At 36.1% G+C, this 57,671-nt stretch carries 51 protein-coding genes, 6 tRNA genes and 1 pseudogene (1 of these 58 running past the window's edge); 27 read left to right on the top strand and 31 right to left on the bottom strand.

Annotated features, from left to right (window positions below):
- Together gyrB and HXY53_02140 are read left to right on the top strand one after the other, a co-directional pair.
- Positions 1 to 2,074 carry the 3' portion of a DNA topoisomerase (ATP-hydrolyzing) subunit B gene (gyrB, locus tag HXY53_02145; GenBank protein ID NWF75367.1) on the top strand. It extends 320 nt beyond the left edge of the window, so the window shows 2,074 of its 2,394 coding nt (coding positions 321–2,394); the start codon falls outside the window, past its left edge; the stop codon is at positions 2,072 to 2,074.
- A gap of 30 nt (positions 2,075 to 2,104) precedes the next feature.
- On the top strand, positions 2,105 to 2,533 hold the full coding sequence (locus HXY53_02140) for a hypothetical protein (GenBank protein ID NWF75366.1): 429 nt from the start codon (positions 2,105 to 2,107) through the stop codon (positions 2,531 to 2,533).
- Between the two features lie 136 nt (positions 2,534 to 2,669).
- Here HXY53_02140 and HXY53_02135 read toward each other — a convergent pair whose 3' ends face one another.
- From HXY53_02135 to HXY53_02115, 5 genes are all read right to left on the bottom strand, one after another.
- Positions 2,670 to 2,879 carry a zinc ribbon domain-containing protein gene (locus HXY53_02135; GenBank protein ID NWF75365.1) on the bottom strand — a complete coding sequence of 70 codons (210 nt, stop codon included), beginning with the start codon at positions 2,877 to 2,879 and terminating at the stop codon, positions 2,670 to 2,672.
- An 84-nt stretch (positions 2,880 to 2,963) separates the two neighbouring features.
- The gene (locus tag HXY53_02130; protein ID NWF75364.1) at positions 2,964 to 4,142 is read right to left on the bottom strand and encodes a (Fe-S)-binding protein; all 1,179 of its coding nucleotides are present in this window, start codon (positions 4,140 to 4,142) and stop codon (positions 2,964 to 2,966) included.
- Positions 4,143 to 4,195: 53 nt separating this feature from the next.
- Entirely contained in the window at positions 4,196 to 4,996 is an 801-nt protein-coding gene (gene larE, locus HXY53_02125; GenBank protein ID NWF75363.1) for an ATP-dependent sacrificial sulfur transferase LarE, read from the bottom strand.
- 104 nt (positions 4,997 to 5,100) lie between these two features.
- Entirely contained in the window at positions 5,101 to 6,606 is a 1,506-nt protein-coding gene (locus HXY53_02120; GenBank protein NWF75362.1) for an Rne/Rng family ribonuclease, read from the bottom strand.
- 2 nt (positions 6,607 to 6,608) lie between these two features.
- Positions 6,609 to 9,095, bottom strand: coding sequence for a TIGR03960 family B12-binding radical SAM protein (locus tag HXY53_02115; GenBank protein ID NWF75361.1), 2,487 nt, complete (start codon positions 9,093 to 9,095; stop codon positions 6,609 to 6,611).
- A gap of 372 nt (positions 9,096 to 9,467) precedes the next feature.
- Here HXY53_02115 and HXY53_02110 point away from each other — a divergent pair, with 372 nt between their 5' ends.
- Genes HXY53_02110 through HXY53_02100 form a run of 3 tightly spaced genes read left to right on the top strand, consistent with a single transcriptional unit; the run spans position 9,468 to position 11,828 of the window.
- Positions 9,468 to 10,232, top strand: coding sequence for an outer membrane protein assembly factor BamD (locus tag HXY53_02110; GenBank protein NWF75360.1), 765 nt, complete (start codon positions 9,468 to 9,470; stop codon positions 10,230 to 10,232).
- Entirely contained in the window at positions 10,225 to 10,884 is a 660-nt protein-coding gene (locus HXY53_02105) for a bifunctional precorrin-2 dehydrogenase/sirohydrochlorin ferrochelatase (GenBank protein ID NWF75359.1), read from the top strand. The genes HXY53_02110 and HXY53_02105 overlap by 8 nt, the downstream gene beginning before the upstream one ends.
- 11 nt (positions 10,885 to 10,895) lie before the next feature.
- On the top strand, positions 10,896 to 11,828 hold the full coding sequence (locus tag HXY53_02100; GenBank protein NWF75358.1) for a LysR family transcriptional regulator: 933 nt from the start codon (positions 10,896 to 10,898) through the stop codon (positions 11,826 to 11,828).
- Here the strand turns inward: HXY53_02100 and bioB are convergent.
- Positions 11,825 to 12,802: a biotin synthase BioB gene (bioB, locus tag HXY53_02095; protein NWF75357.1), complete on the bottom strand. Its 978-nt coding sequence runs from the start codon at positions 12,800 to 12,802 to the stop codon at positions 11,825 to 11,827. The two genes, HXY53_02100 and bioB, sit on opposite strands and share 4 nt — an antisense overlap.
- A gap of 4 nt (positions 12,803 to 12,806) precedes the next feature.
- A complete protein-coding gene (locus tag HXY53_02090) occupies positions 12,807 to 13,346 on the bottom strand; it encodes a hypothetical protein (GenBank protein NWF75356.1) in 540 nt (179 codons plus the stop codon).
- Positions 13,347 to 13,488: 142 nt separating this feature from the next.
- On the opposite strand from HXY53_02090, the gene HXY53_02085 reads away from it, so the two are divergent.
- The 5 genes from HXY53_02085 (at position 13,489) to HXY53_02065 (ending at position 14,613) form a co-directional block, all read left to right on the top strand.
- A complete protein-coding gene (locus HXY53_02085; GenBank protein NWF75355.1) occupies positions 13,489 to 14,145 on the top strand; it encodes an HAD-IA family hydrolase in 657 nt (218 codons plus the stop codon).
- Between the two features lie 23 nt (positions 14,146 to 14,168).
- Positions 14,169 to 14,245, top strand: a tRNA-Arg gene (locus HXY53_02080).
- Positions 14,246 to 14,310: 65 nt separating this feature from the next.
- Positions 14,311 to 14,386, top strand: a tRNA-His gene (locus HXY53_02075).
- A gap of 66 nt (positions 14,387 to 14,452) precedes the next feature.
- Positions 14,453 to 14,526: transfer RNA gene (locus HXY53_02070), tRNA-Arg, on the top strand.
- An 11-nt stretch (positions 14,527 to 14,537) separates the two neighbouring features.
- Positions 14,538 to 14,613, top strand: a tRNA-Lys gene (locus tag HXY53_02065).
- A 5-nt stretch (positions 14,614 to 14,618) separates the two neighbouring features.
- Here HXY53_02065 and purL read toward each other — a convergent pair.
- The 6 genes from purL to HXY53_02035 form a co-directional block, all read right to left on the bottom strand.
- On the bottom strand, positions 14,619 to 18,605 hold the full coding sequence (purL, locus tag HXY53_02060) for a phosphoribosylformylglycinamidine synthase (GenBank protein ID NWF75354.1): 3,987 nt from the start codon (positions 18,603 to 18,605) through the stop codon (positions 14,619 to 14,621).
- A 71-nt stretch (positions 18,606 to 18,676) separates the two neighbouring features.
- Complete coding sequence (locus HXY53_02055; protein ID NWF75353.1) at positions 18,677 to 19,219, bottom strand: CAP domain-containing protein; 543 nt, start codon at positions 19,217 to 19,219, stop codon at positions 18,677 to 18,679.
- On the bottom strand, positions 19,216 to 19,761 hold the full coding sequence (locus HXY53_02050) for a hypothetical protein (GenBank protein ID NWF75352.1): 546 nt from the start codon (positions 19,759 to 19,761) through the stop codon (positions 19,216 to 19,218). The genes HXY53_02055 and HXY53_02050 overlap by 4 nt, the downstream gene beginning before the upstream one ends.
- A gap of 15 nt (positions 19,762 to 19,776) precedes the next feature.
- Complete coding sequence (gene topA, locus HXY53_02045; protein NWF75351.1) at positions 19,777 to 22,167, bottom strand: type I DNA topoisomerase; 2,391 nt, start codon at positions 22,165 to 22,167, stop codon at positions 19,777 to 19,779.
- On the bottom strand, positions 22,164 to 23,216 hold the full coding sequence (gene dprA, locus HXY53_02040) for a DNA-protecting protein DprA (GenBank protein NWF75350.1): 1,053 nt from the start codon (positions 23,214 to 23,216) through the stop codon (positions 22,164 to 22,166). Before dprA ends, topA begins: the two co-directional genes overlap by 4 nt.
- A gap of 50 nt (positions 23,217 to 23,266) precedes the next feature.
- Positions 23,267 to 24,463, bottom strand: coding sequence for an argininosuccinate synthase (locus HXY53_02035; protein NWF75349.1), 1,197 nt, complete (start codon positions 24,461 to 24,463; stop codon positions 23,267 to 23,269).
- Positions 24,464 to 24,632: 169 nt separating this feature from the next.
- Between HXY53_02035 and HXY53_02030 the strand changes: the two genes are divergently transcribed.
- Positions 24,633 to 26,465 carry a TIGR04442 family protein gene (locus HXY53_02030; GenBank protein NWF75348.1) on the top strand — a complete coding sequence of 611 codons (1,833 nt, stop codon included), beginning with the start codon at positions 24,633 to 24,635 and terminating at the stop codon, positions 26,463 to 26,465.
- Here the strand turns inward: HXY53_02030 and HXY53_02025 are convergent.
- A tRNA-Cys gene (locus tag HXY53_02025) sits at positions 26,444 to 26,519 on the bottom strand. The genes HXY53_02030 and HXY53_02025 overlap by 22 nt on opposite strands.
- Before the next feature lie 93 nt (positions 26,520 to 26,612).
- Positions 26,613 to 26,688: transfer RNA gene (locus tag HXY53_02020), tRNA-Gly, on the bottom strand.
- Positions 26,689 to 26,783: 95 nt separating this feature from the next.
- Here HXY53_02020 and trpE point away from each other — a divergent pair.
- From trpE to HXY53_01985, 7 genes are read left to right on the top strand one after another with little or no spacing between them, the layout of a single operon-like run.
- Positions 26,784 to 28,274: an anthranilate synthase component I gene (trpE, locus tag HXY53_02015; GenBank protein ID NWF75347.1), complete on the top strand. Its 1,491-nt coding sequence runs from the start codon at positions 26,784 to 26,786 to the stop codon at positions 28,272 to 28,274.
- Positions 28,275 to 28,278: 4 nt separating this feature from the next.
- Complete coding sequence (gene pabA / locus HXY53_02010; protein NWF75346.1) at positions 28,279 to 28,857, top strand: aminodeoxychorismate/anthranilate synthase component II; 579 nt, start codon at positions 28,279 to 28,281, stop codon at positions 28,855 to 28,857.
- Complete coding sequence (gene trpD / locus HXY53_02005) at positions 28,850 to 29,860, top strand: anthranilate phosphoribosyltransferase (protein NWF75345.1); 1,011 nt, start codon at positions 28,850 to 28,852, stop codon at positions 29,858 to 29,860. Before pabA ends, trpD begins: the two co-directional genes overlap by 8 nt.
- 11 nt (positions 29,861 to 29,871) lie before the next feature.
- Positions 29,872 to 30,798 carry a Gfo/Idh/MocA family oxidoreductase gene (locus tag HXY53_02000; GenBank protein ID NWF75344.1) on the top strand — a complete coding sequence of 309 codons (927 nt, stop codon included), beginning with the start codon at positions 29,872 to 29,874 and terminating at the stop codon, positions 30,796 to 30,798.
- A 27-nt stretch (positions 30,799 to 30,825) separates the two neighbouring features.
- On the top strand, positions 30,826 to 31,917 hold the full coding sequence (locus HXY53_01995) for a DegT/DnrJ/EryC1/StrS family aminotransferase (protein ID NWF75343.1): 1,092 nt from the start codon (positions 30,826 to 30,828) through the stop codon (positions 31,915 to 31,917).
- A 10-nt stretch (positions 31,918 to 31,927) separates the two neighbouring features.
- Positions 31,928 to 33,157, top strand: coding sequence for a hypothetical protein (locus tag HXY53_01990; GenBank protein ID NWF75342.1), 1,230 nt, complete (start codon positions 31,928 to 31,930; stop codon positions 33,155 to 33,157).
- Between the two features lie 2 nt (positions 33,158 to 33,159).
- Positions 33,160 to 34,425 carry a 3-deoxy-D-manno-octulosonic acid transferase gene (locus HXY53_01985; GenBank protein NWF75341.1) on the top strand — a complete coding sequence of 422 codons (1,266 nt, stop codon included), beginning with the start codon at positions 33,160 to 33,162 and terminating at the stop codon, positions 34,423 to 34,425.
- Between the two features lie 5 nt (positions 34,426 to 34,430).
- Here the strand turns inward: HXY53_01985 and HXY53_01980 are convergent, their stop codons facing one another.
- Both HXY53_01980 and HXY53_01975 read right to left on the bottom strand, forming a co-directional pair.
- Positions 34,431 to 35,039 (bottom strand): GerMN domain-containing protein, encoded by a 609-nt coding sequence (locus HXY53_01980; GenBank protein ID NWF75340.1) that lies wholly within the window; start codon positions 35,037 to 35,039, stop codon positions 34,431 to 34,433.
- Positions 35,040 to 35,095: 56 nt separating this feature from the next.
- Positions 35,096 to 36,121 carry an N-acetylmuramoyl-L-alanine amidase gene (locus tag HXY53_01975; protein ID NWF75339.1) on the bottom strand — a complete coding sequence of 342 codons (1,026 nt, stop codon included), beginning with the start codon at positions 36,119 to 36,121 and terminating at the stop codon, positions 35,096 to 35,098.
- A 373-nt stretch (positions 36,122 to 36,494) separates the two neighbouring features.
- Between HXY53_01975 and HXY53_01970 the strand changes: the two genes are divergently transcribed.
- From HXY53_01970 to HXY53_01955, 4 genes and pseudogenes are all read left to right on the top strand, one after another.
- Entirely contained in the window at positions 36,495 to 37,949 is a 1,455-nt protein-coding gene (locus HXY53_01970) for an exodeoxyribonuclease VII large subunit (GenBank protein ID NWF75338.1), read from the top strand.
- Positions 37,909 to 38,148, top strand: coding sequence for an exodeoxyribonuclease VII small subunit (gene xseB, locus HXY53_01965; protein NWF75337.1), 240 nt, complete (start codon positions 37,909 to 37,911; stop codon positions 38,146 to 38,148). The genes HXY53_01970 and xseB overlap by 41 nt, the downstream gene beginning before the upstream one ends.
- Positions 38,149 to 38,300: 152 nt before the next feature.
- Positions 38,301 to 38,486 (top strand): annotated as a pseudogene (locus tag HXY53_01960) (cyclopropane-fatty-acyl-phospholipid synthase).
- A gap of 281 nt (positions 38,487 to 38,767) precedes the next feature.
- Positions 38,768 to 38,992 (top strand): hypothetical protein, encoded by a 225-nt coding sequence (locus HXY53_01955; GenBank protein NWF75336.1) that lies wholly within the window; start codon positions 38,768 to 38,770, stop codon positions 38,990 to 38,992.
- Between the two features lie 105 nt (positions 38,993 to 39,097).
- Here the strand turns inward: HXY53_01955 and HXY53_01950 are convergent, their stop codons facing one another.
- On the bottom strand, positions 39,098 to 39,976 hold the full coding sequence (locus tag HXY53_01950; GenBank protein NWF75335.1) for a diguanylate cyclase: 879 nt from the start codon (positions 39,974 to 39,976) through the stop codon (positions 39,098 to 39,100).
- Positions 39,977 to 40,131: 155 nt separating this feature from the next.
- On the opposite strand from HXY53_01950, the gene HXY53_01945 reads away from it, so the two are divergent.
- Both HXY53_01945 and HXY53_01940 read left to right on the top strand, forming a co-directional pair.
- The gene (locus tag HXY53_01945; GenBank protein ID NWF75334.1) at positions 40,132 to 41,058 is read left to right on the top strand and encodes a PAC2 family protein; all 927 of its coding nucleotides are present in this window, start codon (positions 40,132 to 40,134) and stop codon (positions 41,056 to 41,058) included.
- Positions 41,042 to 41,848: a PAC2 family protein gene (locus tag HXY53_01940; GenBank protein NWF75333.1), complete on the top strand. Its 807-nt coding sequence runs from the start codon at positions 41,042 to 41,044 to the stop codon at positions 41,846 to 41,848. The genes HXY53_01945 and HXY53_01940 overlap by 17 nt, the downstream gene beginning before the upstream one ends.
- 3 nt (positions 41,849 to 41,851) lie before the next feature.
- Here the strand turns inward: HXY53_01940 and HXY53_01935 are convergent, their stop codons facing one another.
- The 3 genes from HXY53_01935 to HXY53_01925 are packed head-to-tail and all read right to left on the bottom strand — an operon-like array spanning position 41,852 to position 45,837.
- Positions 41,852 to 43,381, bottom strand: coding sequence for a DHA2 family efflux MFS transporter permease subunit (locus tag HXY53_01935; GenBank protein ID NWF75332.1), 1,530 nt, complete (start codon positions 43,379 to 43,381; stop codon positions 41,852 to 41,854).
- 8 nt (positions 43,382 to 43,389) lie between these two features.
- Positions 43,390 to 44,487 carry an HlyD family secretion protein gene (locus HXY53_01930; GenBank protein NWF75331.1) on the bottom strand — a complete coding sequence of 366 codons (1,098 nt, stop codon included), beginning with the start codon at positions 44,485 to 44,487 and terminating at the stop codon, positions 43,390 to 43,392.
- Positions 44,488 to 45,837 (bottom strand): TolC family protein, encoded by a 1,350-nt coding sequence (locus HXY53_01925; GenBank protein NWF75330.1) that lies wholly within the window; start codon positions 45,835 to 45,837, stop codon positions 44,488 to 44,490.
- A 406-nt stretch (positions 45,838 to 46,243) separates the two neighbouring features.
- Between HXY53_01925 and HXY53_01920 the strand changes: the two genes are divergently transcribed.
- Positions 46,244 to 46,837 (top strand): hypothetical protein, encoded by a 594-nt coding sequence (locus HXY53_01920; GenBank protein ID NWF75329.1) that lies wholly within the window; start codon positions 46,244 to 46,246, stop codon positions 46,835 to 46,837.
- Between the two features lie 6 nt (positions 46,838 to 46,843).
- Here the strand turns inward: HXY53_01920 and HXY53_01915 are convergent, their stop codons facing one another.
- From HXY53_01915 to kdsB, 4 genes are read right to left on the bottom strand one after another with little or no spacing between them, the layout of a single operon-like run.
- Complete coding sequence (locus HXY53_01915) at positions 46,844 to 47,812, bottom strand: KpsF/GutQ family sugar-phosphate isomerase (GenBank protein NWF75328.1); 969 nt, start codon at positions 47,810 to 47,812, stop codon at positions 46,844 to 46,846.
- 48 nt (positions 47,813 to 47,860) lie between these two features.
- Entirely contained in the window at positions 47,861 to 48,688 is an 828-nt protein-coding gene (gene kdsA / locus HXY53_01910) for a 3-deoxy-8-phosphooctulonate synthase (protein ID NWF75327.1), read from the bottom strand.
- 24 nt (positions 48,689 to 48,712) lie between these two features.
- Entirely contained in the window at positions 48,713 to 50,389 is a 1,677-nt protein-coding gene (locus HXY53_01905; GenBank protein NWF75326.1) for a CTP synthase, read from the bottom strand.
- On the bottom strand, positions 50,368 to 51,129 hold the full coding sequence (kdsB, locus tag HXY53_01900) for a 3-deoxy-manno-octulosonate cytidylyltransferase (GenBank protein ID NWF75325.1): 762 nt from the start codon (positions 51,127 to 51,129) through the stop codon (positions 50,368 to 50,370). Before kdsB ends, HXY53_01905 begins: the two co-directional genes overlap by 22 nt.
- A gap of 145 nt (positions 51,130 to 51,274) precedes the next feature.
- On the opposite strand from kdsB, the gene HXY53_01895 reads away from it, so the two are divergent.
- Complete coding sequence (locus tag HXY53_01895) at positions 51,275 to 51,943, top strand: site-2 protease family protein (protein ID NWF75324.1); 669 nt, start codon at positions 51,275 to 51,277, stop codon at positions 51,941 to 51,943.
- Between the two features lie 27 nt (positions 51,944 to 51,970).
- The gene (gene trpS, locus HXY53_01890) at positions 51,971 to 52,957 is read left to right on the top strand and encodes a tryptophan--tRNA ligase (GenBank protein ID NWF75323.1); all 987 of its coding nucleotides are present in this window, start codon (positions 51,971 to 51,973) and stop codon (positions 52,955 to 52,957) included.
- Here trpS and HXY53_01885 read toward each other — a convergent pair.
- The 6 genes from HXY53_01885 to HXY53_01860 all read right to left on the bottom strand — a co-directional run.
- Positions 52,954 to 53,676, bottom strand: a complete 723-nt coding sequence (locus tag HXY53_01885; GenBank protein ID NWF75322.1) for a cytochrome c biogenesis protein CcdA — start codon at positions 53,674 to 53,676, stop codon at positions 52,954 to 52,956. The genes trpS and HXY53_01885 overlap by 4 nt on opposite strands.
- A gap of 44 nt (positions 53,677 to 53,720) precedes the next feature.
- Positions 53,721 to 54,203 (bottom strand): MogA/MoaB family molybdenum cofactor biosynthesis protein, encoded by a 483-nt coding sequence (locus HXY53_01880; protein ID NWF75321.1) that lies wholly within the window; start codon positions 54,201 to 54,203, stop codon positions 53,721 to 53,723.
- Positions 54,204 to 54,359: 156 nt separating this feature from the next.
- Positions 54,360 to 54,806 carry an MOSC domain-containing protein gene (locus HXY53_01875; GenBank protein NWF75320.1) on the bottom strand — a complete coding sequence of 149 codons (447 nt, stop codon included), beginning with the start codon at positions 54,804 to 54,806 and terminating at the stop codon, positions 54,360 to 54,362.
- A gap of 1 nt (position 54,807) precedes the next feature.
- Entirely contained in the window at positions 54,808 to 56,067 is a 1,260-nt protein-coding gene (locus HXY53_01870) for an adenosylhomocysteinase (GenBank protein NWF75319.1), read from the bottom strand.
- A 32-nt stretch (positions 56,068 to 56,099) separates the two neighbouring features.
- Positions 56,100 to 57,251, bottom strand: a complete 1,152-nt coding sequence (locus tag HXY53_01865) for a methionine adenosyltransferase (protein NWF75318.1) — start codon at positions 57,249 to 57,251, stop codon at positions 56,100 to 56,102.
- Positions 57,252 to 57,404: 153 nt separating this feature from the next.
- Positions 57,405 to 57,671: hypothetical protein (locus HXY53_01860; protein ID NWF75317.1), on the bottom strand; the 267-nt coding region annotated here is incomplete at its 5' end.

The following is a 57,671-nucleotide window of genomic DNA, read 5'->3' as shown; positions in this document are numbered from 1 at the left end:
TGGGGGCAAGTTTGAGTCAAAGGCTTATCGTATCTCTGGTGGATTACATGGAGTAGGGGTTTCAGTCGTAAATGCCCTTTCAGAATGGCTTGATGTAGAAATAAAACAGAATGGAAATGTATATCAACAGCATTTTGAAAGAGGAAAGGCAACTGGTTCTTTAACCATTGTTGGGAGGACAAGAGGTAAAGGAACGAAAATTACTTTTAAGCCTGACCATGAGATATTTGAAATTCTGGATTTTAGCTGGGATATATTATCTCAAAGACTAAGAGAATTAGCGTTTCTGAATAAAGGACTTAAAATAACATTAACTGATGAAAGGATAGAAAAAAGTCAGACATTTCACTATTCAGGTGGAGTGGTATCCTTTGTTGAATACCTTAATAAAAATAAGACACCTATTTACCCCAAACCTATTTATATACATGGTGAAAAAGAAGATCTTATTGTTGAAATAGCTATTCAATATAATGATGGTTATGCAGAAACTCTTTACACTTATGCTAATAACATCAATACAAAAGAAGGAGGAACTCATCTTGTTGGTTTCAAGTCTGCTTTGACGAGAACAGTTAATACATATGCTATCTCAAGTGGGCTTTTAAAAAATGGTAATGCTCTTGCAGGAGAGGATGTACGTGAAGGGCTCACGGCAGTAATAAATGTTAAACTCATGTCACCTCAATTTGAAGGCCAGACAAAAATGAAACTCGGAAATAGTGAGGTAAAAGGCATTGTTGAATCTATAATGAACGAAGGCCTTTCAACCTATTTTGAAGAAAGTCCTTCTATTGCAAAAAAGATCATAGAAAAAGCATTACAGGCTGCAAGGGCAAGAGATGCAGCACGTAAAGCAAAAGAACTTGCAAGAAGAAAGGGAGCACTTGAGGATACTGGACTTCCTGGAAAACTTGCAGATTGTTCAGAGAAGGATCCATCTCTGAGTGAATTATTTATTGTTGAAGGAGATTCTGCAGGGGGGTCTGCAAAACAGGGCAGGGATAGACGAACTCAGGCTATATTGCCATTGAGAGGTAAGATATTGAATGTTGAAAAAGCACGATTTGACAAAATGCTTGGCTCAGAAGAGATTAAAATACTGATAACAGCTTTAGGAACAGGAATTGGTTCTGATGATTTCGATATTGCAAAGATAAGATATCACAAGATTATACTAATGACGGATGCTGATGTTGACGGTGCACATATAAGAACACTGCTGTTAACTTTTTTCTATAGACAGATGCCTGAAATAATAGAAAAGGGATATCTTTATATTGCCCAGCCACCTTTGTTTAAAGTTAAAAAAGGCAAAACAGAAAAATATATACAGAATGAGTCAGAAATGCAAAATATGCTCTTTGAGCTTGCTTCTGAAGATATTGAATTGATTATTAGAGGTCAGACATTAAGGGGAAAGATACTAATACCATATATAAAGAGATTATATAGGTTTGAGCGCCTCATTGACTGGTTTGAACGCAGAAGAAGAGACCCTGATATCCTGAAGTTTCTTCTTTCAATCGGTATAGACAGAAATATCTTGAAAGATAGAATGAAACTTGAGAAGTTGTTGAAAATGATCAGGGAAAATGATCAGAAAACCTTTATAGGAGAGGTTGTTCTTGATGAAGAGCATCAGACTTATGGAGTAGAGATAAAGAGGCAGAATTATAAAATAGATCTGGATATCAATTTTGTTACATCGCCAGAATTCAGAGAGATTGAAAATCTTTTTAGCATTATAAAAGATTTTGGAACACCTCCTTACAGAGTAAAGATAAAGGATGAAACGATTGAAATTAATGGAAGCAAGGAACTCCTTGAGTTTATACTCTCAACAGCAAAAAGAGGACTTACAATACAGCGATATAAAGGACTTGGAGAAATGAACCCACAGCAACTTTGGGAGACTACCATGGATCCTGATAAAAGGACACTCCTTCAGGTAACAATACAGGACTCTGTTGAGGCCGATAGTATATTCACCATCCTCATGGGGGATCAGGTTGAACCGAGGAAAGAATTTATTACTACACATGCTCTTGAAGCCAGAAATATTGATATATAAAAGAGAGGAATACTCAACTTAGTAAGAAAAATGAGATACAAAAATATCAGCGTATTGTTCTATGTCAGTATAATTCTTGTTCTTGTTTCATGTTCTGAAAAAGAGGTAAAAAAGGTTTCAGATGATTCAAAAATAGCACATGAAGCCTTCAAGCTTACAGACACACTCAAAAAAGCCTATATCGAAAATGACCGAGGAACCCTTAAAGAGAATTCTACCGAGGAAGCCTTCAGTGAAATATTTGGTTCAATTAAACCCTTTGATAATGCTGAACTTATATTTACACCAACCTGGGTTGAAATTCAGGGTTCAACAGTCTCTGTAACTATTTCATGGAAAGGAACATGGAAATGGGAAGAAAAAATTACAGAAGAGCGTGGACTGGCAGTCTTTGTGTTTGAGGGCAGACCATTAAAACTTATCAAGATTAAAAGAGAAAATCCCTTTAGCTATCCATAGTTAACCCGAATAATGCAGATATTGCTCAAAAATTTCTTTAACTCGATATGATTATTTTAAATTATTTTTTGTTGTCATAGGGATAATAAAATTCGTAAAACCATAAATGATTGTTTTACTGCAGACAAGCTTATTTTTAGTGGCAGGTACTGCATGTGCCTTTTGTGCAGGAGGTGCATGAAGAAGTTCCAGCTAAAGGTTTTTCAGTACCTGAAGCATTGAATACTGAAAATTTCTTTTTTACCTTTTTTGAACTACACTTTGGACAAGAAACTTCCTGATTTCCGAATATAAGCTTTTCGAAATCTTCCCCACAACTTGTACATTTATATTCATAAATAGGCATATTTCACCTCAGAAGTTGGTCAAATTAACCCGAATAATGCATTTTCAGGTTAATAAAAGGTACAATTTTATTATAGCAGAAAACTTATTTAGATACTAACTGAAATATTGCCTCTTCGATCACTTCGATTATGTGTATAACGGGTTTATTTTTAAAACCCTTCGCAAGCTGGATAATACAGCCAGGACATGAGGTAACGATCATTTCTGCTCCAGAAGAAGAGTATTCCTTAATACAGTTATTCAGAAGAGCCTCTGAAATCTCACGAAAAGAAAAACAGAAAGTCCCTGCAAAGCCACAGCATCTATCACTTTTATGAGGGATCAAATCTATTCCGATATTTTTAAGAATCTCCCTCGGCTCCTTTTCGATCCCAAGCCCATATTTCAGGTGGCATGGATCATGATAAATTGCCGACTTAAATTTAGGTTTCGGATGCTTTGTTAGAAAGTAATCAATCTTATTAGATAAGAAAAGTGATATGTCAATTGCATCGATTCCTTCTCCAATCATTTTTGGATACTCTTCTTTAAGTGATAAAGTACATGTTGGACAAAGACTTAAGACTGCCTCAACATTCAGTCTTTTATAAAGGTCTTTATTTTTACGGGCAAGCTTGATAGCCTCTTCTTCAAGGCCGACTGCTCTTAATGGCGAACCACAGCAGACTTCACCTGCAGGTAAAATAACCTCATATCCAAGCTCGTGCAGGACATTAATAAGGGATTCTCCGATATGAGGAAGCAAGAAATTAACAGCACAACCTGTGAATACAGCTACACGACCTCTCTTTTTAGGAACAGTTATTACATGTAGACTGCCCTTCAATGTATGTTCAGGAAGTTCAAAGGGAAAAGGAATTACCTTTTTTTTGAGATAGGGTAGAAGGATGTGCTTGGTTGAATTGAGCATATTAAAACTCAGGTTGGAATTTTTTGTGAACAGATTCAGAAAAAACCGAAGAAGCTTTCTCTTTTTATCAGTTTTTCTGAGAATCTTTCTGCCATGATAGATAACTTCTTTGATATCAATTTCAAGAGGACAGAGACTTATGCATTTTCCACATAATGTGCAACTGAATATCCGATCATTTAAAAGGGAAGAAGTTTCTAACTGGCCTGATGCAAGCATCCATAGCAGAACAAGCCTTCCCCTTGCACTCATTGCCTCTGATGAAACTTCATCATATGTAGGGCAATAGGCCTTACAGCTTCCACAGCGTATACACTTTGAAAGCTTTTCAAGATAAATTGAATCTTCCATTTTGAGTTATACCTTCTGGCAAAAATATTCTTTCCAGAATAGTTAAGTCTCCTCTATTTCTTGAGATTTCTGTTCATGCTACCACTTTGATAGCCATCAAGGTCAAAAGTTATATAGGAATAGCCGAGAGATTTAAGGGTTTTTGTAATAAGGGTTCTTTTCTGAGGACTTAAGAATAGCTGGAATTTCTTTACTGAAACTTCTATTCTTGCAATATTGCCATGCTCTCTCAGTCGTATTTCCTGAAATCCAAGGGATTTGAGAAAGTCTTCAGCCTCAAGCACTTTTCTGAGTGATTCGGTAGTAATTCTCTGATAATAAGGAAACCTTGTTGCAAGACAGGAAGAAGAAGGCAAATTCCATGTTGAAAGTCCTAATTTTTTTGAATGTGCTCTGATTTCTTTTTTTGAAAATTCAGCTTCAATTAGAGGGCTTCGTATCCCATATTTTTCTGCTGCTAATCTGCCGGGTCTGTAATCTTTAAGGTCGTCCTGATTACTTGCCTCGAGTATAAACATGTAATTATATGTTTTAGCAATATCCGATAACTTTTTAAAAAGTAGATCCTTACAGATAAAACATCTTTTAGGAGTATTTTCTACAAATTCTTCAATAGAAAGCTCATCGGTATTTATTTCTAAATGTTCAACTTTAGCAGCTTCTGCAAATCTTCTTGCATTCAAGATATCTTCAGGAGATCTAATTTTAGAAACAGCTGTAATGGCAAGGGTTTTGATATCAGCAAGTTGCATAGCCTTTAAAAGAAATGTGCTGTCAACACCCCCTGAATAAGCAAGCACAGCACTTTTCATGTTTTTTAAAATATTAATAAGATGTTTTAATTTTTTTGACATGTATATTTTTATGTTACTTCCCAAAAGATATATACGTCAAATCGACGTAGTGGTTGAAAGAAAGAAAAAAAACTTCTAATGGCACATTTTGGACAGATATATCTTTACAATACGGTCACTTCATAATTTTCCTGATGTAGGGTGCGGCTTTCTCTTATGGTAACTTTAACACCATATCGTGTTTCAATGTCTTCGATTCCAGCACGTTCTTCATCAGAGAGGAGTTCTGCAACTGATGGGTGTGCTGTTACAATAATTCTTTCTGCACTGTGCCGGGCAAGTCTTATGACCTTTCTGAAAATTTCATAACACAGAGTTCTCGGAGACTTCACAAATCCCTTACCTTCACAGTAAGGGCATGTTTCGCATAGAGTTCTACCCAGACTCTCCCTGACTCGTTTTCTTGTCATCTGAATTAAACCAAGATCTGATATATGTGAAATGGTATTTTTTGCCCGGTCTTTTTTCATTGCTTCAGTGAAGGCGTTAAAAACTCTTTCCCTGTTTTCATACCTTTCCATGTCTATAAAATCAACTATGATAATGCCACCAAGGTTTCTGAGTCTGATTTGATAAGCGATTTCTTTAACGGCCTCAAGATTAGTTTTCAAAATAGTATCTTCAAGCTCTTCTTTTCCTACAAACTTTCCAGTATTAACATCAATAACAGTCATTGCTTCAGTCTGGTCAATTACAATATACCCACCTGATTTTAGCCACACCTTTCTGCCAAGAGCACGTTGAGTGTCAAGCTCGATTCCAAAAGCTTCAAAAAGTGGCTCTGTTCCTTCATACAACTCTATTTTGCCAAGAAGCTTTTCTGAATATGTTTTCACAAAATCCTTAATTCGTTCATATTCCTCTTCTGAATCAACAACAAGTCTTTTTACATCCTGTATCATTAAGTCTCTTACACTCCTGAATACAAGGTCGAGGTCGCTGTATAAAAGAGTTGGGGCAGAAACCCTGTCTTTCTTTTTCTGAATGTTTTCCCATAGCATTAAAAGGAAATCCAGATCTTTTTTTAAATCTTCTTCAACGGATCCCTCGCTTGCTGTCCTTATGATCAGTCCAAAGCCCTTCATTTTTAGATTCTCGACAATTGTTCGGAGTCTCAAACGTTCGAATTCGTCAGATATTCTTCTCGATATGCCAATATGCTCAACATTCGGCATAAGAACAAGATAACGTCCAGGAAGTGTAACGTATGAGGTTACCCTTGCCCCTTTACTACCAATAGGGTCTTTAGATACTTGAACAAGGATTTCCTGTCCTTCCTGAATCAGCTCTTCGATAGTAAGGTCAGGTCTTCCTTTGCGTGAGAATATCTCGATAGAATTTACCTTTTCCTCTTCATCAAGAAACGATGCAAAATCTTCAAGCCCAGCGTGGATGTCTGTAACATAGAGGAAAGCTGCTTTTTCAAGCCCGATATCCACAAAGGCAGACTGCATCCCTGGAAGGATTTTTACGACTCTGCCTTTATAGATATTACCCACAAGGCTCGCATCACGTTTTCTCTCAACATAGAATTCAACTACCTGTCCTCCTTCGAGAAGGCCGACTCTAATTTCATCACGCGTTGCATTAATAAGTATTTCGTTTTCCATAGTCAATCAATATAATCTACCATCTGGAGGCTGTTTTTTTGAAGAGGTTTAATCCAACCACTTTTCCAACCATATAGTGATATACGTGTAATGTCAAGTTCTTCAAATGGAGTATTCATAATGACTTGAAGTATCTCGCTAAGTCTTACTTTCGTTTCTTCATGATCTACCAGAATAATTGATACTGTATTTTCATTAATTTGTTTTACTTCTTCCAACATATTCCTGAGATTGACTTCTTTCTGGTTCCTTTTAAAAAAAATCTCTTTTTCTGATAAAAACTTATTTATATTTGTTAATTTCAGCCCTTTTATCTCATATTCATATCTTTTAATGAAACTATTAAGTGACTCTGTATCAAAAGGTATAACAGCCATATCCTTAATATATATACCTTCAGGCAAAACGGCATTAATATTTTTTTTATAAGTTGTGAGATCAAAAGGCTGTAATACTTTCATATCAAAATATTCAGACAGTCCTGCAACACCTACAGCAAGTGGTGGACCAAAAGATATCTCTGGAACCGGGTGATATCCTTTAGAATACTCAAGGTTAACATCTGCCCTTCTGAGAGCGCGAATTATTACTGACATAACCTCAAGATGCGAAAGATATTTCAATAAACCTGTTTTTGAAAATTCAGCCCTTATCCTTATTGGCATGAAATGAAGAGGTTGAGAAGTTGTATAACTTATATTATTATTTTCGTATCTTCTTAATTTCTGATCGCAACGGAGTCCGCAGTTATGACAGACTTTTCTGCAATCAATTGTTATGTTTCCTGATAATCCCTTCTGATATTCTTTCCATAGAAATTCTTTTGTAACTCCGGTATCTATCTTCTCCCAAGGCAGGGTATCAGTAAAGGTATAAGTTTTTTTTGCATATTCTTCCACATCTAAGCCAGTTCGATTCATGGCTTCTTTCCATTTATCAAAGTCGAAAACTTCTGACCAGCCGTCGAGCCTGCAACCGAGTGACCAGGCAATTTCAATGAGAGATGAGAGTTTTGCATCACCTCGTGAAAACGCAGCTTCTAATAAACTCATATTTAAGTTATGTGTTTTTATATAAACCCCTTTTTTCGATAGTTTTTTTGTGATATAGCCTTTTTTCTCTTCCATCTCATTTATAGGATTCTGTCCATACCACTGGAAAGGTGTATGTGCTTTTGGAACGAATGGAGATATACCGATATTAATATTTACACGCCGTTTTGTATTCTGTTTTGCAATTTTCAAAGCGAGCATAACCATCTGAATAATTCCTTCAATATCTTTTGTCGTCTCTGTTGGGAGTCCTATCATGAAGTAAAGTTTAAGTTTATGCCACCCTTCTTCAAAAAGTATTTTTAAAGCGTTTTCATAATCAGAATCAGAAAAATCTTTGTTTATTACATTTCTCAGTCTATGAGTTCCTGCTTCTGGTGCGATAGTAAAGCCAGTTTTTCTGACAGTCCTGATCTCCTTTAAAATATTGCGATTTATCGATGCGACCCTGAGGGATGGAAGAGATAAAGAGATTCTTTTTTTATGAAATAGATTATTGAAGTTTTTCACAATCTGTAAAAGGCAGCTATAGTCCCCAGCACTTAGAGACGTGAATGAGACTTCATCATAACCTGTATTTTTAAGATTTTTTTTGGCTAAATCCAGAACTTTATCAGGACTTCTTTCACGAACTGGCCTGTATATTATGCCTGCCTGACAGAATCTACAACCCATTGAACAGCCTCTTGAAACCTCGATGTTAATTCTGTCATGTATAATTGCAGTGTAAGGGATGACAGGATTTTCCGGATAGGGGGCATCATCAAGATTTTGAATGAAGCGTCTTTTAATCAAATATTCTTTCTTTGTACTTTTATTAAAGATATTTAAGGGAGTCTTATGAATAGCAGGCACATATATACCTTCAATATTTGAAAGAGCGTAAAAGAGAGATTCTTTTTTACCATCTCCTTCGGATTTCCATAAATAATATATATTTAGTATTTCTTTTATCGCATCTTCACCATCTCCTATTAAAAAGGCATCAATAAAAGGAGACATTGGAAAGGGGTTTACAGTGCATGGCCCACCAGCAATAACAAGTGGAAAAAGATGCTCTACACGGTCTTCAGTTCTTAATGGAACACCACCAAGTGAAAGTATATTAAGAACAGTTGTAAATGAAAGTTCGTATTGAAGACTGAAACCAATAATATCAAATTCTCTCAAAGGACGGTTGAACTCAAGTGATTCAAGTATTATATTGCCTGATTTCATTTGAGCTTCAAGATCAATCCATGGAGAAAAAACCCTCTCTGCAGAGGCAAAAGGAAGGTCATTGATAATTTTGTAAAGAATTTTCAGCCCGAGATGAGACATCCCTATTTCATAAATGTCAGGGAATGCAAGGGCAACCTTAACAGGGGCTTTCTTGTAAATTGCATTAATTTCTTTATTGATATACCTGCTTGGTTTTTGTATCGAAATGAGATTCACTGAATAAGGATACCATAGAATAAACGCTATCTACAAATTTCAAGGGATGGTGTTAAAAAAACAAAAATTTCATTCTTGCGATTAATTTTTTAAGAATTAATCTGACAGTTTTTAAAAAAAAGTCAGAAGCTTTCTATACAGATTTCTATTTTTTCTTATGAGTTACACAGAATTTTGATTTTCCTGATACCGGATTTTTACACCTTTTCCCTTTCGTTGTTTTTGCAGCGCATGTTGCTTTTTTAACTGCCATGGTTCCTCCTTAATTTAATTGTTATGAAAAGCTTGATTGCATTCAGTATAGCATAAATAAAGATTAATAAAGAAAAAAATCAAGGATGAATAATTATTATCCGTGATATAATATTCAGAATGAATTGCCTGAAAAGAATAAATATTATTTTGTTTGTTTTAATTTTCATCATAATATCCTGTTCGGGTAAGTCTTCTGTTAAACCTCCTGAGAAATTTGACGCTGAGAAATCATTCGAAACAGCCAATGAGCTACTCGAAAAAAAAGATTATGAAAAATCGCGGACAATTTTTCTTGAAATCAAGAACAGAGACTTTACAAAGAAATTTGCTCCCTTAGCACAACTCAGAATTGCAGACTCTTATGTTAAAGAGGAAGAGTTTGAACTTGCGGTTACTGAATATAAAAGATTTCTTGAAACCTATCCAGATCATCAGTATGCTCCTTATGCTCAGTACCAGATTGCTACTGTGTATTTTAACCAGATAGAGGGTCCTGAAAGAGGTTATGGCGGAGCAGCTAAGGCACTTGAAGAATTTGAGAAATTGAAAAAAATATTTCCAAGGAATCCATATAAGGATATTATCGAAGTAAGAATCGAACAGTGCAGAAATATCATTGCTGAATACGAATATCTTGTCGGTGAATTTTATTACAAAAAAGGTTCTTATAATGCTGCGATTGGCAGATTTGAAGAATTATTGAAAAAATATCCGGATTATAAAAAATTGTCTGATGTGCTCTACTATACTGGAATGGCATATAAAAAGCTTAATCAGAGGGAAATGGCTTCAGAGTATTTTAGACGTCTCATTGACACTTACCCAGAAAGCAAATTTGCTTCAGATGTAAAGAAAGAAATAGATACCTTAAAAAGTGATTAAAAAAAAGACAGTGGTTTATTATCCTGTATTCCTAAACCTCGAGAAAAAAAAAGTTGTTGTATGTGGTGGTGGTCATGTTGCTGAGCGGAAAATAAGTTTTCTCTTAAAAACAGGAGCAGAAGTGACCGTGATAAGCCCAAAAATTACCCGGAGGCTGGAGAAAATAAAATCACAAAAGAGGTTAAAACATATTTGCCGAGGATACCGTAGAAGTGATATGAAAGATGCATTTCTGGTGATTGCTGCAACAGACAATATTTCAGTAAACGAACGGGTTGCTCAAGATGCTCAATGTCTTGTGAATGTTGTTGATGCTCCTGATTTTTGTAATTTTATTGTGCCTTCTACTGTAAATCGTGGGTTGTTAAAATTAGCTATATCTACAAGCGGAGTCAGTCCTGCACTTGCAAAGACTATTCGAATTGAACTCGAAGATCAGTATGGAGTAGAGTTTTCTAAGTTTCTGGAGTTTTTACAGAATATTCGCGCAAAAGCAATGAAGTTTATAAATGACAGGAAGAAGAGGAGGCAATTTTTAGAATATATAGGATCACGCGTGATGGTTGATATTTTAAGACAAAAAGGCGTGATGGAGGCAAAGAAAGTTATCACCCTATTATTGAAAAAATATATAAGAAAAGAATATAATTAATATTAATATTTATGGATATACATCAATTACGAGTATTTACCTTAGTATATAAAAATAATAGCTTTTCGAGAGCATCTAAAGAGCTTTATCTTACTCAGCCCACTATCAGTAGCCATATTAAAGGATTGGAAGATGAACTTGGATGTAAACTCTTTGACAGATTAGGAAGGAGTATTATCCCAACAAAAGAGGCGGAAGTTTTATATACCCATTCGTTAGAGATTATTGCAAAAGCTGAATCCCTGAAGGAAGAAATACTGAAAATAAGAAAAGACCTTTCAGGTAAATTGATTATAGGAGCTAGCACTATCCCTGGAGTATACTTGATACCTCGCATGATGTCAGCTTTTCAGAAGAAATATCCAGCTATTTCATTTCAGATTCTAATATCTGATTCAAAGGGTATTATTGAAAACATCTTAAAGCATTCATTGCTCCTTGGAATAGTTGGAGCAAGACTTGACAATGAAGATGTAGATTATGTTCCTTTTATTGAAGATGAGCTAATTGCTGTCTCTGCACCTTCCTTTACAAAGAATTTGGAGATGACCTTAAAAGAGTTGGTCCAGATGCCAATGGTATTCAGAGAGGAGGGTTCAGGGACAAGACAAGTTACTGAGAAATTCCTGGAAAGTGCCGGGATAGATACTGATAGCCTCCAGATAGCGAGTATTTTTGGTTCTACTGATGCTGTTAAACAGGCAGTTAAGGCGGGACTTGGTATTACAATTATATCAAGATTTTCAGTTTCTGATGAATTGGAACATAATATTTTGAAAGAAATAAAAATTTCGGATATTCAAATGAATCGAAGATTTTACATTGTTACCCACAGAAAGAGAACACTTCCCAGAATTTATAACGCATTCTTTGAATATATCCTCGATGAATACAAGAAATTCCGTATAACAACAAAAAATAATTTAATAAAATCATCGAGTTAAAGAAATTTTCGAGCAATATCTGCATTATTAAGAACAAGACCACATTTTTTTATTAGCTTAATATCTTCTTCAGGCATTCTTCCTGATGTGGTTAGATAATTACCTGTCATCAGGCTGTCAGCTCCAGCAAAGAAGACAAGAGAATTAAATTCCCCCAGTATTTGCATTCTGCCACCACAGATTCTTATTTCTTTATGTGGGAGTATAAATCTATAAAGACTGACAATCTTCAGTGCTTCAAAAGGGTGTAAATATTTTCTCTTACCAAGAGGTGTACCCTTAATAGGAATGAGAAAGTTAATTGGGATAGAGTCGATATCAAGTTTCTTCAGGTTAAAAGCCATATCAATTCTATCATCCCATGTCTCGCCCATTCCAAATATACCGCCTGAACATACAGACAGGTTAGCAGACTTTGCTACCTGTATGGTTTCGAGCTTTTCTTTATACCCGTGTGTCCTGCATATTTGTGGAAAAAATCGTTCAGAGGTTTCAAGATTGTGATGATAACGCTCGAGTCCAGCATCCTTTAACATTAAAAGTTCTTTTTTAGTAAGAAAACCGAGACTTGCACAGGGGAGAAGGTTAAGGGCTTTGATTTCAGAAATCATAACAGCTATATTTGAAAGGTCTTTCTTTAATATTTTTCTTCCACTGATAACTAATGAAAACCTTTTTACACCAGATAGCTTTGCTTCAGTAGCTAACTGAAGAACAGTCCTTTTACTGAGAAGTGGGTAGACTTTTATCTTTGCTGTACTTTTTGAGGACTGCGCGCAGAAATCACAGTCTTCGCTACAACCGCCTGATTTTGCATTAACAATAGAACACAATTCAACCCTATTAGCTTTGAAATAATTTCTTATTCTATTCGCAGAAGAAAATAGGTCTAAAATATTTGAATCTGAAATACTGATTAAGTAGTTTGCATCTTCCTTTGTTAAAGAATCACCGTGAAGAACTCGTTTTTCAATCTGGTTAATCTCCTCCAGAACCTTCACCTGGACCTCCTGGATAAAGAAGTCGTTCAACAGGCTGAATGAGCTTGATCGTAACTTTTACCTTTCCATCTTTTTTTAGCCAGTAGTAAACATCAATAACATCATCAAGGCTGTAAGAAAAAGGATGATAGAGGGGTCTCAATTCAAAGCCTATAATATTCCCATTCGCATCCAGAATCTTGCTGAATAGATATTTATGAAATGCATAATGAGAACTTACAAAACTTTTTGCCAGCTCAAAAACTTCTTTATCAGGAACAGATTTTTTAACCTTGTAATCAAAATCAGGTGCATATGGTTCAAAATAATAATGATCTCCTTCTTTATCAAAAATAGCGACCCTTTCAAGATCATCAACAAATCTTCCACCATAAAGAATGAGAGTAAATACCCCTTGTATATCGGAAAGATCAGCAGCTTTTGTCTTTAAGGGTGAATTTGCTGAAATGCAAAGAGATGTAAGACATAATAAAAAAACTAAAAAGAAACTGATTGTGCGAAAAGTACTTGTTTTCATATTACACTCCTTTATATGAAAATCTTGCTTATGATATATTTTTACCATATCATCTGTTTCATATGTTTGTAAATCTCATAGTAATTTAGCCTAAATCCTCATCTTTTCAGAACATACATATTCCGTATGATATAATTTACAAATGAAGATATCTTTGATCATTTTTGATTTAGACGGCACTCTTGTTGATACGAGCAGAGATATTATGCATGCTTTAAATTATGCTATAAGACCTTTTAGCAATAAAATCTTAACTGTTGAAGAGACCATCGGTCTGATAGGGGAAGGTGTAACGAGGCTTGTAGAAAAGGTAATGGATGGTTCAGATTTAATGATGTGGGATGAGGTGATTGAACGATTTCTTTTATATTATGAGTTACATATTGCAGACCAATCAATAATATATCCTGGGGTAAAGGAGACACTAACAGAACTCAGAGATTATAAAATGGCGGTTATATCCAATAAAAGGGAAAATCTTTCAAAAAAGCTTTTGGATCAGGTAAATCTACTTCACTATTTTGATCTTGTAGTTGGTAGTGACACAACACCCGAGAGAAAACCTTCTCCTGTTCCTGTTATTTATTCATATAAAAATCTTGGTTTCAAAAAGGAAGAAACAGTCATAGTTGGAGACAGTAATTATGATATTGAGGCTGGGAAAGGAGCAGGTGTAAAAACTATTGCTGTTACCTATGGATACAAGGATAGAATATACCTTCTTAATGCTGATTATTTAATTGATAAATTTGATGATTTGTTGCCTGTTATTGACAGAATTTCTTATAAACTCATATAATTTTAATTTAAACTTAATATAAAGCGCCTGTAGCTCAGTAGGATAGAGCAACTGCCTTCTAAGCAGTGGGTCAGGGGTTCGAATCCCTTCAGGCGCGCCATGCAAATTTTGTAAAATAAATTTGCAGTGAATTAAATACTATTTACTGTAAACTATTGTTAGATGGTGAGTGTAGCTCAATGGTCAGAGCACTGGACTGTGGCTCCAGGTGTTGGGGGTTCGAGTCCCCTCACTCACCCCAGCAAATTTTGCATTGGGAAATTAGTAGTTAAAAATTTACAGTTAAGAGTTAAGATCAAGCGTCATCGCGCCTGTAGCTCAGTGGATTAGAGCATCGGCCTCCGGAGCCGAGGGTCGGAGGTTCAAATCCTCTCAGGCGCGCTTGATGGTGTGGGCCGTTAGCTCAGCTGGTAGAGCAGCTGACTCTTAATCAGCGGGTCGGAGGTTCGAATCCTCCACGGCTCACCAATATTTTATACTTTTTTACACCAATTATAAGCATTCTGGAACATTCTAAGCCATGGTGAGGCTTTGAGATTTTTCTTCCATTCTTCGGGCATGTAAGACCATTGCCATTTAAGAAACACTCTTTCAGGATGAGGCATCATGGCGAGATGTCTTCCATCAGGAGTGCAGAGAGCAGTTATGCCACGTGGAGAACCATTAGGGTTGAACGGATATATTTCTGTAAACTCTCCATAGTCGTCAATAAATCTTATGGGTGCAAGGTTTTTTTGTAGAACCTCTTCTTGGAATTTTTCATCAGGGAAATAAAGTCTTCCTTCACCATGGGCAATCCAGATGCCGAGAATAGAACCTTCCATCCCCTTCAACATAATCGAAGGGCTTGGTAAAATTTTTACTGTTGAAAACCGGGATTCAAACCTGCCTGATTTATTTTGAATAAATCTTGGCTGAATTTTATCAGGTATCCCTCTCCAGGGAACCCAGCCCAGAAGTGCCATGAGCTGACATCCATTGCATACTCCGAGACTGAATGTGTCTGGACGTTCATAAAAGTTTTGAAATTGTTCGAAGAGTCTTTTATTGAATCTTATGACTCCAGCCCAGCCTTTTGCTGAATCGAGAACATCTGCGTAACTGAAACCGCCAACAAATGCAATCCCTCTGAACTCATCGAGTTTAATTTTTTCTTTTAAAAGATCTGTCATCATTATATCCCATACTTCAAACCCTGCCATGTAGAAAGCTGAAGTCATTTCTCGATCTCCATTACTGCCTTCTTCACGAATTATAGCAACTCTCGGCCTAACTTCAATTAGGCTTTCCTTACTAAGTGGGGATACACAGGAGACAAAAGGAGATTCTTGTGGGACAAAAGTAAGTTTATACTCAGGGCCTTTTCTGTCGAAATTTACTTTTCTCTCTTCATCTACACACTCTGGATTTGCCTGAAGTCTATCAAGATGATAACTTGTTTCTTCCCAAATAGCTCTGAGAACTCTCATGTCTTCTTTCAGAACGGTTTGATTATTGACTGCTATATCAATTACTTTCTCTTTTATTGTATTTCCAATTATTAGATAGGGGATACTATCAGCTTTAAGATAAGATTCAATTATATCTTCATGTTCTGGAAAATATTCTAAAATAAGGCCGAGTTCTTCGGAGAATAATAAAGATATATGTTGGGATGTTGTGAGGTTATTAAGGTTTAAGTTAATTTTGATTCCGCAATTGCCTGCAAAAGCCATCTCGAGTAATGTAACGATTAAACCTCCGTCACTCCTGTCATGTCCTGAGAGAATGATGTCCTCATCTATTAGTCTTTGAATGACATAAAATGAACGTTTTAGTAATTTAGGGTCATCAACATCAGGAGATTCATTCCCTATTTGACCATATACTTGTGCTAAAGCAGTTCCACCCATTCTATATTTCCCATTCCCGAGATCAATATATATCAGTTTGCTGATACCAGGTTTTTTTATATCCGGGGTAATGATCTTTGTTATATCAGGACAGGTAACATAGGCGGAAATGACGAGGCTGCCAGGAGCCTTGATAGTTTCTGTTTCCCCAGACGAATTAGTTACCTTTGCTGCCATAGATAGACTGTCTTTCCCTCCATCAATAGCTATCCCAAGTTCAATGAGTATATCTTTGAGAGCTAAAGCAGCATCATAAATCTTTGCACCTTCTCCAGGTAGTTTTGCTGCCCACATCCAGTTCCCTGAACATTTTATATCTTCAAGAGCACTTACCTTTGCCCATAAAATATTAGTTAGAGCTTCACCTACGCTCATTCGTGCCATTGCCTGCGGATTAAGTAGTCCTTTTATTGGTTGTTCACCAATAGAAATTGCTGCTCCTCTTAAGGTTAAATGACTCTGTGCAATTACAGCCACATTTGATAATGTCAGATGAAGTGGGCCTACACACTGCTGTTGGGCAATAAGGCCGGTAACAGAGCGGTCAACTTTATTTACAAGAAATCTTTTAGAACCAACTGAGATAAGTCTGAGAACCCTTTCGAGAGATTCCCTTACTGTTAGTGTTTCTGGAAGGAAGAGTGATTCAAGTTTAGGTTTTATACTTTCAATTATAAATATTTTTCTTGGCATTTCGCCAAGAACCTTTGATAATTCAAGATTAACCGGTATTGTTCCATCATGCTCATCGAACAGCCTGATATACCCATCTCCTGTGATTTCACCTATGAAAGAACAAGGTACTTTTTCCCTTTCACAGATAGAAAGAAATTCGACTTTTCTTTCAGGTTTTAAGAGAATTGCATCATTTTCCTGATATTCCGCACCCCATATTTCCAGAACTGAAAGTGAATTATCCCCGAGTTGTATTTTTCTGATATTTATTTTTGCACCGGCAGGGTAAATAATCTCTTTTACAACATTACAGTTTCCTCCTGCCCCCTGATCATGAATACTTATGATAGGATTTCTCTCCCCCATTTCAACACATGCTCTGACTACTCTATTAACCTTTTGTTCCATTTCAGCGTCACCGCGCTGTACAGCGCTGAAATCAAGTTCCTCGATATTTTCTCCCTGTATCATACTGGAGGCAGCGCCACCCCCCATTCCTATTCTGTATGCTGGACCTCCAATCTTTACAACAAGCATACCTTTTTGAGGTTCTTTCTTTTCAATATGTTTGTCATCTATCTGGCCAACTCCACCAGTAAACATTATGGGTTTTATCCATTCTCTTCTTTCGCCATCTGGCAGTCTCAATCCAAAAGAGCGAGTGAAGCCCTGTATGACAGGCTCACCGAATTTATTCCCGTAATCAGAGGCACCATTACTTGCTTCAATCTCAATCTGGAGCGGAGTTGCAAGATTTGGTGGATATTCAAAAGATGAATCTTCCCATGGTAAGAGATAGTTAGGTATTTGAAGATTTCCGACACAATATGCAGCAGTTCCAGCAATTACCAAACTACCTTTTCCTGTAGCATGAACATCCCGTATCCTACCTCCTGTCCCGGTTTCTGCTCCAGGAAATGGAGCAACACCAGTGGGAAAATTATGCGTTTCTGCTGTAAAAATAATATGATAAAAAAGGTGCTCCTGTTTAAAACGTGACGGCAAGCCAGCATGCTCAGGCCGTAAAGATAATATTTCATATCCTCTAATAGCGCTTGAATTATCTTTAAAAGCAATAATGCTGTTATTTGGTGAATTTTTTAATGGATATTTAATTAAATCCATAAGGGAATACTCAGTTTCTTTACCATCTATAATCAGTCTGCCCTTGAAAAACCAGTGCCTTGAATGTTCGCTGTTTGATTGACTTAAGTCAAAACATTCCACATTTGTTGGATTACGACGTAGTTCTTTTACGAATAGATTATAGTAGTAATCTATATCCCATTCATCAAGTCCTAGTCCCATTGTAATATTTATTTTTCTTAATGATTCTTTTCCTTCCTCAATTAAAGGAACAATGTAAACAGGCTCTGGTTTTATTCCTGTTTCAAAAGTTGAGAGAGGTTCAGGATACAAACATTCTGTCATCCTATCGTGAATGAGATCTTGGAAAGGTTTAAGATTAAAGGTTGAAGGTTGACTGAAGACTAATTTATATCTTCTCGATCTCTCAATCCTTGTAATTTTTGTCAGACCACAGTTATTTAATATAGAAACAGCATTGGTAGACCATGCTGTGGTAAAGTTCATACGTGGGCCGACTTCTAAAAGATAGTAATGATAGATGGGAGATGAGCAGGAGTTGCAGTCCTCCTTATTCGTTAGGAAACTTTTATTACCAAAATTTTCTGGCTCAAAAGTTTCTGCAAGTAGCCATCTGAGTATTTCAAGCTCATGCTCTGTTAGTTGCGAAGAAGTTTCAACATTATAGCAATATTCTGTTTCAATATGCTCAATATCAGATGATATTTTTTGTTTTGCAATGGCTAACAGTTCATTTGTTTTTGCCTTAGAAAGAGCTGGTTTGCGAAAAAAATGTAATAAAATCATCGGGTTAATTGTATTATTGGGTTTAGCACTTTTTAATATGAGGTGCCTGCTTGTTCATAAAGTCAAATGTATTATTCAAGTTGGTGTTTAGAAGTTCCTAAAACGAGAGTCCAGTAAGTCCTTAGATTTTTACTCCTTGCAAATGACGCGCCAGCCTCTTTAAATTCCGGATTCATGATATTTTTGCAATGGCGTTCATTCCTGAGCCAAGCCCGGACAGCATCTTCTGGTGTCCTGTATCCCTGCCCAATATTCTCTCCATGAGATGTCCAGATATATCCAGCGCGATGTAGTCTTTCGCCAGGACTGCTTGAATCAGAGCCTTCATGACTTAAAAATCCATTTTTTGCCATATCAAGTGAGTGCTGTAAAGCAGTATCTGCAAGCATTTCATTCCATAAGAGATGTCCTGTTGGTTTATAATATCTGCTTCCGCACATAGTACCGTCTGCTCTTACTTTATTTATAGGTTCAAGAATGCTTTCAATATGAGAGTACTCTTTATAAATACCTGAAGTTCTATATATAATATTACCGCAACCCGATAGTATAGAAAATATTGCAAAAAAACAAACAGCCTTTTTTGCTATTCCATCTAATGCAAGATTATTCATTTATCTTCTCTCTTTTCCTGTCCCAAGTATTTAACAATAAAGTCCAGACATTTATTAATATCATCTTTTTTGAATTGTTTTGCGGTCACTGGAATGCCTCTGGGAGGTTTATCATCATATATAACTATATTTGCAAGCTGGAGTATCTTTTTTGAATTTTTTTTGAATTTATTGTCTTCTGAGCCAGAGATGAAAATAACTATATCTGGTTTTAAAACGTCGATAGCGCTATTACCCTCTATCACAATGCCTTTCTGTTCTACAAACATTCCAACAGCTATTGATAAAATTTCATTGAGTTCTGAAAAAGGGCATTGTACCCAGAGAACCTTTTCAGCACCGGCATCGAGAAATCTCTTTGTATCTTTCCCAGGTTCTGACAGGACTTTAATATCATCGGTAATTGAACTATAAAGTGAAGTCTTTGTATATTTTATAGCTCCCCAGCCTCTGAGTTTTCGAAGGATCAAAGATGCACATGTTGTCTTGCCCACTCCACTATACGCCCCGCCTATTCCAATAATAAAAGGTCTAAAACGCAAAAAAGCCTCCAGTTTTTAACCTGAAAATTGTTTTTCTGTGGCTAAAACTTCTTCTTCAGAATGCACCTTTTGTATATCTTTATAACTGCATTCTTTGCTCTGACAGAATATAGTTATATTCCCTGTTTTTTTATTCTGTTTTTCGAAGAGAACAGATGCATTACATTTAGGACATTTGCTCGGAATAGGTTTATACCACGAGGCAAATTTACATTCAGGATAATTACTGCAGCTCCAGAATACCTTCCCCTTTTTCGAACGTCTCTCTACAATCTCTCCTCCATCTTTTGGGCACTTTATCCCGGTGGATAAGGGTTTAGTATTTTTGCATTCAGGATATTTTGAGCAGGCAAGAAATTTGCCATATCGTCCTGATTTTATTACCATTGGAGCCCCACATTGCTCACATATCTCATTTGTCTCTTGAGCAATAGCTACAGCTTGTTGATTATTTAGTGTTTGTTCTGCATTTTCGATTGGCTTGGTATTTCTACATTTAGGAAATCCTGAACAAGCCATAAATCTTCCGTGTCTACCCCATCGTTTAACCATGGGAAGACCACATTTTTCACATACAGTATCTGTCGGTATATCTTTTGGCTTAACTTTGCCTACAATTTTTATTGCTTCATTAAGCTTAGTACTGAATGGTTTATAAAAATCATTCACTACAGTAACCCATTTCATCTTCCCATCCTCAATCCTGTCGAGTTTATCCTCCATTTTTGCTGTAAAACCTACATCTATTAGTTCGGTAAACCTTTCAACGAGGAAGTCATTTACAACCACACCAAGTTCTGTAGGTTTAAATTTTCCATCAAACTTGGTAACATATTTTCTATCCTGTATTGTTGATAAAATTGCTGCATACGTGCTTGGTCTTCCAATTCCTTTTTCTTCCAGAGCTTTAACAAGTGTCGCTTCTGTATAACGAGGTGGTGGTTGTGTGAAATGCTGTTTAGGTTGTATATTTATCAACTTTAGGAACTCCTTTTCCTTCAACGATGGTAAGGTTAGTCCATTTTCTTCTTCAAGTTCGTCTTTTCCTTCTGTATATAGAGCCATGAAACCATCAAAGTTTACCACTGTACCTGATGCACGAAATTCATAAGAAGGCAACCCGGCGGAAGGGTTATCCTGTAAGCTTTTAGAATTATCAGTTATTGTCTGGATAATAAATGTTGTCAGTTCAAGTTGAGCCGGTGACATCTGGCTAGCAATAAAACGATTCCATATGAGTGTATATAGTGCATGTTGATCTTTTGTGAGATATTTCTTAATTTCTTCTGGACTTTTATCATGATATGTAGGCCTTATTGCCTCATGTGCTTCCTGAGCTGATGATCTGCTTTTGTAAATTGGAGGTTTTTCAGGCACATAATTCATGCCAAATTTTTTTTCAATCATTTTTCTTGCCCATTCCTGAGCCTCAGGGGCTACTCGATGAGAATCCGTCCTCATATATGTAATAAGCCCGATTGAACCCTCATCCCCAAGCTCTATCCCCTCATAAAGTTGTTGTGCGATTGCCATTGTCTTTTTCGCAGTAAATTTCAATTTTCGAGCTGCTTCTTGTTGAAGAGTGCTTGTAATGAAAGGAGGATACGGCATTCTCTTTCTTTGTTTACGCTCAATTTTATTAAGTATAAAATCCTTATTTTTCAAATCCTGAATGAGTATGTTTGCTGTTTTCTCATCAGGGATAAGAAATTTATCTGTTTTTTCTGCCTGTTTTACTGATTCACTTAATAGGTGATTTATTTTGTATAATCTGGCCCAGAAAGTTGGCTGCCTTGAACCTTCAAATTCTGCGTTAATACTCCAGTATTCTTCAGACCTGAATTCATTAATTTCACGTTCTCTATCAACAATCAATTTGACAGCAACAGATTGCACCCTGCCTGCACTCAGCCCTTTCCTTACCTTTCTCCATAAAAGCGGACTGAGATTATACCCTACAAGCCTGTCAAGAATTCTTCTTGCCTGCTGTGCTTCAACCTTATTCATGTCAATCTTTGTCGGATTTTTTATTGCTTCCTTTACAGCACGTTCGGTTATTTCATTAAAAACAATCCTGTAGATTTTCCCGTTAGGAGATTGTGACTTTTTTTCAGAGATTTCAGATGCAATATGCCAGGCTATCGCTTCTCCCTCCCTGTCAGGGTCAGGAGCAAGAAAAACCTCGTCGGCCTCTTTAGATGCTTTTTTAAGTTCTTTGACTATTTTTTCTTTTCCAGGAATAACAACATACTTGGGCTGAAATCCATTATCTATGTCAACCCCGAGATTTTTTTCGGGAAGGTCCTTTACGTGACCTATAGATGCCTTAACTGCATACTTTTTCCCAAGAATTTTATGGATTGTTTTTGCCTTTGCAGGTGATTCAACAATTACAAGTGAACTCATGCCAAATAAAACCTCTTTCCTGTTATTTGTTTGACAGCTCCTTTAAGTTCTAATGCAAGTAGAATGCCCAATACCTTTGATGCAGGCAGACCACTTTCTCTTGAAATTATATCTATCTGTTTTGGCTCACCAGAGAGGAATGTGCATACTTCTCTTTCTTCGCTTGTGATTTCAATCTTTGCCCTATCTTTGATTTTAATAAACCCCTTCAGGACAGGCGCAAGTTCTGTAACAATATCTTTTGCATTGGTTGTAAGTATTGCGCCATTTTTAATAAGTTGATTAGTACCATCTGAATTGCTTGAGGTAATATTTCCGGGAACCGCAAAGACTTCCCTATTCTGTTCAATTGAATACTTAGAGGTAATAATGGAGCCGCTATCAGATGTTGCTTCTATAACGAGTACGCCGAGTGAAAGCCCGCTGATAAGTCTGTTTCTCCTTGGGAAGTTTTCTTTATCAGGTGGAGTCCCTAAAGGAAATTCGCTCAGAACATAACCATTCTGAGCAATTTTTTCCATTAGTATTCTATTTTCCGGTGGATAAGGTTTATCAAGTCCTGAACCCAATACAGCAATCGTTCTTCCCCCTGACCTGAGTGCACCTCTGTGAGCTAAAGAGTCGATCCCTCTTGCCAAGCCACTTACTATTGTAAACCCCATTGATACAAGCTCATCAGAGATCTTTTCAGTAACAACTATACCATAATCTGTTGGCTTGCGTGATCCAACTATTGCAATTGCATATCTGTCCTGTGGCCAGGGATTGCCTTTTAGATATAGAACAATGGGAGCATCCACAATCTCCCTCAGTAATTCAGGATATAATTGATCTTGAAAATTGATAGCTTTAATCTCATTCTGCTCCATAAGTTTCAACTGTTTTTCTATTAGACCCCATGCACTGAATTCTTTTATATTTTTAAAATGTTTTGATCCTATACCATCAATCTTAAAAAGTTCATCCTTTTTTGCATTAAAAATTCTTTCAGGTGTTTTAAACATCGACAGTAACCTCTTCGCTTTTACAGGACCTATATCCTGCAACATGGACAACGCTATCCAATATTGTATTTCAGACATTTTGGACATATATTAAGCTATTTGCTTTTTTTCATCTTCTGTAACATTAAACGCAGTGCATTAAGCTTTATGAAGCCTTCAGCATCCTTTTGATTATATACTTTCTCTTCCTCAAATGTTGCAAGTTCAGGATTATATAGTGAATGAGGAGACTTCCTCCCGGTGACAGAACAATTACCCTTGTAGAGCTTTAATCTTACAGTTCCTGTGACGTTCTTCTGCACCGTATCTATAAGACTCTGAAGTGCAATCCGCTCTGGAGAAAACCAGTAACCATAATAAATAAGCTCTGCATAATGTGGTATTAGAGAATCCCTCATGTGCATGACTTCCCTATCGAGTGTTATTGATTCTATTGCCCTGTGAGCGATATGCAAAACAGTTCCGCCTGGTGTCTCATAGACACCTCTTGACTTTATTCCAACGTATCTGTTTTCTACTATATCAACTCTTCCGATACCGTTCTTCCCAGCTATGAGATTTAGCATTTTTAATAAGTTAACAGGGGAAAGGCTCTTATTATTAATTGCTACAGGATCTCCATTTCTATAAGAGATTTCAATATATAAAGGTTTGTCAGGAGCTTTTTCAGGTGGTGTTATTATTGTATACATATCAGATGGAGATTCTTTCCAGGGGTCTTCAAGGACTCCCCCCTCATAACTTATGTGAAAAAGGTTTCTGTCTATACTATAAGGTTTTGCTTTTGTTGCACTAACAGGGATCCCTTTTTTATTTGCATAATCAATGAGAGCCTGTCTCGAATTGAATGGCCACTCTCGCCAGGGTGCTATCACTTTTATATCAGGCTTGAGCGCATAATAGGTAAGTTCGAATCTTACCTGATCATTTCCTTTTCCTGTAGCACCATGTGCTACAGCTTCAGCTTTCTCTTTTAATGCGATCTCAATCTGTTCTTTTGCAATTAAAGGACGGGCGATTGATGTTCCAAGGAGGTATGAACCTTCATAGACCGCATTTGCCCTGAGCATTGGGTAAATATAATTTTTAACAAATTCTGCCTGTAAATTTTTGATATAAACCTTTGAAGCCCCATTCTTCAAAGCTTTTTCTTTTAATGATTTAATGTCATCCCCCTGGCCGAGATCTGCACAGAAGGCGATAATTTCTGCTTTATATTTCTCTTTCAGCCATTGTATCGCAACAGATGTATCAAGACCTCCAGAATATGCAAGTATAATTTTTTTATACATGGATAAGCCTCCGATGGATTAATTGACTTCCAAATTTAAAACTTAGCATAAATTATAAAAAATATACAACACCCTACCCAGAACCCAATTGTTATCCTCTCTTTACTGAAAAGTTATTCCGAAAATTAACTTAATAGAATATTTTTATAATTGTGTGATATATTTTTTTATGATTAAAGATCTCAGGCTCCACGGCAATATTGGCCCCATAGAGTATTTTGTATTAGTTGGCGGTTCTGGTGTTAATAACACATATTTTTATGATGAAAGCATTTCTGGTATTAGGTTTTTTTCAAGAGGAAATGAATTTACCTTGACAGAAGAAGGAATACACTATAAGGGGACAGGTGGAAGCTTCTGCGAATATATGTTTGGAGTCGAAAAACCTTTTAAGGATCTTATGAAGAAGAATGTGGCAAACAGGCTTATAATGTTTGGAGCATTCCTCGATGCTAATGAAAGAGTTATCTTCACTAATGATATTGAGGGTAAGGAGTCCTTTTATCGTCTTTTTCTCCATGGACATGCCGTAGTTAATTATTACTTTTTTGTATCTTCAGATTTTAAGGGAGAGTATAAAAAGAGGCAAAAATATTTGCTCGGTGCAGTCGGGAAATTTCTCAAAAGGACATCACTTATCGCAGATGACCATGATACAGAAGTCCTTGATAATTTTGTATCTGCGCTTAAGGAGCGACATGCCACTGTATTTATATTTAAACTGATTCATAAAGGAAATCTTGAATTCTACAAAACTTTCATGAATTTCTATTTTCAGGGAAGGTCTCTGTCTCCAAATGAAGAAATTTATATCGAGGATATAGTTTCACGTTATAACATAGACAGATATCAACAGGAAAGAATGAAAATAGATATTATGTATAAGCATCCTGATAATAAACATGTAGTAGATGAATATAGAGACATTCTTTTGAGCGGAATTTCAAAAGATATTTTACAGCCATCTGAATTAGCAAGACTTAGAAGGCTTAGAACCCTCGGTATAAGAAATAATATACCTATAACCCTCTTTGAAACTCTTGACAATCAACTTTTAAAAGGAAAACAAATACAGGACCTTGAAGAACCTGATTATCTAAAAGAGACTAGGGCAATTTTACAGGGTCTATTTTTTAAGGCTCCTTCACTGAAGATGCATATAATAAATGAAGATATTATAAGGCTAATAAGGGCAAAGCAAACAGCACAAATAAAAGGTGATAAGGGTTTTGAGCAGATTCTACTCGATACTGTAAGGGCCTGCGATGAAATAGCACGTGAAAGTAATGATTTCAGCCTTTTTGAAGAATTCACATCAATAGTTACATACTTTGACAGATTTGATAATGTCTATAATTTGCTGAATCAAACAGCCTTTATGGAAAATATTGAATTTACAGAAGATTCTTTAAGGAGCCTAATAGGAAACAAGAGAGAGTTCGATAAACTTGATAGCAAACTGTTTCATGAAATATTTATAAAAGAAATTCTTGATAATAAATATGTGACTGAATATGGCAGAAAAAAGATCAACACTATAGTTAAGGGAATTAAGAAGATTTCAGCAGGAGATTCTTCATTGAAAGATGTTGTTTCAGAATTAAAGATAATATCTGATGAAGAAAAGCTTTATCGCAATTTGTATTCAGCTCTAAAAGAAAGGGTGCGAAGCTTTTATCCATTACTTGATACTAAAAAGGGACGCGAAAAGTTGCTCGAGGATATATCACGGGAACTATTCGAAAAAGGCGTTAAGGGAGAAATATCAAAAAGGCTTTTTGACAAAGTTTTTCTGGATCTTAAAAAAGAATCTTTCTATATAAATCATTTACTGCCTCTTATAATAAAGAACAAAGACAATGAATTGAGAGAAGACTTCCTTAATAATAGTGGCCTTGATAGATTTTATATTGAGACTCTTGAGAAGGAATATTTCGAAAATAAAAAACTTGATCCTATGATTCTTGATTCTTTATTTGTTGGAGGCGGCGAGCGGATTTGAACCGCTGCATAAAGGTTTTGCAGACCTCTCCCTTAGCCACTTGGGTACGCCGCCCTAAACTATATTGATTAGTGAATAGTTTTCAGTTGTTAGTTTAAACACCTTTTTAACTGATCACTGTTCACTGACAACTGATAACTGTCGTTATGGAGCGGGAAACGGGGTTCGAACCCGCGACCCCAACCTTGGCAAGGTTGTGCTCTACCAACTGAGCTATTCCCGCAATTTACTTCTCAGCTATTAACTTATAAATGGCTAATGAGCTATAATGAACGGTATTTATAAAAATACTAATAGAAAGGGTAAATCTTTGTCAATATGCTTAAACCTGACTTTGAGAGTTTCAAGTCTCTATCCTTAAAGGGGAATCTTATTCCTGTTTACAGAGAGATTCTTGCTGATACTGAAACACCGGTTTCTGCAACTTTGAAGTTGGGAGGAACTCCTTCTTTTCTTCTTGAAAGCATGATTGGAGGTGAGAAATGGGCAAGGTATTCCTTTCTTGGCTCAAGACCGTCAAAGATTATTAAAAGTCGTGGCAATGTTTTAGAAATAAAGGACAAAGGTAAAAAACCTAGGATATTGTATACTGAAAATCCTTTTGAATTTATTAAGAAAGAACTCAAGTCCTATATACCTGTTGATGTTAGTGGATTGCCCAGATTTTATGGAGGGCTTGTAGGGTATATTGGATATGATATGGTCAGATTCTTTGAAGAAATCCCTGACAAACAAAGACCCGGTCTTAATATACCAGATATGTTTCTTATGGTAACTGATACTGTAGTGATATTCGACAATTTCAAAGGAAGGATAAAAGTTGTCTCTAATGCACATATTAATAATAAATCTGTTGAAGAAGCATATAATGAAGCAACAGATAAAATAGAACGTATCATCGAAAAATTAAGAAAAACAAAAAATTTAAATAAAAGACATAAGGCGACTCAGGAGCAATCCCCTCAATCTACTGAATATGTATCATCATACCACTCAAGAAATGCATTTGAACAGGCAGTAATTACTGGAAAAGATTATATTCTCTCAGGGGATGTTGTACAGGTTGTCCTTTCACAGCGGTTTGAACGTAAAAGAACTACAGAACCTTTCAATATTTACAGGGCTCTTAGAGTAATCAATCCTTCTCCTTATATGTATTACATTGATACAGGAGATATAAAATTAGTTGGCTCTTCTCCGGAAATACTTGTGAGGCTTGAAGGCAAGAAAATAATACTCAGACCGATAGCAGGTACTCGAAAGAGAGGAGACACTGAGGCAGAAGATAAAGCTCTTGAAGAAGATCTCAAAAAAGACCCTAAGGAGATCGCTGAACACATTATGCTTGTAGACCTTGGAAGAAATGACGTGGGAAGGGTTGCTGAAATTGGTTCTGTAGAAGTTACAGAATTAATGAATATCGAACGTTACAGTCATGTGATGCATCTTGTATCGAATGTTGAGGGAATATTAAGAGCCGGACTGGATGCATTTGATGTTCTGGGGTCGTGCTTTCCAGCGGGAACAGTAACAGGTGCGCCTAAAGTGAGAGCCATGGAGATTATAGAAGAACTTGAACCTCTAAGAAGAGGTCCTTATGCTGGAGCAGTCGGATATATAAGTTATTCTGGGAATATGGATACCTGTATCACAATCAGAACCCTTATAATAAAAGATGATATGGTCTATGTGCAGGCAGGTGCTGGAATAGTTGCTGACTCAGTTCCAGAAAAGGAATATGAGGAGACAGTTAATAAAGCAATGGGCATGATGAGCGCAGTGGATATGGCAGAAAGGGAACTAAGTTAAAGTCATGTTATTGATGATCGATAACTATGATTCTTTTACCTATAATCTCGTCCAGTATCTTGGTGAGCTTGGGGAGGAGATAAAGGTATTCAGAAATAATAAAATAACCTTACATGAAATTGAAAGACTGAATCCTGACAGAATTGTTATTTCACCCGGTCCATGTACTCCCAAAGAGGCTGGGATATCCATAGAAGTTATTAAGCTTTTTTCAGGCAGAATTCCAATCCTTGGTGTATGTCTCGGACATCAGTCTATCGGTGCTGCTTTTGGAGGGGAAATTATACGAGCACCCCGGCTTATGCATGGGAAAACCTCACTTATATATCATGATGGTAAAACAATCTTTGACGGCCTTCCGAATCCATTTGAAGCAACACGTTACCATTCTCTCATTATAAAGCGTGAGACACTTCCTGAATGTCTTGAAATAACTGCATGGACAGATAGGGAAGAAATTATGGGCGTGAGGCATAAACATTTTATTGTGGAAGGTGTCCAATTCCATCCAGAGTCTATACTCACCAAAGTTGGAAAGGATTTGCTCCGAAATTTCTTAAAACAAAGCTATAAGTATGATTAAAGAAGCTATCAACATGCTTGTTAACAATATCGACTTATCAGAAGCTGAGACAGCGGCGACCATTAAGGAGATTATGGAGGGACAAGCAACAGATGCTCAGATAGGAGCTTTTCTTACTGCTCTCAGAATCAAAGGTGAGACTGTTGAAGAGATTACAGGTGCTGCAAGAATTATGAGAGAAAAGGCAACTACTATTCAGGCGCCTGAAGGAGTTCTTGATACATGCGGAACCGGTGGCGATATGTCTCATACCTTTAATATATCTACAACAACTGCATTCGTTGTTGCAGGAGCTGGAATTCCAGTTGCAAAACATGGTAATCGTTCTGTTTCAAGCCAGTCTGGAAGTGCAGATGTGCTTGAGGCCTTAGGGGTAAAGATAGATTTGTCTCCTCAAAATGTAGAAAAGTGTCTTTTCGAGACAGGATTTGGATTTCTATTCGCACCACTATTTCATCCTGCAATGAAATTTGCTATCGGGCCTCGGAGAGAGATAGGACTAAGAACCATTTTTAACATCCTTGGCCCTATCACAAATCCTGCTGGTGCAAGGAGACAGATACTTGGTGTATTTTCTGATAAACTCACCAGAATACTTGCAGAAGTTATCGGAAAACTCGGTGCAATTGATGCTATGGTCGTTCACGGTGAGGATGGACTTGATGAAATAAGTATATCAGATAAAACTATAATTTCACGATTCAGGAATGGCAATGTAGAGAATTTTTTTATTCAACCAGAAGATTTTGGTTTACGAAGAGGAACTATTGATGAAATACGAGGAGGCACTAAAGAGGAAAATGCTTCAATTACCATGTCAATTCTCAAAGGAGAAGCGGGCTTTAAGCGTGACATTGTCCTAATGAACTCAGCGATTGCAATAGTTGTTGCGGGAAAGACAGAAGATCTTCAGGAAGCGTTCAATATAGCATCTGAATCAATAGATTCAGGAAAAGCATTAAGAAAACTTGAAGAAGTGAAAAAAATGAGTAATAAACTATAATAGGAGGTTTTTTGGCTGTTAAGGTTGGTGTTATTGGAGTTGGATACCTGGGTCAGCATCATGCAAGAATATTTGCTGGACTTGAGGAAGCAGAGCTTTTTGCGGTTGTTGACATTGATAAAAATAAGGCTGATAAATATGCATCAATGTATGGTTGTCAGTCATTTACTAATTACTTAGATATACTCGATAAAGTTGACGCACTGAGTATTGTTACACCTACTACTACTCACTATGATATAGCTATCGAATGTATCAAAGCAGGCAAGGATATATTAATAGAGAAGCCTATCACAGTTACTATTGAAGAGGCAGATAAGCTGATAAGAGATTCACAGAATATGAATTGCATAATTCAGGTTGGTCATCTTGAGCGTTATAATCCAGCAGTGCTTGCTGTTTCAGACACAGTGATAGAACCGATGTTTATCGAGTCAGAGAGGCTTTCACCGTTTCTCGGCAGAGGGACAGATGTTGATGTTACACTTGACCTTATGATTCATGATATTGATATTATTTTAAGTTTTATCTCTTCACCTATCAAAAATATGAAGGCTGTTGGTGCCAAAGTTTTAACTGAAAAAATTGACGTAGCAAAAGCATGGCTTGAATTTGAAAATGGTTGTACTGCACTCGCAACTGTAAGTCGTCTCTCTCCTGAAAAACACAGGACACTAAAGATTTTTCAAAAGGACTGCTATATTTCAATAGACTATCAGACTTCCGAGATAAAGCATTATTACAGGACGGAAGAAGGAATAATAGAATTCGATAAGAGAAATCCGGAGAATAAAGAACCGCTAAAAGAAGAGTTGTTGGATTTTATTCACTCTGTTAAAGAAAGAAGAAGACCAAAGGTCTCTGCTATAGAAGGGAGGAATGCATTAAAAGTAGTTCTCGAGATAAATGAAATAATAAAGAACGGTAAATTTAAATAAGGAGAAAGAAGAGGGTCATACAACATGATGATTCCAATGGTTGATCTGAAAATACAATTTCATGAGATTAAAGATGAAGTTTTTGAAATTCTGACAGAAATATTTGAAAGCAGTAACTTTATACTTGGCAAAAAAGTTTTAGATTTTGAGAAAAAAGTAGCAGATTTTCTTAATCTTAGAGAAGCAGTCGGTGTTGCATCGGGTACGGATGCTCTTCATTTATCGATTGATGCTCTCGGTATAGGGCCTGGGGATGAAGTTATTACAACTCCGTTCACTTTCTTTGCTACTGTTGAGGCAATTCTTTATACAGGTGCAATCCCTGTATTTGTTGATATAGAACGAGATACTTTTAATATTGACGTTGAACAGATTGAGGAGAATATAACAGAAAAGACGAGAGCAATCCTTCCTGTCCATTTGTTCGGTCATCCTGCTGATATGCAAAAAATTTTAACGATAGCAAAAAAATATAAACTGAAAGTAATTGAAGATTGCGCACAATCCTTTGGAGCTGAATTCAACGGTAAGAAAGTAGGAACATTTGGAGATACCGGGTGTTTCAGTTTCTATCCAAGTAAGAATCTCGGAGCCTGCGGTGATGGAGGAATGATTGTTCTCAATAATTCAAGACTTGCTGAAATAATACGCGAATTAAGAAATCATGGTTCAAAAGGAGCTTACAGACATAGCAGAGTTGGGTTTAACAGCAGACTTGATGAAATACAGGCAGCAATATTGCTGGTAAAGCTCAAGAGAATAAACGAATTAAACAGGAAGAGGAGAAAGCACGCAGAACTTTACACAAGTCTTCTTTCAAATAATGTTAAGTGTCCGGTTGAAAAAAAGGGTGCTTATCATGTTTACCATCAATATACAATCAGGAGCAGCAAACGTGATACTATCCAGCAAATTCTCAGGCAAAAAGGTATTTCCTCAGTTGTCTATTATCCTGTACCCCTTCATCTGCAAAAAGCCCTTAAATTTCTCGGTTATGAAAAAGGAGATTTTCCAGAAGCTGAGAAGGCTGCTCGCGAAGTCCTGTCTCTTCCTATATATCCTGAACTTGATGAACCTGCTATAAGAAAAATAGCGGGAATAATCAGGAGCCTTGTTTGATAGTCCTTAAATGATGAAAACAGTAGTCATTATCTCTGGCGAAAGCTCTGGGGAATTATATGGCTCTCTCCTTGCAAAGGCATTAAAGAAAAAACATCCTGATATTCGTATCATGGGCGTTGGCGGTAAACGGATGATAGAGGCAGGTGTAGAAATCATTTCAGATATATCAGATGCCTTTGGACTTGTAGAAGCCTTATCATCGTTTAGGAAGATTAAAAATTCTTTCCAAAATAGTGTAAATATCCTTAAAGAATGCAGACCTGATGTCCTTGTGCTAATAGATTATCCTGACTTTAATCTGAAATTGGCAAAAAAGGCTAAAGAGTTGGGGATAAGGATTTTATACTATGTCAGCCCTCAGGTATGGGCGTGGAGGAAAGGGAGAGTCCAAAAAATCTCCACTTTAGTCCAGAGAATGGCTTTAATTCTCCCATTTGAAGAGAAAATTTATAAAGATGCAGGGTTATCCTGCGAATTTGTCGGACATCCAATACTCGAAGAGATTGATACCACTCTGCAATCTATTAATATAAAAGCTAAGGATAGAGATTTATCTAACTTATCACATATTATAAAGAATCCTGAAGAGCGAAAAAATATAAAAACTCATCTCGGATTTGATTCGAAAAAATCTCTTCTGTCACTTCTCCCTGGAAGCAGGCCTCATGAATTAAAAAGACTTTTACCTTTCATGGTTGATATTGTCAGGCAGCTTAGAAAAGATACAGAGATTCAATTAGAACGGAACTATCAAATATGTATACCTCTTGCCCCAAATATAGATGAGGAACAGTATCATTTCTATCTGAATGCTTTGAAAAATGAAGGCGCAATGATAAATAAAGGAGCATCAGTTGAGGTTCTTGCTGCATCTGATCTTGCAGTAGTTGCATCAGGAACAGCAACATTGCAGACAGCTTTCCTCGGAGTTCCTATGGTTGTTGTTTATAAACTTTCTCCTATCACATTTTTTCTTGGAAAACTTATTGTAAAGGTAAAACACATATCGCTTGTCAACATACTTGCAGGGAAAGAAATTGTTAAAGAATTTTTACAGAGGGAGGCAAATCCAACAGCAGTAATTAAAGAATTGAAAAAGATCATTTTTGACAAAAATTACAGGGAAGAGATGATCAAGGCGTATAATTTGATAAGAGAACCTTTCACAGGGAAGAAAGCCTCTGATAGAGTTGCTGAAATGGTTATAGAGTTAGCAGGTTGGGAGAAAAAGTTATAGGAATGTATTTATTTTATAGTCTAATATATAGTATTGTGATTATCTTTTTGTTGCCATTTGAGTACTTAAAACGACCAAAGGGCATAAGAAATCGATGGTTAAGAGAAAGGTTAGGGTTTTTCGATTCATATCCCGACTCTCATACATCTTCAAGCTTCTGGATTCATGCAGTATCTGTCGGTGAGGTTATGGCATCTCTGCCATTATTATATAAATTAAGAGATTGTTACCCATCAAAAAAAATTATAATTTCGACAATAACAGACACCGGTCAGAAAGTCGCACGTGAACATGCTCCGGAAAGTGTATTGATTCTTTATCTACCTTTCGACAGTGCATTTATTTTACGTTCGATGCTTACAAGGATAAAACCAGAAATCCTCATTGTTATTGAGACTGAACTCTGGCCGAATCTATTCAGGGTCTTTAAGGAAAAAGGTATACCTGTAGTTGTTTTAAATGGAAGGATATCGAAAAAGTCATTTCATGGCTATAAAAAGATTTCCTTTTTTATGAAAAGAGTCCTTTCCTGTGTTGATTTTTTTTGCATGCAGAACGATTTATATGTTCAAAGAATTCAAGAACTCGGAGTTCACAAAGAAAAAGTTTTGAACACAGGCAGTTTTAAATTTGATACTAAGCCCCCATCGAAAATACCGTCATGGGCAGAGAATATAAGAGGGCGGGTTTTAATAGCAGGGAGTACTCATGAAGGAGAGGAAGACCTAATAATATCTGTATACATGGAACTTAAAAAAGAGTTCCATGAACTCAATCTAATTTTAGCCCCGCGACATCCAGAACGGTTTAAAGCTGTTGAAAATTTACTCAAAGAAAAAGGAATCGCATACATTAAACGTTCATCTTTCGGCAACCAAGATATTCCTGCAAGTAAATCACTACACTCCATTGTTATTCTTCTTGATACTGTTGGTGAATTATCTTCAGTTTATGGAATATCTGATATCGCAATCATAGGTAAAAGTTTCAGAGGGTACGGAGGTCAGAACCCCCTTGAGCCTGCTTACTGGGGTAAAACAATAATCTGTGGTCCGCATATGGAGAATTTTCCTATTATTGAAGATTTTATCAAAGAGGGAGCTATAATGATGGTCCAGGAAAACGAGCTCTTTTCAACAATAAAAAACTTACTTCTTGTTCCAGAAAAGGCAATGGAAATTGGTATAAAGGCACAGGAAATTTACAGAAAAAATACGGGTGCTGTTGAAAGATCTATGAGAATCATTGAAAAATTTGTCCAGAGATAAAAATTCTATTCAGGTTTTTGGGGATTCTGCTGAATGTTTTCAACTTCCTGACTTGTTATGTCAATAGACACAATGTCTTTTAAAGGATACAACAGATAAAGATGCCCTCCAAGCGTTTCAACTTCCTTTCCTTCTATAAGAATCTTCAAATCATGAATATCTTCTACATTAGATATTATGCTTTCATATAAACCTTTTAGAATGAGAAATTCTGTTAAGGCATCTCCCTGAAAATTTCTTCTGAATTCATCTGAGAGGTTAACATATAGTATCATGTCAGCGCCTTTGTAAACACCAATGAGACTTACATCTTTTGGTATGAGTGAAGATGGTTGAGCAGCAGGCCCTTTTAAAAATTCTTCAATAGTGGCTTCTGCGATAGCTATCTCACTGATCCTTCTCTGAATCTTTCGCTCTTCCTGCTGAAGGCTGTTTTCATATGGATAATAAATTCTAAGCGTTGATAAGTCTTCTGTATCCTGTATATCTTGAACTGTTTCCCGAGCAATCTTATCTTTAGAAAACATATCAGAAAAATATAAATATCCTGCTATGGTAACAAAAATAAAAATAATTATAAGAACTATAATCCAGATGATTCTTTTTCTACTCATAATTATCTTTTTATCTTTATTCACAATTAACATATAGCTGGATATAAGATAAAAATTTATTGCTTTTCATATAATTCAATCCCTTTAATTATAGTATCTGCGAGCTTTTCATTTATTTTTTGGTCGTAACTCATGAATTTTGTTAAGGGAAACTCTATCATAACAGCTGGTGCAGCCGTTGAATGAAGAACTGGAAGAGGCATTTCTCTTCGAATAACACTCATGTTAAATTCTTCCTTTAAAGCTTTAGCAATACTCTCAGCAAGAATCTTGCTTTTCCTGATATGTTTCTTCTGTCTTGAAGTGATACTGTAAAAATCTGCTATTTCAGTCGGACTCTGTTCATTAAAGTAAGGACTGTAAATGATAAAATTATTCGAAATCGAAACATGAAGGCTTATGAAGATATCCGGATTATTTTTATTAATAAAAGTAATTCTGTCACTTAATGAAAGAAATTGATCAACCTTACGACTTAGAAAAACCTTTCTGCCTTTTTTAACAAGGATATCGTTCAAAATCTTTGCAAGATTTAGCGTAATATTTTTTTCATTAATATTTCCAGAGGTGATCCCGAATTCATAACCACCATGTCCTGGATCTAAAATAAAAACTTTCGATAACCTTCCTGAAATCTGTTTATCAGGCACTTTTTCTTGTGCATTTTCCTGCTCTTTTTCTTTTTGATTTTTAGGAATTTTCTCGCTTTGTTTTTCCTGTTCTACCTCCTTAGTTTTTATGTCAAATATAAGGCGTGGGGGTGAAGGAAGCCTGAAGATCTTTATTTCACTTTTTTCTTGGAGATTAACAATAACAGATTTCTCTTCTGTCAATATCTCGAAAGGAAAAACTTTTTCAGAAGTTAATAGGAAGGGTTCATTAAACTCTATTTTTATTTGTGATTCTGTAGTGGTTATTTTTGCCTTATTAACAAATTGTTCTTCTGCTTTAAAAACAATTCGCATAAGGTTATCTTGCTTACTGAATTTCAGTAAAACTTCCTGCTTTTTCTGTGCAAAAGCAAAAGAAACAATAAGGACAAATATGGAAAATAACAATAAAAATCTTATCCTTAAGTTCATGCATTTGCTGATATTATACATGTTTTATTTCTTTCTATTTTAAATATTGATTTTACAGTTTAAAGAGAATTGTTAAAAGAATCAAGAAGATAGATAAATAAAGGTTATTTTTATTTTGGGCAATTTTGTTGCAGACAAGAAAGGCAGGGTCTTTAAAGACCCTGCCTTTCTTACTTCTCTATTTTTTCTTTTTCTTTTTAGTAGTTGTCCCACATCCACATTTTTTACACATAATCATTACCTCCTCTTAGTTATACAAATATTCTACAGAAATGCTAAATTGATTTCAATACTACTAACCAGTTTATTCTTCCCATTAATTACCATGTCCTGTCTATATCTTAATCTTATTATGAATAAAAATGGCTTAGTTATGTTAAAAAATAATTCTATGTCATATACTAAACATATGGTATACCTAACATTGAGTGAACTTGCTTCTCTTATTAAAACTCTTATTCAATCATCGCTTTATGATGACTACTGGGTTATTGCCGAAATAGCACAAATCAATTTTCACTTTAATTCAGGTCACTGTTATCTGGATTTAGTCGAAAAAAAAGAAGACATTATATTAGCGAAAATGAAAGCTACGATCTGGTCTTACAATTTTAATCAGATCACAGTAAAATTTAAAGCTCTTACAGGTCAGAATCTTCAGGCAGGCATGAAGATTCTTATGCTGGTGCAAGTAACTTATCACGGAGTGCATGGTTTGTCGCTGAATATCAAAGAAATCGATCCTCGCTATACACTGGGTGAAATGATGCTCAAGCGGAGAGAAATCATCGAACGACTCACAAAAGAAGGCATTCTTAAAAAGAATAAACTTCTTGAATTACCTCCAGTTATTCAGAGAATTGCTGTGATATCCGCGGAAGGAGCAGCAGGTTACGGAGATTTTCAGAGTAGATTAAATAATAATCCTTACGGATACAGGTTTAATTACAAATTATTTCAAGCCTATATGCAAGGAGAAAAAGCAGAGCAATCTGTAATAACCGCTCTTGAAAAATGCATAAAGCAAAGAAAACATTTCGATGCTATAGTGATTATCAGAGGAGGTGGATCTGTTATAGACCTGCACTGTTTTGATAGTTATTCTTTAGCAAAGACAATAGCACTTTCTCCACTTCCCGTATTTACCGGTATAGGCCATGAAAAGGATGAGACTGTTGCTGACCATGTAGCCAACAAAAGACTCATCACGCCAACTGCTGTTGCAGAGTTTCTGATTACGAAATCAAAGGATTTCGAAGAAAAAATAGATGAACTGCAACACAGGCTTAAAATTAAAGTAAATGACTTTATGGAAAGGGAAAAGCATTATTTAAGGACATCTGCTGACATTTTTTTTGTCTCTACCTTGAATTATATGAAAAATATTAAGGTTTCATTGCAAAACAATATCTATGATCTTCAGGCAACAGCACTTTCAGCACTCAGAGCACCTTCTATAAGTATAAAGGAGTATGAAGGAAATCTTAGAAATGTTACAGAAATGTTGATTATGAATAGTTATCAGAAAATAAAGGATTTCATGAAAGTGCTAAATATCTATCCATCTCATATATTTTCCATTCAGAAACAGAAGCTTGAAAACTATGAAAACAGGATACGTCTTCTTAACCCTCAAAATATTCTCAAGCGCGGATATAGTATAACTTATCTTAAAGGGAGAGCCTTAAGAGATACAGCCACTGTTATAAAGAATGATATAATAAATACCAGATTGAGTAGTGGTTTTATCATAAGCATCGTAGAAGATATAGAGAGGGAAACTAAAGATGAGCGAAAAAAAGAGGATGACTTATTCTCAAGCTATTGAGGAGCTTGAGAAGATTATAAACGATATGGAATCTGAGAATATCAATGTTGATGTTCTCACCGAGAAAGTGAAGAGGGCATCACATCTCATCAAGTTCTGCAAAGGGAGCCTGAGGACTACAGAGGAGGAAGTGAAAAAAGCCCTCTCAGAAATCGATGAAAAACAGGAAGAGGACGGTTCAGGATTATTCAAGGATTAGAATTCTACAAGTTTCTTACTTCATTGTTGCTTTCCATCTTAAATTGATATGCAATGGAACATATTAACAAAACTTGAAATTCCCACCTACTAATATTGATATAAAAGTTTTACGCTTTCTGACGACACATGAAGACAGGAAAACGCAGAGAGATTATTCAGACGATTTCATATCCTGCGGGAATCACTATTGATGGGTCCAGTCCCTGGGACATACGAATTAATAATGAGAATTTCTTCAGAAGGGTTCTCAGCGATGGAAGTCTTGGACTTGGCGAGTCCTATATGGACGGTTGGTGGGAGTGTGATCGCCTCGATGATTTCTTTTACAGGTTTTTGCCTTTGAGACCTGAATAGACGGTAAAAAGGAATATGAAACTTGGGATCGATGTCCTGAGGGCGGTTATTTTTAATCATGCGAGCAAGTCCAGTCAAGTCATTGAGAGTTTTAGTCAATTGAAAAAATAATTTATCATTTTTGTTGATAATACCATTTATCATATTTTATAACTAATTGATTTATTGAAATTTATTTTCCGGCATATTCTTTGCTTTTAAAAAATCAGGAGGACTTAGAAGGGTTTTCTGAAATGTATAATTTTGTATAAAGGAGAATAAATATGGCAAAAGATTGTGAATGTTTAAAGAATTGTCCTTTCTTTAATGACAAAATGGCGAATATGCCTGCAACCGCACAGATGTATAAAAAAAGGTACTGTCTCGACAATAATTCTGAATGTGCCCGTTATATAGTTTTCAAAACCCTTGGGAGAGATAAGGTTCCGATTGATCTTTTCCCAAATGATCTTAAGAAGGCAAAAAATCTGATTACTGTAAATCAATAAAATTTTTGTCGAATGGTATAATTTTACAGATTCTTTATAAAAAACCGTTTTCAGTGGAAATTATTTCTGATAAATTTCAAGGCCTAAGGCAGGCTGTTTGAAATTTCACTTCCACCTTTTACTCTTATACATAGATTTATCTGCCTGATTCAATAATTCATCAATAGAGCATGGCGAAACTGGATCAAAGAAAGCTGTTCCAGTGCTGAGTAAAAGCTTATATTTGCGAGCCTTTTGTAAATTAAAATTCTCCAGAGCATAATAAAAGCGGCTTAAGATTACCTCAATACTATCCCCGCTAGTCCATATTGGTGCTACGACAAACTCGTCACCGCCTATTCGTGCAATAATATCTGAATCCCTGAAATTTTCTTTTAGTATAAAGGCTGTATCCATTAAAGCTGAATCGCCTGCTGTATGTCCCAGTGCATCATTAATTTTCTTTAAATCATCTAAATCAGAATATAATATAAAAAAGCCCCTGTGATCTCTCATGGACAATTTGAAGTAATGCTCTATTAAAGTAAAAAAACCTCTTCTGTTGTATAGGCCTGTTAATTCATCTCTTAACGACATAGTTCGTAAAAATTCATGTTCTATGGCATGTTCTATTCTTACCAGAAGCTCTTTCAAAGTAAAAGGTTTTTTAAGAAAATCTGTGGCACCTGCTTTTATTGCATCATCATAAGAAAAAGTATCAGAGAATCCGGTCATAATAATCACAACACTATCAGGGTTCAAAATTTTCACTTTTTCTGTAAGTTTAAAACCAGTCATATCAGGCAAGACAATATCAATAATAATTACATCGAATCTTTTTGTATTAAGTAAATTAATAGCAGATTTACCATTAGAAACTGTCTCGCAGATATAGCCTTCAAGCATGAGAAGTTCTTTGTACATATTAAGCAAGACAACATCATCATCAACGATTAATATTGAATGTCTTTTCCGCGGCAGATTCTGTTTGCGATTATCTTCCATTGAAACTCCAATTAAATAGTTTTGCTTTTAATTATATTTTAATGTCTTATATTATTTTTTCAATCCTACTTTGGTAGTGACATTTATATTTTGTATTAAATCAACATAATTTTATGCTGTTTGTTAAACTATAAATAGAATAAAGCTATAATAATATGGGAATAATTTATTATAAAAAACCAAACCTATTTAATGCTGACATTATCGTTGGTTGGCCTGGAATTGGCAACATCGGTCTCATAGCTGTTGATACGTTAAGAGGAATGCTAAAGGCAGAATTATTTGCTGAGATAGAAAGCTGGGAATTTTTCTATCCAAGAAAAGTTAAAATAAAAGCCGGGCTTTTAGAAGATTTGATATTCCCAGTTAACAAATTTTATTACCATAGTTCCGGAGAAAATAGTTTAATATTTTTTATCGGTGAAGAACAGCCAAAGAAACAGGGTACATCTTCATATTCTGAAGGTGAAGAGGCTTATAGAATGGCCAATCTTGTCCTTGATGTAGCTGAAGAGTTTGGCTGTAAAAGAGTTTATACTTCTGGGGCAGCAGTAGCTTTGATACACCATAGCATGAGGTCAAGGGTCTGGGCTGTGCCCAATACAGAAAGATTGAAAGACGAGATAAAAAAATATTCCAAAACCCTGTTAATGTCAGAAATCGAGGGTAGAGGTGGACAGGGTTTTATTTCTGGACTGAACGGACTTTTATTAGGAGTTGCAAAACAAAGGGGTTTTGAAGGTATTTGCCTGATGGGAGAAATACCTATTTACCTTCAGGGATTAACAATATCTTATCCAAAAGCTTCAAAATCTGTTCTTGAAGTTTTTGGTGAAATACTCAATATAGAAATTGATTTCCCTGAATTTGATGAGCGTGTTAGAAGGGCTGAAAAAAAGATTGAAGACTTTTACAGCCAGCTTCCTCCAGAGGTAAAAGAACAACTGGAAAGATTGAAAGAGATCAGTTACCACAAACAGACTGAAATACAACCTTTGACAGAAGAGAACAGAAAAAGATTATGGGAGGAGATCTCAGAATTTTTAAAAAAGGGAGAGATGGGGGATGAAAGGTCCTTTTAAATTCGACAGCTTTCCTGAATTTAAAGAAACATACCTTATTGTTGGATGGCGTAATGATACAGCCATGACCGCACAGAAGGTGATTAATTTTTTACAAGAAAGACTTGACAGCCGACAGTTTTGCAGGATAGAACCTGCTAATTTTTTTTCTTTTGCTGGAGTAGCTGTAGAAGATGATGTTGCTCGATTCCCTGAAAGTACTTTTTTCTATACAGCAAGAAAAGATTTACTGATCTTTTTATCAGATCAACCAGACTATGAACACTATAGATTTTTAAGCGCTTTATTAGATATAGCTGAAGATTATTGCAAAATACAACAAATATATACAATTAGCGGAATGATTTCTTTGTCTGCTCATACTGCTCCCCGAAGAATTTTTATGGTTTTCAACAAACCTGAGATTAAAGAAAGTCTTCAAGATTATGGGCTTGAGGAAATGACATGGGAAGGACCACCTGCCATTAACAGTTATCTGTTATGGATAGCACAAAAGAGAGGAATTCCAGGGATAAGTATCTGGGTAGAAATACCATTTTATCTTGCAGCCAATGAGGATCCTTCATCAATAAAATTGGCTCTCTCTTTCCTGAATAAAAGATTCGATTTAGATTTATCTCTGGAAAAATTTGATATAGAGATCAGGGAACAGAATGAAAAAATTGAATGGCTGAGGAAGGGAGATTCTGAAATCCATCAGTATATCAGTTTTTTGGAGAGTGGAATGCAACTCGATGAGGAATCCCAGCTTAAGCTTGTAAAAGAAATCTATGAAGTGCTGAAAAAATAAAAGCTAATGCATTACTCTGGAAGTTTCACCTTTTTCTTTTTTCATAAAGAAGACAAGTGGAAGAACGCTTATCATTATCATACTGACAATATAAAATGCATCATTGAATGACATCATTGATGCCTGTCTCAGTAGTTCTTTATAAATTAAAGCAAGTCCACCATGCTCAGAAAGGGTACTTTCAAATCCCATATTTTGAAGTTGCTGTGCACTTTGTTCAGAAAAGATATGATAAGAGTTGTCAAACGGTGTTAAGTGTTCAACAAGATGTGTTTGGTGATACTGTGCACGCCTTGAGAGCATAGTTGTAACAAAAGCAACGCCAAAGCTACCTCCGAGATTCCTGATGAGATTATATATTCCTGTAGCATTCCCCATATCCTCTTTTTTAATCCCTGACATTGTTAATGTTGTAAGAGGGATAAAGAAAAATCCCATGCCGATTCCTAAAACAATCCGAGGCCATATGACTGTCCAGAAATTAGCGTAAAGGTTAAATTCAGACATCAGATGAGTTGCAAAGGCATTTACAATGATTCCAAAGGCAAGAAAAAATTTTGGATTTACCTTATTAACAAGAAAACCTGCGATAGGTAATGCAATAAGTGTTGCGAGCCCTCCCGGACCGAGAACAAATCCAGCAAGAAATGAGGTATACCCCATAAGCGACTGTAAATAAATAGGGAGGAGCACAATACTTGCAAATAGATTAAAGAAGCCCATGAACATGATAAGATTTCCTATGCTGAAAGAAATTTTTCTGAATGCCTTAAGATTTACAACTGGATATTCTGCGTATAATTCTACAAAAACAAAAAGGATCAGTGAAGCTGCAGAAATTATACTTAAGCCTACTATAAAATTTGATTCAAACCAGTTTTCCTGCTGACCTTTATCGAGAACTATCTGAAGACAACCGAGTCCAAGTGCAAGTAACATAAGTCCCCAATAGTCAATCTTCAGCTTCACTCTTTTCATATAAGCTGGATCAACAATGAAGAGCATCGTAAGAATTATCGATATAATACCGATTGGGACGTTGATATAAAATATCCAGTGCCAGGACCAATTATCGGTTATCCACCCTCCAAGTAGTGGTCCGATAATTGGTCCAAACATTATGCCGATACCAAATATTGCCATTGCCATTCCATGTTGATGCCTCGGGAAAGTTTCAAGAAGAATCGATTGTGAAATTGGCTGAAGAGCCCCTCCTCCAATTCCCTGTAATACCCGGAATAAAACAAGGCTCTGGAGACTCCATGCAGAACCACAGAGAAAAGAGCTAAGAGTAAATAGTGATATTGAAAATATTAGATACTGTTTTCTTCCAAAAAGTCTACTGAGCCAACCCGTCATCGGGATAATGATGGCATTTGAGACGAGATATGAAGTTATTGTCCATGTAGACTCATCAATACCGGCAGAAAGGCTTCCTCGAATATGATCAAGCGAGACATTGACAACAGATGTATCAATAATCTCGATAAGAGTCGGAAGCATTACAGTGAGAGCAACAAGCCATTTATTCATTTAGATTATCAATCTTCAATAAAAATTGTAGGAATAACTGACATGCCTATTCTCAAAATATGTTCTTTGTCTGTATCTTTATCAAAAACTATCTTCACAGGTATTCTCTGCACTATCTTCACGTAATTGCCAGTAGCATTTTCTGGTGGGAATAACGAGAAAACTGCACCTGTTCCTGCCATGATGCTATCTACCTTACCCCAGAATACTTTTCCTGGATATGTATCTATTTTTATCTTTACCTTTTGGCCTGGTTTTACTTTCCCAAGTTGAGTTTCTTTATAATTTGCAGTTACGTATAATTCATCAAGTGGAACGATTGCCATTAACGGCTGACCTGCCTTTATCTGATTTCCCAGCTCAACCGATTTTTTTGTTACATATCCATCTGCTGGAGAATAGATTTTAGAGTAAGAATAATTAAGTTCTGCTGCTTTCAGCTTAGCTTCTTTTTCCTTAATTAAAGATATTTGAGCAGTCTTTAAAATTTCAGTTTGTCGCACAACCGATCTTTGAGTCTTTAAAGTATTTTCTGCCTGTTTAAGCTGTTCTCGAGCAGACTTAACCTCTGCCAATGCAACAGCATACAAAGTTGATATTTTTTCATAGCGTTCTTTTGAAATTCCTTCTTTACGGTAAAGATTTTCTCCTCTTTGCTTATCAAATTCTGCCTGTTTCAGTTGTGCTTCTTTTGCTTCGAGATTTGCTTTCGCAACTTCAATGTTTGCTGTTATTTCTGAAAGATAGGACTTTGCCACTTCAATTCTGGCATCAATTTCTGCAAGTTTTGCTTTTTCTGCATTTACACCTGATAATGCTTCGTTCAATTTGACTTCATAATCAGATTGATCAAGTTCGAGAAGAAGTTCTCCCATTCTTACGAATTGATTAGACGTTACATATATATTTTTTACAGTTCCCGGGACCTTTGAAGCAATGGTATGGATGCTACCATCGACAAACGCATCGTCTGTTGAGATATGAGTCTTTTTATATTGAATATATATAAAAGCGGCAATTATTGAGATTATGCCTATAACCGCAAATATTATTAAGGCGACCCTTTTTCTTTTTTGGTTGTTTATATTCTGATTTTTTTCTTCCATTTATTGATATACCTCCAGCAAATTGATTCCCATCGAATATAAGAGAGATGCTTCAGCTCTTCTCATATCATACAGTGCCCTGTAGTAGTTTGTTTCTGCTATGGTGAGAAGAGTTACTGCATCAACTACATCTGTTGCAGTTCCTATACCCTCTTCATATTTCAATTTATTTATTCTAAGATTCTCCTCTGCCTGTAGGACTGAATCTTTTGTGACTGTTACACGTTCTTTTGCGTTTCTTATATCAAGGAGATACTTTTTTACCTCAAGCCTTATCTCATCAATTAGCTTATTTCTCTGTTCTTTTAGTTTTAGCTTCTGATTTTCTATCTTCAAGAGTTCTGCTCTGGTGCTGCCTCCTTGAAATAAATTAATGCCCATTCCTAAAAGTAAAGACCAATTTCCCTCATGAACTTGATAACGATTTTCTGTATAATCATATCCTCCTCTTGCAAAAAAATGAGGGAAGTATTCAGACCTTTTCGCTTTTTGCTCAAAATCAAGTGATTTAAGAGTTTCATCAATAATTGCTAACTCAAGTCGATTTTTTTCTGCCTTTCCCCATGCGAACTCTGTATCAATTTCGAGTGTATCTGACGTAACCCCATAGTTATCGGTTACCTCTATTTCAGCGGTCAGGGGTCTTAAAATCGCATTGTTCAAACGTGAAACTATTAATTCTCTGTAATTTTTTGCAGAGAGCAATTTCTGTTTTGCATCAGATATTTTCACTTCTGCCTGTAAAAGATCATTCTTGGTTATAACGCCTGCTTCGTAAAGATTCCTTGCGTCAATGAGGTGAGTCTCAAATCTATCAACCTCTTTTTGTGCTACCGAAAGTAACTTCTCTGCTTCAAGAAGATCAAAGTAAAGAATGATAACATCAAGAAGTACAATATTTCTGACCCGTTCAGTATCGAGTTTCTTTGTATTCAGGATTGCTTTGCTCGCTCCATACCGGGCAGCATTTTCTCTGAAGTCATAAAGTATCTGCTGGATGCTTAGACTGTATGAAAAATAATTTTTTTCGGATAACGGAACAGTTTGAATCCCAAATATAGCAGCAGGCTGGTGAGCGAGTGACGTATATGATAAATTTGCATTCACATCAGGCAGCATCTTTGACCGTGCAAAAAAAGTATCATTTTCTGCAATTGCCTCTTCATGCTGGATGATCTTTAAAATTCTGCTATTCTTTGCTGCAAGTTGTATACAGTCCTTCAATGTTAATAACTCAGCCTCTGAGTTGCGAAGTAAAGTCATGGTTAAATGAGCTACTATTATGAGAAGAATTTTTAAATTTCTTGCAATCTTAACGATATATTTTGAGTTGTTGTCATAAATTTTCATTTCACCATAACCCCTTAAAAATTTTTACATATCAATTAATTTTTAATACCCAATCATGAAATTTATCATAATATACCTTTTCTTTCAAATATAAGTCCTTAATTTAATCATCCAACACCCTAACTTTTGAATCCTGAAAGGACAATTTTTCGGGGCTATATTTTTCTGATCAACATAACTTTTCCCCAAATTCAGCGATAAAAATCGTCATGGCGAGTGAAACGAAGTAATCTTTTTTTTATAGTGAGATTGCCACGTTCCCTCTTGATGCTCGCAATAACCGAATAGATAAGTCTTTATTCTGGTTATCGCTGGATTTGAGTTTTATATGATAGAGGTAGCTTTAGATATATTAATATTTGTAAAATAGTTTTAACGAGATTTATAAAAGAAGGAAGGAGTTCTTATGGGTAAAATTAAAAGTGCTTTTGAGAAGGCTATGGAAAAAGCAGAAGAGATCGGGAAGCTTACTGCTGAAGAAAAGGAAAATTTAGAAAACAAAGAGAAAGTGAAATCTGTACTTGCAGAATTTTATAAAGGCCAACTTGACCGTGATGGATTGTGGCAGAAGTTGAAAGGCTATAATTTATCTCTCCTAATAGAGGCGCAGATCAGTTTGATAGATGCAATAGGACTTGGAGACATTCCTGAAGAATTCCAGAAACGAAAAGACGGGATACTTGCTATTGAAACCTTAAAAAACTCCAAGAATATTTCTATGATTGAGGATATGATTAAGGCGATAGAATTGATAAGAAGTGAATATCGGGATGGCAAAGAAAGGGCTGAGAAAGAGATGAGAGAAGCGATTGAGAGAAATCCGCAGTTGCGTCTCAAGCCTGTAAGAATGCCAGATGGGAGAACGGTTCTTCAAGCTGCAGTTTCTGTTGATGAAGCAGTACAGGCAAGACTTTCAGAATTTCTATCAGAACATGAAGAACGTTATGGGATGGAATTTGAACGCCTGATTACAAGACTAAAATGGGCTGTATCAGTCTGATTGGAGTTAAACTATTCCCTGTTTCAGTATGTCATGAAGATGAATAATTCCTACGGGTTTCCCTTCTTTATCAGGAACGATAAGGGCTGTTATTGAATAACTTTCCATAATAGATAATGCTTTGGCTGCCAACTCTTCTTCTGGTATGGTTTTTGGATTTTTTGTCATTACTTCACCTGCCAGCATCTCGAATAACTTTCCTCCATGCTTTTCAAGTCCTCTACGAATATCCCCATCTGTTATCACACCCCGTAAACAGCCTTCCCTATCAATTACAATTGCATGTCCTAATCTTTTAGCAGACATCTCTATTAACGCCTTTGATGTAAGAGTATCTGTGTATACCAGAGGCAAGTTATTACCTGAATGCATTAGATCTTTAACTTTAACGAAGAATTTCTTGCCGATGCTTCCTTTTGGGTGAAAAAATGCAAAATCTTCTTCTTTAAAGCCTCTTTTTGAAAGTAGAGCAATTGCGAGTGCATCTCCCATAGCCATTGTTGCAGTTGTCGAAGCAGTTGGAACAACACCAAATGGACAAGCTTCTTCTTTGACAGAAATATTCAATACTACATCAGAAGCCTTGGAAAGTGATGAATCCATACTTCCTGTTATTGAGATAATAGTGATATTGAATCTTTTCAGAAAGGGGATTAATCCGAGTATCTCCTCTGTCTCACCACTATTTGAAATAGCGATAATCACATCATTGGATGTAACCATTCCGAGGTCTCCGTGACTTGCTTCTGCAGGATGGAGGAAGAAGGCAGGTGTTCCAGTTGAAGCAAGAGTAGCTGCAATCTTTTTACCAACAATTCCTGATTTCCCCATGCCGGTAACCACAACCCTTCCTTTGCTACTGTAAATTATTTCAACCGCCTTTTCAAAATTATTGTTCATTTTTTCTATTAATGAAAAGATAGCTTCCGCCTCTATTTTCAAGACTCTTTTAGCAATGTCGAGAATATTAACCATAAAAATTTTCTTCTCCAATCTTTTCTGGAACAATTAAAATCACTTGCATTACCTTTTATTTTTTATTAATCCATCTATTGTTTTAACAATAGTAAGTATCTTTTTTACTTTATCTAATCTGATCATATTTGGGCCATCGCACAGAGCTTTATCTGGATCTGGATGGACTTCTATAAAAAGCCCATCAACACCCGCTGCCACCGCTGCTCTTGCAAGATGTTCTGCAAACTCTCTCTGACCGCCTGAACTTTTTCCCATTCCCCCTGGTAATTGAAGACTGTGTGTAACATCAAAGATTACAGGATAACCAAATGATCGCATTATTGGAAAAGACCTGAAATCAACAACGAGATTGTTATATCCGAAAGAAGTTCCTCTTTCAGTAATGAAGAGCTTATGATTACCTGTTGAAGTAAATTTTTTAATGATATTTTTTACATCCCACGGAGCAATAAATTGACCCTTTTTTATATTTACTGGTTTACCTGTATTAGCGGCTGCAAGAATCAAGTCAGTCTGTCTACATAGAAAAGCTGGAATCTGGATGACATCGAGAACTTCTGATGCCTGTTTTATTTCTTCCACCGAATGAACATCTGAAAGGATGGGAATATTATATTTGCTTTTTACACGTGAGAGAATTTCAAGCCCCTTTTGTAAACCAGGCCCCCTGAAAGAAGATATAGAAGTCCGATTTGCTTTATCGTATGAACTTTTGAATAAAAGAAAAAGATTAAGCGAACTACATATTTTCTTTAATTTACCAGCAGAATAAAATACAATCTCTTCACTTTCAATTGAACAAGGGCCCGCAATGATGAAAATGGGGTTATCCCCTCCAATCTTTGCATTTGCGATTTTTATTTCCTTAGTCATATTTATTAATAAGATTCATTGCTATCATATGCCTCTGCCTTTTTCTTCGGTACTTATCTCCATATAAGGGAATAAAGACCTTTTTTCTCTAAGAGATGCTTCAATAAAGGCCCTGAATAAGGGATGAGGGTCTGTTGGCCTTGATTTGAATTCAGGATGAAACTGACATCCAAGAAACCAGGGATGATCTTCTATTTCTATAATTTCTACTAATTCTCCATCAGGGCTTAAACCACTAATTTTTAAACCATGACTTGTTAATATATCCCTGTATGTGTTATTGAATTCATATCTGTGTCTGTGCCGTTCTGAAATTTCCTTTATGCCATACGCCCTGAAGGCATTAGAATTTTCTTTTAGAATACATGGATAAGCTCCTAGTCTCATGGTACCACCTTTATTTGATTCTTCTGAACGCTCTTCAAGGCTTCCCTTTCTGAAGTTATACCATCTCTCCATGAGATATATAACAGGATCTTTTGTATTAAAATTAAATTCTGTACTATTTGCTGACAAACCGCATATATTTCTTGCAAATTCTATTACAGCGCACTGCATCCCAAGACATATTCCGAAATATGGAATCTTTTTTTCACGTGCATACCGGATAGCCTTTACCTTGCCTTCAATTCCTCTATATCCAAATCCGCCTGGCACAAGAACCCCGTCAGCATCAGTTAAAAATCTATCAGGATCATGGATTTCAATCTCTTCTGAATCCACCCAGTTCAGATTCACACGTGTATCATTAGCGATGCCCCCGTGAATAAGTGCTTCATAAAGGCTTTTGTAGGAATCTTTCAGACCCGTATACTTGCCAACAATAGCAATGTTGACCTCATTCTTAGGTTCTTTTATTTTTCTAACTATATCTTTCCAGATTGTTAGCTCCGATTCTTTTGTATTCAATCTGAGTTTTTTATCTATAAGTTGATCAAGACCTTCATTATGTAACATTAGCGGCACTTCATAAATCGTTTCTACATCTATTGCGGCTATAACTGCATCTATATCGAGATTACAATGTATTGCTATTTTCTTTTTTGTTTCTGGAGGCAAAGGAACCTCAGTTCGGCATAACAGAATATCTGGTTGAATACCTATCTCCCTGAACTCTTTCACACTGTGTTGTGTGGGTTTTGTCTTAAGCTCCCCTGCTGTTTTTACATATGGAATGAGAGTAAGATGCATGTAAAGTACATTCTCCCTACCAACGTCATATCTGATTTGTCTTATTGCTTCAAGAAAAGGAAGGCTTTCTATGTCCCCGATGGTTCCTCCGATTTCAACAATAACGACATCATAGTCATTACTAACAGATTTTATTGCCCTTTTTATCTCATCAGTAATATGAGGGACTACCTGGACAGTCTCACCTAAATATTCCCCCTGTCGTTCCTTTATTATTACATTGTAGTAAATCTTTCCTGTTGTATAATTATTTGCTTTTGATGTCCTTATCGAAGTAAATCTTTCATAATGGCCAAGGTCAAGATCTGTTTCTATCCCATCGTCAGTTACATAAACTTCGCCGTGCTGAAAGGGGCTGAGAGTCCCTGGATCAACATTGATATATGGGTCAAGTTTTTGCAGTGTAACTTTCAAACCCCGTGCCTCAAGCAGAGCACCCGTAGCAGCAGCAGCTATACCTTTACCAAGAGCTGAAACGACTCCACCTGTTACAAAGATGTATTTAGACATTTTTCCACCCTTTCCAAGTCTTCAGGGGTATCAACCCCATGAGTTTTAAAGATTGTCTCTTTTATTTTGATCTTCAACCCGGTTTCGATTGCACGTAATTGTTCTAGTTTTTCAATCTTTTCCAGAGGTGTTTGCTTCATTTTTGTGAGTGAAAGGAGTATATCTTTCCTGTAACTGTAGATGCCTATATGTTTATAAATTTTTTGAATTTTAAATTTTGAATTTTGAATTTCTGACAAGTTTCTCCATTCATCTCTGTGATATGGTATCGGAGCCCTCGAAAAATATATTGCAAACCAATCTTTATCAAAAATAACCTTTACTGTATTTGGATCTAAAATCTCTTCCCAATTATCAATTTTATTCGCTAATGTTCCGATTGAGGCTCTTGAATCTTCCAGGAGAGTAATTACTTCATCAATCATTTCAGGACGTATTAGGGGTTCATCTGCTTGCACGTTGACAATTATATCATAATTCAATGAAGCTGCAACCTCTGCTATTCTATCAGTACCAGAAGGATGCTTTATATCAGTCATAACAGCTTTGCCACCAAAAGCATTAACTTCATTTAAAATCGTTCTGCTGTCAGTTGCAATAATAACATCTTGTGCGAGATCAGATTGCTTTGAGTTTTCATAAACATATTGAATTATGGGTTTGCCTTTAAGGGGATACAATAGCTTTCCCGGAAAACGGGTCGAATCATAACGGGCGGGAATTATGACTACTGCAGTCATCTTTAATAAACATTATAACTTTCTTTTAACCACCTTGACAATAGTTTTTCATACACAGTATAGTTTTTAGTATTGAAATATAATTTTTCCACGGTCTTATCCTATTTTTACAAGTAAATACAATGGATAGAAAGGCTAAAAATCATTGGATTTTTCAAGTACTGCACAGCAGGTAATTATTTCGGCATTCCCTATTTTGATAGCAATTACCTTCCATGAAGTCTCTCATGGATTTGTGGCGAATAAATTGGGAGACCCGACAGCCAGGATGATGGGTCGGCTTACATTGAATCCTATCGCTCATATTGATCCAATTGGTACTATATTAATGCCGCTTATGTTAATAATTTTTACTAATGGCCAATTTGTCTTTGGCTATGCAAAACCAGTCCCTATAAATCCCATGAATTTCAAAAATCCTAAACGAGATATGGCAATATCAGCTGCTGCAGGACCGATAACTAACATATTACTCTCAGTTATTAGCATACTTATTCTCAAATTAATTGTCGTTCCTTTATCTATATTCATGCCATCATCTGTGATATCAACAATATTAATTCCTTTGAAAATGATACTCGAATCAAGTGTAGTTGTAAATGTTGTGCTTGCAGCATTTAATATGATTCCAATCCCCCCTCTTGATGGTGGGCGGGTTTTAACAGGGATATTGCCTTACAAGCAGGCAGTATCTTTCAGCAGGATAGAGCCTTTCGGATTTTTAATAGTACTATTTCTAATAATAACAGGGATTGCACATTATTTTGTCATCCCACTCGTAAATTTTTTTTTAACCATCCTTCAAATGTTTTAGAGTGTTAAGTTTTTATGAGGTGATATTATGAATAAAGATAGAGTTTTGAGTGGTATGCAGTCGAGTGGAAAGCTTCATATCGGAAATCTTGTTGGAGCTTTACAGAACTGGGTTAATCTCCAGGACAAATACGATTGTTTTTACTTTGTCGCTGATTGGCATAGCCTCACAACAGGATATGCAGAAACATCATCAATAAAAGATTATACAATTGACATCTTAATAAACTTTTTAGCAGCTGGTCTTGATCCCGAAAAATGTACAATATTCATTCAATCAAAGGTTATTGAGCATGCAGAATTACATCTATTACTTTCAATGATAACTCCTCTTGGTTGGCTTGAGCGGGTTCCAACATATAAAGAGAAACAATCTGAACTCAAAGAGAAAGATTTATCTACGTATGGATTTCTTGGCTATCCACTCCTTCAGACAGCTGATATTATAATTTATAGAGCAAAATATGTACCTGTTGGCATTGATCAAGTCCCGCATCTTGAAATAAGCCGTGAGATTGCAAGACGTTTCAATAATCTGTATAAAGAGATTTTTCCTGAACCTGAAGCGTTACTTACAGAGTTCCCGAAAGTAATAGGCACTGATGGTAGAAAGATGTCAAAGAGTTATGATAATGCTATTTATCTCTCAGATACACCCAGGGAAGTTGAGCAAAAGATTTTAACAATGGTTACTGATCCCGCAAGGGTAAAAAAGACCGACCCCGGGAACCCTGAACTTTCACCAGTTTTCCAGCTACATAAGATTTTTTCCTCAAAAGAAGAAAAAGAGCAAGTGGCAATTGGTTGTAAAACAGCCGGTATCGGTTGTATTGATTGCAAAAAAATCCTCATTAAGAATATGTTTAAGGTTTTAGAGCCTATATGGAAAAAACGCAATGAACTCTTAAATAATCCAGATATTCTCAACGATATTGTGGATCAAGGAACAAAAAAAGCAAGAAAGGTTGCGCGTGAGACCATGCAATTAGTTAGGGAAGCAATAGGATTATTTTAGAATTTTATTCCAACATCAGGCAGTATTCTACCGATTATTCTTATTTGATCAGTAAGGAGCATTATACCAAAGACAATCAGAATAATGCCGCTTATGAGCATAATGAAACGCATGTATTTTACAATTTTTTGGGAATAGCTTAAAAAAATATTCATAGCAAGTGCGGAAAGGATAAAAGGCACGGCAAGACCGAGAGAATATATTGAGAGCAGTTTAAGCCCATAAAGTGCAGATCCTTTTGAGCCTGCATAAAGAAGGATGCTGCCAAGTATCGGGCCGATGCAGGGACTCCAGCCTGCAGCAAATGTCATTCCTACGAAAAAAGTGCCGATATATCCTGCAGGTTTTCCGCTTAAATGAAATTTTTTCTCTTTCATTAAGAGGTCCAATTTTAAAATACCTGATATGAAAAGTCCGAAGATAATTACCAGTACTCCCCCGATTATCCTTATTAAATCCAGATATTCAAACAAAAATCTCCCGATAACGGATGACGAAATTCCAAGTGTTACAAAAATGAAAGAGAAACCGGCAATAAATGCAAGTGAGTTTGAAAGCGTCAGATATCTGATCCTTTTTTTATCAGAAGTAACTGTCAGATCTTTGAAAGAAAGTCCAGTTATAAAAGAGACATATGATGGAACCAAAGGTAGAACGCACGGTGATATAAATGATAGCAAACCGGCAATAAAGGCCAGCGTGTAAGAAATATCCTGCATTTTTATAATATAAAACTGCTTTTAACCATTTTATTTACGAGGGATTAACGTGCACACTCTGAAGTATCTCCCTTAATTTTTTCAATCGCATGAGGTATTGCATCCAGAATAACTCCCAGATTTTCCTTTACTGCCTTAGGGCTTCCAGGAAGGTTTATGATTAATGACGCACCTTTGATGCCTGCTATTGATCTTGAAAGCATAGCCCTACTCGTTTTTTTCAACCCTTCAGCCCTCATAGCTTCTGCGATACCCGGCACCTCCCTGTCGATGATTTCAAGGGTTGCCTCAGGTGTTACATCTCTTGGCGAAAGCCCAGTCCCACCTGTTGTAAGTATGAGATCGACTTTTTCACTGTACTCAATAAGTTTATTTTTAATTAAATCCTTTTCATCAGGCAGGATTTCATAATATTTTACTTCCGCACCTATTTTCTTCAGCATATCTTCAATGAGTGGTCCGCTTAAATCCTCACGTTCGCCCTTTGAGCCTTTATCACTCATTGTTAAAACAGCAACAGTAATCATGTATATATGATAAGGAAAAATGATGATATTTTGAAGAGGTTTATTTATCTCTCAAAAATTTCTCATTTACAGCAGAATCTCAAGAATTACAGGAGGGCCCGACTGGCAAACTTCCTTAAATCGATAAAAGACAATATTGGTGAGTTTTTAGAATTCTTAAGGCAGATAGCTGATCGCTATTTCATCTCCCTTTTCGATCTTCCCTCCTTTCAGGACTCTTACAAAAATTCCTTCAGTGGGCATAATACAATTGCCGGCCATTTTATATATTTCACAGCGGGTATGGCATACCTTTCCTATTTGACTCACTTCAACTTCTATATTATCTCCAATTGACATTCTTGTCCCAACAGGGAGACTAAGAAGATCGATTCCCTCGGTTGTGATATTTTCTGCAAAATCACCAGGATTTACCTTAAGTCCCTGTTTCTTCATCTTCTCTATACTCTCCAGAGCCAAAAGACTAACCTGTCTGTGCCACCTTGAAGATGCATGAGTATCACCCTCAATACCAAAATTAGCTTTCATAAAAGCCTCTTTTACAGGTTTTTTTCGAATTCCTTTCTTATCGCTTATATTTACTGAAACGACTTTCCCTTTCATATCATGTTCCCATTTCCCAGCTTTCCAGATAAGTTTTTTGCTCTTTTGTGAGAGTATCTATCTTTATTCCCATTGATTTGAGTTTTAATGAAGCGATTTTTTTGTCTATTTCTTCAGGAACGCTATATACTTTTTTTTCAAACTTTTTATAATTTTTTGCTATATACTCTGCACATAATGCCTGATTTGCAAAACTCATATCCATAACCGCAGAAGGATGACCTTCTGCTGCAGCAAGATTAATAAGCCTTCCTTCACCAAGGATATATAATCTACGATTATTTTTTAAAGTATGCTCTTCAACAAATTCCCTTATTATCCTTCTTTTTTTTGAAATTTTTTTCAATGATTCAAGATCTATCTCAACATTAAAGTGGCCTGAATTGCATAGGACAGCTCCGTCTTTCATCAAGGTAAAACAATCTTTTGAAATAACATTAACATCTCCTGTTGCAGTAATAAAGAAATCGCCTATCATTGCAGCGTCTCTGATTGGCATTACATCAAAACCATCCATGGTAGCTTCAAGTCCTCTTAGAGGATTTGTTTCTGTAATAATTACCTTTGCACCCATACCCTTTGCTCTCATGGCAATACCTTTACCGCACCAGCCATATCCAGAAACAACAACTACAGAACCTGCAATTAATCTATTGGTTGACCTCATAATTCCATCTATAGTGCTCTGGCCTGTTCCATATCTGTTATCGAAGAGGTATTTAGTATATGCATCATTAACTGCAATTATCGGATATTTAAGGACACCTTTTTCAGCCATTGCCTTGAGTCGAATAACCCCTGTAGTTGTCTCTTCTGTTCCGCCGATTACATTTTTAATCAAATCTTTTCTTGTTTTGTGAAGAGTCGAAACTAAGTCAGCTCCGTCATCCATTGTAATATGTGGTTTTAATGATAGTGCATTGGTGATATGTTTATAATATGTCTTGTTATCTTCTCCCTTAATTGCAAATACAGAAATCTTAGAATTTATAACAAGTGAAGCAGCAACATCATCCTGTGTACTAAGAGGATTGGAAGCACAGAGAGCAACCTCAGCTCCACCAGCCTTAAGTGTCTCCATAAGATTTGCTGTTTCAGTTGTGACATGAAGACAGGCCGACAGCCTTAGCCCCTTTAAAGGTTTTTCTTTATTAAACCGTTCGGTTATAGTTTTCAATACAGGCATTTCCTGAGCAGCCCATTCAATACGCAATTTGCCCTTTTTTGATAATCCGATGTCCTTAATGTCGTGTCTAATCATTAATCCTCCATTTATTTTTGATAACCCCTTTTTTAAAGTCCTGCTTCTTTTCTTAAGATATCTGCCTTGTCTGTCTTTTCCCATGTAAAATCGGGGTCACTTCTTCCGAAATGTCCATATGCAGCAGTCTTCTTGTAGATGGGTCTTCTTAGATCAAGGGTTTCTATCATACCTTTTGGAGTGAGGTCAAAAAGTTTCCTTATTAATTTTACAATTTTTTCTGATGGGATTTTGCCTGTTCCAAATGTCTCTGCGAGAACTGAAACAGGTTCTGGTATTCCTATAGCATATGCCATCTGTACCTGGACTCGGTCAGCTATTCCAGATGCAATGATATTTTTTGCTATATATCGTGCCATGTATGAACCTGATCGGTCTACTTTTGAAGGGTCTTTTCCAGAAAAACATCCACCACCATGACTGCCAACACCGCCATAGCTATCAACGATTATCTTTCTGCCTGTCAGGCCGGTATCACCCATTGGACCACCAACAACAAAACGGCCAGTGGGATTCACATAGTAGTGAATATTTTCTTCATCAAGTAAATTTGTGGGTAATGTTGGTTTAATTACTTTTTCAATAACATCTTCTTTTATTTCTTTTAAAGTAACTTCAGGACTATGTTGAGCAGAAATTACTATACTATCTACTCTAAAGGGTTTACCATCTTTATATTCCACTGTTACCTGTGTTTTCCCATCAGGCCTGAGATAGCCAAGTATATCTTTCTTTCTTACTTCAGCTAATCTCATTGCAAGTTTATGTGCAAGCAGGATAGGCAATGGCATGAGTTCATCAGTCTCGTTACAGGCATAGCCAAACATTAAACCCTGATCACCAGCGCCACCGATATCAACACCCATAGCAATATCAGTTGACTGTTCATGAATAGACGTAATAACAGCACATGTTTCGTAATCAAAGCCATATTTAGCCCTTGTATAGCCAATTTCCTTTATAGTTTCTCTAACAATATCAGGGATTTCTACATAACAATTTGTTGTAATTTCACCTGCTACAAACGCCAGTCCAGTGGTAACAATTGTTTCACAGGCTACTCTGGCAAATTGATCTTTAGCAATTATTGCGTCTAAAATTGCATCAGATATCTGATCTGCTATCTTATCCGGATGCCCCTCAGTTACAGACTCAGAAGTAAAAAAATAGTTATTTCCTAACATTATTCACCCCCACAAATATAATATTTCTACTTATAGAATAAATACTTTGTAAATTATAATTTTAACATATTTTATAAATTTATATGCTGTTACTCAAAAATGCATTATTTGGGCTTAGGAGATTTAATTTCAAATGCATCTTTCGTGTTGAGCTTATTTTCTTCTGTGGTATTCCTGGATTGTTCTTATATGTATTTGCTTTTTTTTAAACATCTCGATTGCATTCACAACCGCAAAAGCTCCTGATATTGTAGTGGTAAAAGGTACTTTATACTGAAGGGAACTCTGTCGTATAGAGAAAGAATCTTTCTGCGCCTGTGCGCCTGTAACTGTATTGATTACAAAATTTATCTCCTTATTTTTTATTTTGTCAACAATATGCGGTCTGCCTTCTGTAACTTTATTTACAACCTCTACATT

Source organism: Nitrospirota bacterium, assembly GCA_013388455.1.
Taxonomy (GTDB): Bacteria; Nitrospirota; Thermodesulfovibrionia; order Thermodesulfovibrionales; family SM23-35; genus JACAFF01.
This window is presented reverse-complemented; position numbering and strand designations above follow the sequence as displayed.

Bases quoted from the DNA above. Each gene is read 5' to 3' on its own strand.
- HXY53_02140 (NWF75366.1), top strand. From the start codon at position 2,105: ATGAGATACAAAAATATCAGCGTATTGTTCTATGTCAGTATAATTCTT.
- HXY53_02135 (NWF75365.1), bottom strand. From the start codon at position 2,879: ATGCCTATTTATGAATATAAATGTACAAGTTGTGGGGAAGATTTCGAA.
- HXY53_02130 (NWF75364.1), bottom strand. From the start codon at position 4,142: ATGGAAGATTCAATTTATCTTGAAAAGCTTTCAAAGTGTATACGCTGT.
- larE (NWF75363.1), bottom strand. From the start codon at position 4,996: ATGTCAAAAAAATTAAAACATCTTATTAATATTTTAAAAAACATGAAA.
- HXY53_02120 (NWF75362.1), bottom strand. From the start codon at position 6,606: ATGGAAAACGAAATACTTATTAATGCAACGCGTGATGAAATTAGAGTC.
- HXY53_02110 (NWF75360.1), top strand. From the start codon at position 9,468: ATGAATTGCCTGAAAAGAATAAATATTATTTTGTTTGTTTTAATTTTC.
- HXY53_02100 (NWF75358.1), top strand. From the start codon at position 10,896: ATGGATATACATCAATTACGAGTATTTACCTTAGTATATAAAAATAAT.
- HXY53_02090 (NWF75356.1), bottom strand. From the start codon at position 13,346: ATGAAAACAAGTACTTTTCGCACAATCAGTTTCTTTTTAGTTTTTTTA.
- HXY53_02085 (NWF75355.1), top strand. From the start codon at position 13,489: ATGAAGATATCTTTGATCATTTTTGATTTAGACGGCACTCTTGTTGAT.
- purL (NWF75354.1), bottom strand. From the start codon at position 18,605: ATGATTTTATTACATTTTTTTCGCAAACCAGCTCTTTCTAAGGCAAAA.
- HXY53_02055 (NWF75353.1), bottom strand. From the start codon at position 19,219: ATGAATAATCTTGCATTAGATGGAATAGCAAAAAAGGCTGTTTGTTTT.
- topA (NWF75351.1), bottom strand. From the start codon at position 22,167: ATGAGTTCACTTGTAATTGTTGAATCACCTGCAAAGGCAAAAACAATC.
- dprA (NWF75350.1), bottom strand. From the start codon at position 23,216: ATGTTGCAGGATATAGGTCCTGTAAAAGCGAAGAGGTTACTGTCGATG.
- HXY53_02035 (NWF75349.1), bottom strand. From the start codon at position 24,463: ATGTATAAAAAAATTATACTTGCATATTCTGGAGGTCTTGATACATCT.
- HXY53_02030 (NWF75348.1), top strand. From the start codon at position 24,633: ATGATTAAAGATCTCAGGCTCCACGGCAATATTGGCCCCATAGAGTAT.
- trpE (NWF75347.1), top strand. From the start codon at position 26,784: ATGCTTAAACCTGACTTTGAGAGTTTCAAGTCTCTATCCTTAAAGGGG.
- pabA (NWF75346.1), top strand. From the start codon at position 28,279: ATGTTATTGATGATCGATAACTATGATTCTTTTACCTATAATCTCGTC.
- trpD (NWF75345.1), top strand. From the start codon at position 28,850: ATGATTAAAGAAGCTATCAACATGCTTGTTAACAATATCGACTTATCA.
- HXY53_01995 (NWF75343.1), top strand. From the start codon at position 30,826: ATGATTCCAATGGTTGATCTGAAAATACAATTTCATGAGATTAAAGAT.
- HXY53_01990 (NWF75342.1), top strand. From the start codon at position 31,928: ATGATGAAAACAGTAGTCATTATCTCTGGCGAAAGCTCTGGGGAATTA.
- HXY53_01985 (NWF75341.1), top strand. From the start codon at position 33,160: ATGTATTTATTTTATAGTCTAATATATAGTATTGTGATTATCTTTTTG.
- HXY53_01980 (NWF75340.1), bottom strand. From the start codon at position 35,039: ATGAGTAGAAAAAGAATCATCTGGATTATAGTTCTTATAATTATTTTT.
- HXY53_01975 (NWF75339.1), bottom strand. From the start codon at position 36,121: ATGAACTTAAGGATAAGATTTTTATTGTTATTTTCCATATTTGTCCTT.
- HXY53_01970 (NWF75338.1), top strand. From the start codon at position 36,495: ATGTTAAAAAATAATTCTATGTCATATACTAAACATATGGTATACCTA.
- xseB (NWF75337.1), top strand. From the start codon at position 37,909: ATGAGCGAAAAAAAGAGGATGACTTATTCTCAAGCTATTGAGGAGCTT.
- HXY53_01955 (NWF75336.1), top strand. From the start codon at position 38,768: ATGGCAAAAGATTGTGAATGTTTAAAGAATTGTCCTTTCTTTAATGAC.
- HXY53_01950 (NWF75335.1), bottom strand. From the start codon at position 39,976: ATGGAAGATAATCGCAAACAGAATCTGCCGCGGAAAAGACATTCAATA.
- HXY53_01945 (NWF75334.1), top strand. From the start codon at position 40,132: ATGGGAATAATTTATTATAAAAAACCAAACCTATTTAATGCTGACATT.
- HXY53_01940 (NWF75333.1), top strand. From the start codon at position 41,042: ATGAAAGGTCCTTTTAAATTCGACAGCTTTCCTGAATTTAAAGAAACA.
- HXY53_01935 (NWF75332.1), bottom strand. From the start codon at position 43,381: ATGAATAAATGGCTTGTTGCTCTCACTGTAATGCTTCCGACTCTTATC.
- HXY53_01930 (NWF75331.1), bottom strand. From the start codon at position 44,487: ATGGAAGAAAAAAATCAGAATATAAACAACCAAAAAAGAAAAAGGGTC.
- HXY53_01925 (NWF75330.1), bottom strand. From the start codon at position 45,837: ATGAAAATTTATGACAACAACTCAAAATATATCGTTAAGATTGCAAGA.
- HXY53_01920 (NWF75329.1), top strand. From the start codon at position 46,244: ATGGGTAAAATTAAAAGTGCTTTTGAGAAGGCTATGGAAAAAGCAGAA.
- HXY53_01915 (NWF75328.1), bottom strand. From the start codon at position 47,812: ATGGTTAATATTCTCGACATTGCTAAAAGAGTCTTGAAAATAGAGGCG.
- kdsA (NWF75327.1), bottom strand. From the start codon at position 48,688: ATGACTAAGGAAATAAAAATCGCAAATGCAAAGATTGGAGGGGATAAC.
- HXY53_01905 (NWF75326.1), bottom strand. From the start codon at position 50,389: ATGTCTAAATACATCTTTGTAACAGGTGGAGTCGTTTCAGCTCTTGGT.
- kdsB (NWF75325.1), bottom strand. From the start codon at position 51,129: ATGACTGCAGTAGTCATAATTCCCGCCCGTTATGATTCGACCCGTTTT.
- trpS (NWF75323.1), top strand. From the start codon at position 51,971: ATGAATAAAGATAGAGTTTTGAGTGGTATGCAGTCGAGTGGAAAGCTT.
- HXY53_01885 (NWF75322.1), bottom strand. From the start codon at position 53,676: ATGCAGGATATTTCTTACACGCTGGCCTTTATTGCCGGTTTGCTATCA.
- HXY53_01880 (NWF75321.1), bottom strand. From the start codon at position 54,203: ATGATTACTGTTGCTGTTTTAACAATGAGTGATAAAGGCTCAAAGGGC.
- HXY53_01875 (NWF75320.1), bottom strand. From the start codon at position 54,806: ATGAAAGGGAAAGTCGTTTCAGTAAATATAAGCGATAAGAAAGGAATT.
- HXY53_01870 (NWF75319.1), bottom strand. From the start codon at position 56,067: ATGATTAGACACGACATTAAGGACATCGGATTATCAAAAAAGGGCAAA.
- HXY53_01865 (NWF75318.1), bottom strand. From the start codon at position 57,251: ATGTTAGGAAATAACTATTTTTTTACTTCTGAGTCTGTAACTGAGGGG.